Source organism: Viridibacillus sp. NPDC093762 (genome assembly GCF_050279675.1).
Taxonomy (GTDB): domain Bacteria; phylum Bacillota; class Bacilli; order Bacillales_A; family Planococcaceae; genus Viridibacillus.
The window spans coordinates 57,672-115,342 of record NZ_JBNNUK010000012.1; the positions used below are offsets into that span (position 1 = coordinate 57,672).

Here is a 57,671-nt window from a genome sequence, read left to right on the forward strand (position 1 = left end):
TACTCTGAAAATTCTTGTTTACCACCTGCAGCCAAATAATTTTTGGTATATGATTGCATCTGATTTAATGGTAAAATGCCTTCTTTAGCTTGTAATAGCACTCGTTCATTTATGTCTGTTGCATATATTTTCGCCCGATCATAAATCCCTTCCTCTTTTAACAATATCGCCATGGAAAAAACTTCTTCACCAGTTGAACAACCTGCATGCCAAATACGTATTGTAGGAATTTCTTTAAGAAGTGGCACAACTTTCAAGCGGAAAGCCTTGAAAAATTCTGGATCTCGAAACATTTCCGTAACATGTATGGAAAAGTCATCTATTAACTTTTCGACAAACCCTTTTTCATATAAAACTTTTTCTACCAACGAGCTAATTTTTTCCATTTTTTCTTGCCTCATACGATTGATAATTCTTCTTTTAATCGAAGAACGCATATACTTTTGAAAATCAAAGCCCGAAACACTATAAATAACTTGAAGTAACAATTCAATTTCAATATTTTCTTTTTCTTCATTAGTTAATAAGTCTTTCACGATAATCCCCTTCTAGCCCGCTCGATTAATTACTTAGCCAACCATACACGAAGAACTGATAATAACTGATCAATTTTTAATGGCTTACTGATGTAATCTGATGCTCCGGCTTTTAAGCATTTTTCCCTATCGCCTTTCATCGCTTTTGCAGTAAGAGCGATAATTGGAAGCTCTTGATATATTTTTTGGCTACGAATATTGCGCATAGTTTCATAACCATCCATAACTGGCATCATTATATCCATTAATACAGCATCTACAGAATTATTTTCTTTAAGAATTTCTAAACATTCGAATCCATTTTCAGCTGAAATAATCTCCATTTCTTGAGATTCTAGAGCATTTCTTAGAGCAAAAATATTTCGGTGGTCATCATCCACAATAAGTACAGTCTTATTTGATAACATATTTATATTCGCTTGTGTTAGTTGCTGTTGTTCCGGATTTATTTGTTCTTGTTCTATTTTTTCTGTAACAACATTTTCATTTGTTGCTACTGCTAACACTGAAGAATCCACCTCTTTATCATAAGGTACGTCAATACCACTAGGTAAGTTTGGTAATAATAAAGTAAAGACACTTCCTTTACCTGCTTCACTATCGACAAAAACCCATCCTCCAAGTAATTTAGCGAATTCTTGACTTATTGATAAGCCTAAGCCAGTCCCACCATATTTTCTCTCTGTTGCTCCATCACCTTGTTGAAATGCTTCAAAAATTATTTTTTGTTTTTCATTAGAAATTCCTATTCCTGTATCTTTTACACTAATATCAACCCACTCATCCGTAATCTCAGTATGTGCCAACTTATTAATATATTCTTTTTCAGCATTTTTAATATGAACTGAAATTGTACCTTCGTGTGTAAATTTAAAGGCATTAGATAATAAGTTTTTCAAAATCTGTTGGAAACGTTGTTGGTCAGTAAAGAAAATATTTGGTACATTTCTATCCTTTTCAACAGCAAAATTCAAACCCTTTTTTAGTGCTACATGATCAAAATTCTGATGTAGCAATTCCGGAACTTCACTCATATTCATTTCATCAAATTGGACTTTTAACTTTCCTACTTCAACTTTTGATAAATCCAATATATCATTGATTAATTTCAATAGGTCTTGTCCTGATGAGTGGATGATTCTAGCAAATTCTTGTTGTTCACCAGCCAATCCATTTTCATCTGGGGTTTCTAACATTTCAGATAAAATTAATATACTATTTAATGGTGTTCTTAACTCATGCGACATATTAGCCATGAATTCTGATTTGTATTTTGAACTTTTTCTTAGTTCTTCAGCATGTTCCTCGAGGTTGATTTTTGCTTCTTCAAGCTCCCGAGATTTTTCTTCAGCATCATGAGTTCTCTCAGATAACTGTTCATTAATCATTCGCAATTCTTCTGCTTGAGATTGTAATTCTTCTGATTGTGCTTGTAACTCTTCAGACTGCGACTGCAACTCTTCTGACTGAGCTTGAAGCTCTTCTGTTTGAGCTTGTGATTCTTTTAATAATCGCTCAATTTCCATTCGCCCTTGTACACTATTGATAGTTATACCAAGTGTCTCCAAAACACGCTGTAAGAAATTTTGCTGTAGGTTAGTGAATGGTTCTAGACTTGCCATTTCCAATATACCTACGACTTCATCTTCAAAAATGACTGGCGTTATCATTATACTTTTAGGATTCACATGACCTAATCCAGTTGTAATGAACTGATAATTATCCGGTATATCAGCGATAATCTGTGATTTCTTTTCTATGGCACATTGTCCAATTAAGCCTTCACCAATTTGAAACTCATTTCTACCTGCCTCAGTGCCTTCACCAGCGTACGAAGCAGTTTTAACAAAACGTGTATCTTCCCCTTGACCCCGGCGGATATAAAATACACCAAAGGATGCGCCGACCATAGGTGCTAGTCTTATAATTAGTCTTTTACCTAGCTCTTCTATGTCCACAATACGTTGATACATCGTTGCAATTTCTGCAAGACCAGTTTGCATCCAATTTTGTTCACTAATTTTTCGGGTGAAATCTTTTTCTTTCCGATTATACGCTTCTAATGATCCGGCCATTTCATTGAATGAGCTGGCAATTTCTCCGATTTCATCTTGCGTTTGAATTGAAATTCTAGGTATAGAAGATAGATTTTTAAAATCTATCTTTTTAATCACTTTTGTAATAGATTGTAGCTCCTTGGACGTGCTTCTAATCATCCAACTTAGTATGGTAGAAATAATTAATATACTAAAAAATATAGCCAATATAGTAAATTTAATCATACCATTGTACGTTTCTTGCGAACTTTTTAAAGTATCATTCATAATACCTTCTTGATATTCTTTAAATTCATCAAGTGTAGATAACACTTCTAATCTCTTAATTCTTTGTTCTTCCATCAATTCATTTAAATCTGCTTTCGAACCGTTTGTCTTAATCAACTGAATGATTTTAGACTCTGTATCGGTATATGATGTATATTGCTTATCTAATTTTTTTAATAGTTGTTGTGACTGTGTCTGATTTGCAATAGTGGACAATTTAATAATATTTTCTGAAATAGCAGTATGATTGTCATTAATCGTTTGCAAACTTGTCTTAATATCCTTATCATCTGTATCGATTGCTACATATAAAATTTCTCTATCTGACCGTGAAAATAACTGTCGGATTTCCATCACAGTTTGCACTTTATAATAGCGGTCCTCTACAATTTCAGTCATATTTGCTTTTAATTTATTTAAGGTAACTACCATTATTGATAATAAAACGATTAAAAAAAGCAAGATTAAACCAAACCCGATAATTTGCCGTTTCTTGAAACTCATACTCTCTTCCCCCTTTTTTTCAAATCAAGGAAGCTGGAAGCTGATGGAAAAATATCTGTCGAATTCTAGCATTTCCCTCAAAATATCTCTATTAATATTTTATCATTTTTTAGTGAATGAAGAGATTAAAAGTCTATTACAATCGTTTCAAAATTTCTCTTCATATATTTTCTAATGTAATTGAATGTTAATGCATATAATACAAAATATCTACTAAGTGGGTTAACTTATATCTATTCCCACAAATACTAGTTGTCAAAAAGTATATTATCCATTTATAGGATTTTCAATAAATTGTTTATGGACTTTAATTTCATCCCGAAAAGTTGTAATGTTATAAATATAAAATAATTTGATTTTTCTAATAAATAAAAGGAGTGTTATTATTATGTCAAAATATACAGAACAACTCTCATATTTACAAAATCCTGATGAAAAGGATATTCCTGTTGAATTACAAATAGAGTTTGACAAACATGTAGATTTTCAACAAGAGCATTGGGGATTTATCAATAATTTATTTAAAATACTTCCATTAAATCCACTACAATATAAAGGTTTTTTAGATTTCAAAAATACTATGTTTGATGAAAACACATGCTATTTGAATAATCTAGATAAGGAAATGATGGGGTTAGTTGTATCCTCTACTAATTGCTGCGCTTATTGTTTAACAACGCACAGTGATGCATTACGTGGTTTAACAGGAGATGCTACTTGGGTTGACCAGCTTACTTATAACTATCGATCTGCAACATTAACAAAGAAACAACGCGCACTATGCGATTATGCATATTATGTTACTACTTATCCTCAAGAGACAACGCAACAACAAGTAGAGCTGTTACGTTTAGCTGGCTTTAACGACCATGAAATTTTGGAAGCTTCATTTATTGCTGGATTCTTTAATTTTACAAATCGTTGGGTGAGTACAATCGGTGCTGTGCCAAATCCAGGGCATTTTAATCATAATAGATAATCAAAAAGCCAAAGTGCTGCTTATTATAAGCGCCCTTTGGCTTTTTTCAAGATTGAATTAATTGTTATTTAGACCATTTTACAAATTATAAATTCGAGTATACTTTTCTTTTAAATAATCAGCTAAATATTTGGCATTTAACCCTTCGCCAGTTGCTCCATTTAATAGTTCAAAAGGTTTCTTAAGTGCTCCATATTGATGTACTCTTTCTGTTAACCATTCACGAATTGGTGTGAGATTACCTTCTGCTAGAAGTTCATCAAAGTTTGGAATATCTCGATCCATCGCATGTTTAAATTGTGCTGCATACATAAAACCAAGTGCATAAGATGGGAAGTATCCGAAACTACCACCAGACCAATGCATATCCTGTAAGATTCCTTCTGCATCATTTTCTGGTGTAATACCTAAATACTCTTTGTATTTTGCATTCCATACTTTTGGTAGGTCCTCTGCTTGTAAGTTTCCATTGAATAATTCTTTTTCAATTTCATATCGAATCATAATATGAAGTGGATATGTTAATTCATCAGCTTCAATTCGAATTAAAGAAGGTTGCGCTACGTTAATTGCACGTAAAAACATTTCTAATGAGACATTTTCAAATTGTTTCGGTGAGTGTTTTTTCAACATCTCAAAATTATGAGTCCAAAATTCTTTATTGCGTCCTACAAAATTTTCGAAAAACAATGACTGAGATTCATGAATACCCATTGAAGTTCCTGTGCTTAGTGGTAAACCATCTAATTCTGGCATTATATTTTGTTCATATAAAGCGTGTCCGCATTCATGCACTGTACCAAGAAGTGCAGATCGGAAATCGTGCTCGTCATATTTTGTAGTTACACGAATATCACCTCGGTTTAAACCGATCATAAACGGATGAACTGTTTCATCTAAACGACCTGCTTCAAAGTCATAATCAAGTTGTTGTAAAATTTCTAAACAAGCTTCCTTTTGCCCTTCTTTTGGAAAGAAATCAAATATGAAGTTCGTATCTGGTTGTTTGTTTGATTCAACAATTTTTTGAACTAATGGGACGATGGTTTCCTTCAATTCCCCAAATACACGGTCCAATATATCCGTTGTCATATCAGGTTCATATTGGTCCAATAATGTGTTGTATGGATTATTGTCCTTGATACCCCAATACGTAACAAACTTTTGTTGCGCTTCAATAATGCCTTTTAAATATGGTAAGAATAGACTAAAATCTGATTTATCTTTTGCTTTTTCCCAAACAGCTTCTGCTTTTGATTGAAGTACAACATATGCTTTGTATTCGTCTGCTGGGATTTTCTTATTTAAATCAAAAGCTTTTTGAGTTTCTTCATATGAACGACGAACAATTTCTGATAGTTCTTCTTTTTTGGTTGAAAGCTCTTGAAGTATTTCAGCTAATTCATCTGATGTTTGCAAACGGAATAGTTCTGACGAAATCGTTCCTACTACTTCTGCTCGTTGCTCTAGCCCCTTTTTTGGCGCTCCAGTACGCATATCCCAATAGATTACTGAAAGAGCTTCTTCATAATTATCAATTTTTTTTATGTAATTTAGAAAGCGTTGTTCTACTGACATTTTATTACCCCCTTATATCCTTCTATTTTATCACGAATTCCGAAGTAAATCAGTTGAAAGATTTTGTTTGTGGCACTATTTGGTATGTTTGTTGCTTTAACTCGACTATTTGTTGCACTAACTGATATGTTTGTTACGTTAATTCAGCTATTTGTTGCACTATCTCAGCTGTTTGTTGCACTATCTCAGCTGATTGTTATTTAGCAGAATATTCACGTCATAATATGGTGGAAAACGCTAGTAATTCTTTTCACATTCAAAAAAGCCAGCTCATTATATTTGAGCTGGCTTCTCCTTATTAAACTTCTGTTGCTTCAACTGCGAAAATAGGTTGTATTTTCTCTTTATGTTTATATTCTTCTTCATTCAATAAAATATGAATGTCTCCGTGGTCTTTTGAAGTACGGATTAATCGACCCATACCTTGCTGTAGTCGTAACAGCATGAATGGTACGTCTACTTCTTCAAATGCATTAGTAGCAAATGAACGCTTTGCATCAAACAATGGATCATTTGGCGGGAAAGGTAAATCGAAAATTATCACACGCGTTAAAGACTCCTCTGGTAAGTCTAAGCCTTCCCATAAATGATATGAGCATAGTACTTTTACTTCGCCAGCTTGGAAATCACGAATAATAGACGATAGTTCACGATCTCCTTCAAAGGCAACATCTGCACGTAAGTCTTCCGCTAATTGCCCTTTAAATTTCTGCATCGCTTGTTTTGATTTAAATAAGATTAATGTTTTTTCGTCATCTTGTAATAACTTCTCAACAGAAGAAATTTTCTCTTCTTGAGCAACCTTGTGCAATTGGATCTTCATAACTTCTTCATATTCAAATGGAGAAGAGACAGAGAATGATTGGAATTTGTTAATCCCTAAACTGTTTGCGATATATGAGAAGTCTTTATTGATTGATAGAGTTGCTGATGAGAATACATAAGGTATTTTTTTCGAGAATAGTTTTTCCTCAAGTACTTCTGTAATAAGTCGTGGCATGATGACAAGTGTCTCTTCACCATCTGTTTCCTCTAACCAGTCTACGGCATCGCCTTGAGCGATAAATATACGCATTGCGGCTTCGTATTGCTCTAAGAACTCCTCAACCATACGTAACTCATAATCAGGAATGACATACATTTCTGATTCGAAAACAAATTCTTCAAGTAAAGATTCCACTGTATCAATTACTTTTTGACCCAGCTTTAGAAGTAATGGAGATTTATTGATACGTTTACGATCTTCATCTGATTCAATGACATCATCACGAAGTTGGTCAAAGAATAATTCATGACCATCTTGTAATTTTTCCATTGTATAAAGCGTTTTTTCTCGCAATCCATCAACCATTAACATATCTAGAAGCTTTACGATTGTATAATCTTGCACTTTGTAAGTCATCGCTTTTTGTGCTGCGTACTCAAGTAAGTGACCTTCATCAAGTACAATCATGGATACTTCAGGTAGTAGTGCTAACTGCCCTTCACGTTCACGTGATTCTTTTGTAGCAATATGCTCCATCAAGAAATCTTGTGAGCATATAATTAAATCCGTCGCTTGACGGTAATCCGCACGGTGTAGTGTCTGACCACAGCGATTGCGAAGATCACAAACCGAGCACTGTTGAATCGAGTTGTAGTTGACCTTCTGCCAATCAGCATCGCTAACATTTGGATAGTCACTACGTTGACCATATAAAGATAATGTTCCCTGGCCAAAGACGCCATCTGGTATCGTTTCTACGATATCATCTATATATTCGCCGTCATGAAACTTTTCAGCCTCTTCAAAGCGTTTTAAACATAAGTATTGATCACGTGACTTTGCTAAACGTACATCAATATTCAAGTCAAGATATTGCCGTAATTTATGAATATCGCCACCATCTTTTACGAGCTGGTCGATTAAAGTTTCGTCTGCACATGCAATCAATGCTGGACGTCCAGTATAACGCGCATAAGAAATAGCTGGTAATAAGTATGCGATGGTTTTCCCTGTACCTACACCTGCTTCAGCAAATAGCACTGATTTTTCGCGTAATACTTTTTCAATTTGATAAGCCATAAAGATTTGCTCATCACGACATTCTAGACCCTTTTCAGGTAATTCATCATAAAGCATATCGCCCATCCAATCACCCAACGAGTCGAAGAATGATTTTTCTTTTGATAGAGCAAATGGTATTGCTTGTCTCATCTTGTTCCCCCTCGTACGTCAACGAAAATAAAATTATATACAACTAAACGGTAATTGAAACCTTTGTTATTATAGCATTATTCTTAACTACCTTGTTAAATGCATGTAAATGATTTAATTTTTTTTCAGTTTATGTGGTCAATTTGTGGTCATATCACAGCTATCGTAGTGTTACCCAGAAAAAAGGAAATTAAACACCCGGAAATTGGTGCACTTTATATAATAGAAGAAACTCTGTTAAAAGTATATGAAATGAGTAAACCAAACAGCCTTTTATTTTCATAATATAAAACATGTGATGATGTTCTTTATTTTCTTAACAAAAAATTATATTGGTTATTGCTAGCAATTATTCTAAAATCTAAAATTGGAGGCTAGTGAATATATGAGGAAATAATGTAGCATTAACATTGCAAAGAAAACGTTTTACCCCCATCTCTTTCCTATGAGATTTAGCATTACCTTAAATTAGTATTATAAGCGGAAAATTAGTAGGAGGAAAAAAGTGAGCAATTCAAGCATTCGAATTTTCGGATTACGTTTTTGTAAAATCATTTAAAAAGACATAAATTCATACTATTAAAAACATCTGGTTAGAGGTGTTTAATAACTTTAGCTAATTCAATCTTAGTCTACAATTATAATAGTCTTATATTACCTCTTTTTTATTATCTACTTGCGAGGTTTTTGATTTTGCATATTGATTAAACTCTGCTAAGAATAAAGTTATTGCGAACATCAACAAAATAAATGGAAACATGAAATATTCCGATTCATAATTGGTACCTCCCAAATAAACAAATAACATAAACGATACACAAAGAGCTATAGTTCCAGATAAAAACTTCATGAATACCCCCTTTACCAAACATTTTACCCCATAATAAACCATAATTTTAAATTAGATTTTCATGGAATATCATTGATTGTTATAAACGAATTGTGTTAATTACTCACATGTACTGATACGAGTTCCAAATCAAACTTAGAATTATATGTTTTCATAAAAAAAGGAATGGGTTATCCCATTCCTTTTAATATCTAGTTTCTCGGTGTACGTTGACCCCAGAATTGATAAAAATCTGTTCTGATGAATCCGTTGAATAATTTTCGTTTTTTTGTCGCTTTTCTACCGTAAAGTGTTTCAAAGTTTTCCATTGATGATAGCATGTAGACTGACCAAGATGGATACTTCGCCATATTGTCGCCCATCTCACGAATCATTTGTTCAACCATTTCTATATCACCAATACGTTCACCATAAGGCGGGTTACCAATCATCACACCATCAGTTGATAATGTAGTAAAGTCATTTACTTGCATTTGTTTCCAAGTAATCAAGTCCGCAAAACCAGCTTCAACAGCATTATTTTTGGCGATTTGAACCATGCGATGGTCAATATCTGAGCCAATGATTTCTAAAGGCTGGTCGTAGTTCGCAATATCTTCTGCTTCCATACGAATATCATCCCAAATTTGTTGTTTCATCCAAGGCCATGCTTCTGAAATGAACTCACGGTTGTAACCAGGAGCCATATTTTGGCCAATCATTGCAGCTTCAAGTGCAATTGTACCTGAACCACAGAAAGGGTCTACGAATGGGCGATTTGGATTCCATTTAGAGATTTGGACAAGCGCTGCTGCTAGCGTTTCTTTTAAAGGTGCTTCACCTTGATCTAGTCTATACCCACGTTTGTGTAGGCCTGCTCCACTAGTATCAATCGTAAGTGTAGCTACATCTTTTAAAATTGAAATTTCAATTTTAAATTTTGGTCCTGTTTCTTCTAAGAAACCTAGACGTTTATAGTGGTATTTCATACGTTCAACGATCGCTTTCTTTGTAATTGCTTGGCAATCAGGTACACTGAATAATTTAGATTTTACGGATTTACCTGTTACAGGAAATTCTGCATCTACTGGTAAGAATTTCTCCCAATTGATCGCTTTTACTCCCTCAAACAATTCATCAAATGTGCGAGCTGGAAACTCACCTGCAATAATTTTCACTCGGTCTGCTACACGTAACCAAAGATTCGTTTTTGCGATTGCTTTCTCGTCACCTTCAAAGTAAACTTTACCGTTTTCTGTTGTTGTTTCAAATCCTAGGTCCTGAAGCTCTTGTGCGACAATTCCTTCTAACCCCATTGCTGCGGTTGCTACTAATCGAAATGTTGTCATTGTTATTTCCCTTCTAACTGTTCTAATTCCCAAAATTCTAGGAACTCGGTAAATTCATCTAAAGGTAATGGCTTTGAGTAATAGTATCCTTGGATCATATCACAGCCCATTTTACGTAACAGCTGAACCTGATCCCTTTGCTCTACTCCCTCAGCAATTACCTTCATATGTAAACGATGCGCCATTTGAATAATGGCATCTACTACTGCTTGTTTATCATCTAACGAACAAATATGTTGTATAAAACTACGATCAATTTTTAAATAATTTAATGGAAACTGCACTAAATAGCTAAGAGAAGAATAGCCTGTCCCAAAATCATCTATCGAAAGTTTAAAACCTAATTGCTTTAAGAGTACTAATTTTCGAATCGTTTCTTTTTCACTGTTCATAACCGTGCGCTCAGTTAGCTCAATTTCAAAATAATACGCCGGGCAATTATTTTTCTCTAAAATTTGCATTATGGATTCAATGAAATTACTTTGATGAAAGTGAATACTCGATATATTCAATGCTATTGGCATATTTTTTATATTTTGTGATTTTAGTTTTAAATAGTCCTGACATGCACGATTAATAATACATTCACTAATCGGAATAATTAAACCTGTTTCCTCCGCATAAGGGATGAATTCCCCTGGTGAGACGAAGCCTAATTTTTCATTTTGCCAGCGTACTAAAGCTTCTACTCCTACGATTGCACCTGTTGTAACAGAAACTTTCGGTTGATAATGTAATTCGAAGCTGTCATTTTCTATTGCTTTTCGTAACTCGTTATCTAGGAGCAACACACGTTTGCTGTCTGTTTGTAGTTCGTCAAAGTAAAAAGAAAATTGACCTCTTCCATTTTGCTTTGCAAAATACATTGCCTTATCAGCTTTGGTTAATAATACTTCCGTATCATCTCCATCATGCGGATAAATGCTAATTCCTATACTAGTGGACACATATAAATTCTGGTCTTCCACCGCAAAAGGTTGTTCTAATAATTGGATAATCATTTCGGCCAAATGTACAGCTTCTCTAGGATGATGGATATTTGTTAATGTAATAACAAATTCATCACCGCCGTATCTGGCTAAAATATCTTTATTTTTCAATAGTGATTGTATTCTTTTTACTACTTCCACTAACAAATAGTCACCAACTGCATGACCAAGCGTATCATTTATTTGCTTAAAGCGATCTAAATCTAAAAATAAAACAGCATGTTGATATGAGCGTGTAGAGGATGATTCTAGTAAAACTCTCATTCTCTCAGTATAGGCAAATCTATTTGAAACACCGGTTAATGAATCTGTCATTGCACGTTTTTCAAGCTCGTCTTCAACGTCCTTTTGTTCTGTGAGGTCGGAGAAAACACCGCAGTAGTTCGTAACTTCACCTTGCTTATTACGAACTTCCATGATTGATAGCCATTCTGGATAGACATCACCGGTTTTACGACGATTCAATATTTCACCTTGCCATTCACCTTTTGAGTACAGCTCGTTCCACATGCTTTTATAAAAATCACTGTCATGAATGCCTGATTGTAAGATAGCAGGGCTATGTCCAACAACTTCTTCTTTTTTGTAACCCGTAACAAACTCAAAAGCTGGATTCACATTGATTATTTTCTTTTTTGGATCAGTTATCATGATTCCTTCAGAAATTGTTTCAAATACTTTTTGTAGTAATTCATCAGAATAGTTAGAAATAGTGTTTTGGTTAATAATCTCTTTTGTAGATATTTTTTCCATATTCTTCACCATATTTCCAAAAGAAAGGCCCTCCAGGAACTGGAGAGCCTGACTGTTCATGTTTAACATCATTGAAAGTTCAATAAGCCATGTTTTGTGCCCGAGTACTCAAACGATTTACATCTCGTACAACCGGGTAGTAATCATCTATCTACGTGAGATGCAAGCATTCACGTCTCTCCATCCATTCATTTCCTTCAGGAGAGTGCCCCTACCATAATTTGGGTTTCTCACTCGTGGGGTTTACCTCGTTCCACCTGTTACGTTTCCGCACCAGCTTCGTCACTGTGGCACTTTCAGAGAGTTTCAACCATATCTTATAAAAGACTTAGGTTTTCCTCCCGCCGTCAGCCAAAAGACTGCCTTAGCTTATTTATTCACTAAGCACGAACACTACGGTCATCTCAGAACCGTGCGAGCATGGACTTTCCTCGACAATGTCAAGCATTGCAGCGATTACCCGAAAATTCATGATGATGTTTTTCATTATAATATAAAAACATATTTAACCCAATACGACCAAAGACCTATATTCAATCGTATAGTTTATCTCCGAAAACATGTTTTTCCAAGTTCGAGATTCTTTTCAAAATATCAAAGTTTGTATTAGCAGTATGTTGTGGTTGCTGTTGTTGAACTTGTGCCGGTGAGTGGCGCTTAGCACTTTGGGTAGCCTCAAGTTCTTGTTTCAACATGTTAATCTCTTCTTGCTTCTTAGCTAGAATTTTTTCAAAGTTCTCATAATCTTGAATTATTTCATCTAAAAATTGGTCTACATCATCTTGACTATAACCTCTTAAACCAGTTTTAAAATCTTTATCTAAAATCTTTTTTGCTGATAATTTTGTATCCATATACATCGCCCTTCCATCGCAACATAAGTGTTCTTAGTATAGCATATTTCTTAAAGACAATGCTTACTTACAGTCATTTCCTAACGTTTTTTGTCGAAAACTGCGATTGCCCAGGAAATTACCTCTTCCTTTCAAGCCGATTTTTCCGTTTTTGTATGTCCGCAAGTCTTGAAGTTTTAGATTCCTTAGTCCACAGTGAGCTTTCGGTTACAAGCTTTAATGCTTGATTTGTCATTTCTATTGCAAACTCATAGTTTTTATCACGGTGTTCAAAAATTTTCGCTAGCTCAATGAGTGCAATAATTTGCTGCCTTCCTTGTAAATACGGTAAAGCTTGCTGAAATGACTTCCGTGCTTCTATATAATTCTGTTGTTTTTTTTGCTGAAAGCCTAGATGGTAATAAGCATTGGCTGCTTCTTCACTCGTATATTGATGCGTTACTTGCTGCAAAAGTTCCTCACTACGATCTATTTCTCTTAAGTCAGCATACCATTTACCAATGTTTGTATACGTTGTAGCCGATTCTTCTGCATTATTTTCACAAAGTAAATTGGTCGCCTGCACATACAACGTTAATAATGACAATAAATCCCATTCATTATGCTGTAGTACTTTTAGTAAGGCATCAGGCTGTCCGCTTTTGACCGCGTCCAAATAAATAATCGGCGCTAAATAACCCGGCACATCGTCTTGACGAGTGAAGCCTAATTTTTCTTCTTCCACTTGAGTAAGTTTCATACGTGCTATGTCATTTTTCCAAATACGTTTTGAGCCATGTAATAAATCGAGATGATCGTGCTCTTTTAATGGTGGTAGGTCTTTTTTGTTTAATGTCCAGCGAGTTTGTAACTGTGGCCAATCGAAACTTTTACCATTATACGTAATAATGGTTTTCCTTCCTTGCCAAAATTTCGATTCAAACAAAAATGCAACCTCATTACTCGGATCAGCTAGTACATACTGCTTTAATGTAAAGCCTTCCTCAGACTCCTCAAGTAAACCATTCAAGAAAATATGAGTACCTACGCCTTTTAATCCTGTTGTTTCAGTATCGTAGAATATAAGATTATTAGCATCCGTTAAAGATATAGGATGTGAGTTTTGTGTTTGTTGCCACTTTTCAAAAGCATCATATAACTCTCCTAGATAAATGGCACCATGCTTATAATCAAGAGGATAATGCTTCTCTAATAAAAAGACTACACCAAAATCATTTTCTATCATTTTTAAACCAGCATCTTGCCATATTCCTGCATAATCAGGAACGTCTGGCTTTAGAATTGGTTCTTTTTCTATTACCTGTTGTGTACTATTTTTCTTTAATAGTTTTTTCATTTGAAGTATTTTATTTTCATACGACATATTAATCATCCAACTCTTCTAATAGAAATGATTTCAAAAAATTCAATACTTGGTTTTTACCTTTATCACTTAAATCTTGTGCACCTATACAAGAAGGGCAACCATTTTGACATGGACATGCATCAACATGTTCAAACACATGCTGAATAAGTGGCTCCCAAATATCATACACCCTTTCGCTCAACCCAATGCCACCCGGATAACGATCATAAACAAAGAATGTTGGTTTCTCTGAATGCACCGCCTTCACTTGAGGTATGACATGGACATCACTGCGATCACTTTGAATGAATAATGGAATAAAACTGTTCATCGCAAACGCCACACCTGTCATAGCGCTTGTTAAATCATCTTCTGTCCAGTTTGTAGGCTGCTCAAATGATAACCAAGTAGAACTCGTATGAAGTTCTTCAGGCGGTAGATGAATTGGGCCAGAGCCAATATTATCATGTGAGTCAAATCTAATTTTCTTAAAAATAGTTGCAGTAGCCAGAATCATAACATCACCAAATGCTGCTTCTGCTTGGCCAAGATACTTTTGCTTATCCTCACTCATAACTTTTAATTCAACAGCTAGATTAGCATCTGTAAAATAATCAACATCCACTTCACGGACATAAGCTTTCTTCTCTTCCCAATCAAGTTTTTCTACCTGAAATTGCACACCTTGATGTAAATATATAGCTTCTTCATGAAGTAGTGTAAGCGCGCTATATCGATCCATTTCTCCAATTACACGAGTATTTGCGGGAATAGATTGATCTATGATGACGACATTTTCTTGCGATGCTGAACGCAAACTAATTTCGTGTGCTGGGAAACTATCACTCATCCAATGCCACTGCTCGGACGTTTTTATAAGAACGCCTTCTTGTTGTAGATATTCCAATAACTCTTGAATCTCGAACTCTCCGTACATATCTGTCGTTTTAAAAGGCAACTCAAAAGAAGCACATTTTAAATGATCCATTAAAATGAGCATATTGTCAGGATAAATACGGGCTTCTTCCGGAGAACTTCCTAATAAATAATTAGGATGATTTATAATGTATTGATCTAATGCGGTAGATTGTGCCACATAAACAATTAGTGCTGCATCTTGCCTTCTGCCTGCACGCCCTGCTTGTTGCCATGCACTCGCAATATTTCCAGGGTATCCCGTCATAATACAAGCTTGCAATTGACCAATATCAACTCCGAGCTCTAATGCATTCGTACTCACAACTGTTTGAATGGTGCCATCACGTAAACCTTTTTCAATTAACCTTCGCTCTGAAGGTAAATATCCTCCTCGATAACCTCGAATTGATTCATCTTGGATTTTCTTTTTCGTCAATTCCTTCATATACGTAACAAGCATTTCCACTCGCACACGACTTTTAGCAAATATAATTGTTTGAATTTGTGCTTCATATAATTTTCTAGCTAAATCTCTCACTTCTAAAATAGCACTTCTTCGAACACCGAAAGTTGGGTGAATAATTGGTGGATTATAAAATAGGAATGTTTTTTTCCCGACAGGTGCCCCATTATCAGAAATTAATTGGTGTTTTGTGTTCGTTAGATTCTCTGCCAGTTCTTTCGGGTTTTTGATTGTCGCTGATGTACATATAAAGATTGGATTACTCCCATAAAAACGGCAAATACGTTGCAAACGTCGAATAACGTGAGCAACATGGCTTCCAAATACTCCTTTATATGTATGCAACTCATCCAGGACAATATACTTTAAATTTTCAAATAGCGAAACCCATTTCGTATGATGAGGTAATATCCCTGAATGTAACATATCGGGATTAGTCATAACAATATGACCAGCCTTACGAACCTTCTGACGTATGCCAGGTGAAGTATCTCCGTCATATGTGAAGCTTAAAACTTCCTCTCCACTTTGCTCTATCAACTCATTCAAATCACTTTTTTGATCTTGTGCAAGAGCTTTTGTCGGGAATAGATACAGGGCACGTGAGGCTTTATTTTCTAGAATAGCTTGTAAAACGGGTAAATGATAGCAGAGGGATTTTCCAGAGGCAGTTGGTGTGACGGCCGTAAAAGATTGCCCAGTAGTCGCATAATCGAATGCTTCTCTTTGATGCGAGTAAAGCTGATTAATACCACGCTTTTGTAAAGCTTTTACTAAAGAAGGGTGTAATTTGTCGGAAAAAGGAACGAGCTTTGCTTGCTTGGCATCAATTGTATGTCGGTGCTCAATTCTCTCCATCATTTCCGGATACTGTTGCCACTCTGCTAATAGCTCATCAATCGTTTTTTTCTGCAACATGTTGTTCACCATCCTCACGCAAATAGCGTAAAAAAGTTTCTAATGTATATTTCACCGATTGTATAGATTGATAAAATCGTTTTTTACTCGTTGTTTTATAAAAAGACTGCACCACAAATTGATCCATCGCATCTAGCGCATTATCAATTTGTGTTTTGTGCATATATTTAGGTTTATTTAATAGTATCCATTTCTCAGACTCTGACTGCCAAGTTACTAATATTGCATGCCAAGCATCAGCATGTGGTTTAACTTCAAGAAAAAAATCTGGAGATGTGTCCTCCTCTCGCATACGTAAAAATCGTTGCCAACATGCATCGCATTCTTTTAATAATTTTTCTGTGGTAGATAATAGCATTTAAACACACCTCCATTTTCATTTTAAGTATTCATATAATTTCAGTGTATCAAAATATCGGAAAAGAAACTACTTATGCACGAACAAATATTCCTTTAGATTGTTTTTCAAGATTACTTAGGCGGTGTTGAACTGTTGCAATGTCATTCATATGTTTTTGAATTCCGGTGTGACGTTCCACAGACATTTGTGCTTGTAGTAACTGATCGATTAATTCAAGTTGAGTAAGTAAATGAGATATTCTTTGCATCATAATCGCCTCCTAGCGTTATGATTTCCTTATAAATTGAAATAATCCTTTCCACAAGACAAAACAAGTGCGAGTTCGATATAAATAGAAAAAATCTCTGTCATTTCTGCTATAATTTTTGTTCATAAAAATATGTTATTATTATTGTTAACGAGGTGGTCAAATGGCAATTCGCTATCCAAACGGAAAAAAGTATACTCCACCAACTTCTGAAGTAAAAAAAAGGAGAATAAAGGATTATTCCTATAGCAATCGGGGCAAAACTTTAGAAGATGAAATTGATGAAGCAAATGATTTTTATTTACAAAGACAAATAGCAGTCATCCATAAGAAACCTGTTCCGGTACAAATCGTCAAAGTAGAGTATCCCTCAAGAAGTGCGGCTGTTATACGGGAAGCATATTTTAGAACACCTTCTACTACGGACTACAATGGTATATATGAAGGTTACCATATCGACTTTGACGCCAAGGAAACGGAAAGTAAAACATCTTTCCCTTTAAAAAACGTTCATCCGCATCAGGTTGAACATATGACAGTTGTTGCAAAGCAGCGAGGTATTTGTTTTCTATTAATACGTTTCTCTTCCATGGAACGTTATTTTGTAGTACCTTTAGAAATGCTGCAAAATGCTTGGACTAGAATGCTTACAGGTGGTCGCAAATCAATTTCTTTAGTAGAATTTGAGGAACAAGCAATTGAAGTAACACCAACTTATAGTCCACGTATCGATTATTTACAAGCAGTAAGTAAGATGCTGCCATAAATTATGAATGTTTGTTAGAAAGTGAGGAGAATTTAATGGGGCAAGAAATTAATTCTCGAGGACAAAGAAGAAAAATGCGCGATCAAGAAAAAAAGCAAAAAAAACCAATGAAAGTTTGGCTTAAACGTCTTTTAATAGCAATAGTATCCGTAGGTATTGTTCTATTTATTGCAGGCGCTACCCTATTTGCATATTATGCAGCTACCGCACCTGACTTAGATGAAGAGTTACTAAAGGATCCTGTATCATCTAAATTCTATGATTCTGACGGAAAAGTATTTTATACGATGGGCTTAGAAAAGCGAGAACATGTAGCTTATGAAGACATCCCTGAAGATATGAAAGATGCTATATTGGCGACGGAAGATGTTCGCTTCTTTAGTCACAACGGAATTGACTTTTATCGCCTTGGAGGTGCTATTCTAGCCAATTTAACACAAGGCTTTGGTGCACAAGGTGCTAGTACATTAACACAGCAAGTTATTAAAAACACATTTTTACAAAATGAAAAAACACTTAAGCGTAAAGCACAAGAAGCTTATTTAGCTATCCAATTAGAGCGTGAGTACTCTAAAGAAGAAATTTTCGAAATGTACTTTAACAAAGTATTAATGTCCGGTCGTATTTATGGATATGGTACTGCATCAAAATACTTCTATGGGAAAGAGTTAAAAGATCTAAAACTAGAAGAAATGGCTCTTCTAGCAGGTATGTCACAGCTACCTAACGCGTATAATCCGTTCAAATATCCTGAAAATGCCGAAAAACGTCGTAATACCGTTTTAGGTTTAATGTATCAACACAAAAAGATAACAAAAGAGCAAATGGAAGAAGCAAAAAGTGTCGATGTTGAAGTTGGACTATTACCTGAAAACAAACGTAAAACAGTATCAACGTCAAAATATGATGCGTATATCGATATAGTCTTAAAAGAGCTTGCTGAAAATGGGGATGGGAAGTCATTAGAAGAAGGGATTAATGTCTATACAACATTAGATTCTTCAGCTCAAAAAATTGTTGAATCTACTATGAATTCAGATATATTCCCTACAAAAGAGATTCAATCAGGGATGGCAGTAATTGATACTGAAACTGGTGCAATTGTAGCTGTCGGAGGTGGCCGTAATTATGGACCTGAACGCGGTTTAAACTATGCTGAGGCTATTAAAAACCAACCCGGTTCGACTATGAAACCACTAATGGACTACGGTCCTGCAATCGAAAATTTAAAATATTCGACAGGACAAACCATAACGGATGAAAAAATGTTCTATACTGGTACTTCTAAACAAATTAATAACTTTGATAAATTATATAAAGGGGATATGACTCTTCGCGAAGCCCTTTATACTTCTCGTAACGTACCTGCTGTAAAACTTTTCAAAGAAGTGGGACCAGATAAAGCGAAGAAATTTGTCAATAATTTAGGTATTGAAGCAGACGAAATTTATGAATCTGATGCCATCGGTGGTGGTAAAATCAGCTTATCTCCAATAGAAATGGCAGGAGCATATGCTGCATTCGGGAATAACGGTATTTACACTTCACCACATTCAATTAAGAAAATTGTCTATCGAGATGGGAAAACAGCAAAATCATATACTCCAGATCCTACACCTGCTATGAATGATTACACTGCATATATGGTTACTGATATGCTACGTGATGTAGTTGGTCCAAAATACGGTGCATCTGGAACTACAGCAGCTATTCCAGGCTTAGATATTGCCGGTAAAACAGGTACAACAAACTATGGTGCAGATGAGTTCCAAAAATATAATCTACCTGAATCGGCTGTTCCAGATTCTTGGTTCGCAGGATATTCAAGTAAGTATTCTATTTCTGTATGGAGTGGCTATAAAAACCGTAAAGATCCAATTACTACAACTGATGAACGATTATTGTCACAAAGATTATTTAAAACAGTAATGAGCCAAATTTCAGCGAATACAACAACACCAAACTTTAAAAAACCAAATTCAGTTGTAGAAGCTAAAATTGTGAAAGGTTCAAATCCGTTACAATTAGCAAGTTCAAGTACACCAGCAGATAGAACGTCCACCGAATTATTCGTTAAAGGAACAGTTCCTACAAATACTGCTCCTGTAGAAGAAGTTGAGAAGTTAGAAGCACCTACTAACTTAAAAGCAACATTCGACGAAGAAGCCAATGCAATTAACTTAACTTGGGCACATAAAGAACCTAAAGATAAGAGTGTTACCTTCGAAGTTTCAGTGTCGGTAGATGGTGGTGGTGAACAAAAACTAACTCAAACGAGTGATAAGGCGTACACATATAGCACGCCTCAAGATGGTAAAACATATGTCTTCTCAGTAATAGCAATTGCAGATAATGAGAAGAGTGAGGCTGTTTCGACATCGATTCAAATTCAGGCGGCACCTCCTGAAGAGGAAGTAACACCTCCTGAAGAAAATGAACAACCAGAAGTGCCTGAAGTACCTGTTGTACCAGAGGAACCTAATGAAGGTGATAATGGTACTAACAATCCTGATAACGGTACACCACCTGTAGATAATACTGAAGGAATAAAACCTGATGAAGATGAAGAAGAAGTCGATACCAGTGGCACAAATGATGACCCTAGTAATGATAATAAACAAGCTACAAACAGTAACGATCAATATCAATAATATGAAAAGAGCAGCAATCTCCATTGGAGATTGCTGCTCTTTCTTTTATATAAATTTAACTGTCAATCCTTTTTAAGACGTAGACGAGCCATTCTCTTTTTCGTTTCAATAAACAATTCATCTAGTTGACGATAACATGCATACTGACCTGGTCTTCGTTTAATGAATTGCAAACGTTCAGCACCATTTATCGGCAAAGCTTCATATTCATCGGATAGTTGAATACTCTCTAATGTAACATTAGAGGCTTTTATGATAAACGTTTCATACAAACCGATTCCTTTTTGCATTATATCTTTTGCTTTGCCATCACGGGCAGCATGTGAACTATGGATTTCCTCTCGTAATATCTCCCAGTTAGCTAGCCATTGGTCAACTTGTTCTTTAGAAATAGCCTCTTTTCGGCATACTATCATCGCTTAACAAGACCTTTCTTATCGCGTTTTTGCCCTTCTCTACAGACGTCAAAAAGTGGGCATACCTGGCATTGAGGATTCTGTGATTTACAGTGATAACGTCCAAAGAAAATTAACTGATGATGTGTTTTCGACCATTTTTCAATTGGGGTTTTTTTCATCACGGTTTCTTCAACTTGCAATACCGAATCTTTCCAACGACATAAACCTAATCGTTTTGCAACTCTTTCGACATGGGTATCTACCGCAAGTGCCGGGACGTCAAATGCGACAGACAAAACAACGTTCGCTGTTTTTCGCCCTACGCCCGGTAATGTAACAAGCATTTCCCTATTGGCAGGGATTTCACCATTAAATTCTGTTAATAGAATATGGCACATCATTTGAATATTTTTAGCCTTACTACGAAATAATCCAATAGAACGAATATCTTGCTCTAACTCTTCTAAAGGTACCGCTAAATAATCTTCTGGCGTTTTGTATTTTTGAAACAACTTTGCTGTAACTTTATTAACTAACACATCTGTGCATTGCGCAGATAGTAATGTGGCTATCGTTAATTCGAAAGGATTATCATGTACTAGCTCACAATGAGCATCCGGAAACATCTTTTCCATTTCCTCTAAGCAATAATCCCATTGTTTCTTCGTTAGCATGTGTACCCCCTATTCGCGTTCTTCTAACCAATTGTAGAATGGCACTTTTTTTGTTTGTTGTGGTTCAACCTGGGGTGGTTGTGGTCGTGTTGGTAAAGTATTTTGCCGGAAATTTTGCGCTAGTTTTTCGGCATCTTGAGGTGTTTTGACATTTTTCTTTTTCCATTCGAATAAAATCCGGTCAACATAACGTAAGCTTAGTTTTTGTGACAAAACAGCTTCAATTAATGCTTTGCGAATCACTTCTGGAGAATGACCATCTTGATCTAGCCACATTGAGATTGTTTCAGATTCCATTGGTGATAGAAATCGTCCAAACTCTTGCTCAAATAAGTTGAACAGCTCGCCTTCTTTTAACTTCGAGCTCACCTCTACCTTTTTAACTGTTTTTTCCGTTATACAGTCGACTAGACGCACCCATAATGGCTGTAAATTAAAGGTTTCAAATAATACTCCAAGCTCGTCCACTTTTTGTAAAATTTCTATAAAACCTTTTTGCATTAGTCTTTGTAAACTCGAGGCTATTTCATCCTCAGTTAAATGCATTCTATTCGCTATATCTGTTGGTGTAGGAAATTTATTCCCGTCTTCATGAAATGCAGTCAAATGCATAATAAGCATGGCATCTAAATCTTGGATGCCTAACTCCTTATAAAACTTAAAAAAAAGCTGAGAAATAGTAACATTTCCCTGCTCTATCCAAATTCGGAGTCGATCAGCTTCGTTCGTCATTATCGAACTCCCCTTTTTTGTCTGAAAATTAACAAGAAGAATCGCAATAAATTGCGGTTCTTCTTGTTAGGTGTTATTAATTGTTTTCATTGCTTGTCCAGGTAAAACTAACCACCTGGGCATACAAGAACATGGTTCAAACAACCATTGAGACCGGATGCCCGGTACTTAGGTTGCCTACCTTTTTACTATAATCACATATCCAACTTCAGTGGCCTGCCCTTCGAGGTCACTTCAGCCTCTCAGTCAAAGGCAAAGAACGTCTTTGATTCGAGCCTTCCAGTGCTTATTAGGGCTAAACGGGCCACATCAGCATTTAATCAAGGATATAGTCTATTTAGTAAACGTGGGAATGGGATTGATTCACGTACGTGTTCTGCCCCAGTGATCCACGCTACTGTTCTTTCTAAGCCAAGACCGAAACCTGAATGTGGTACTGATCCTTGTTCACGAAGGTCTAAGTACCAAGCATATGCACTTTCATCTAAGTCATGTTCTTTTAAACGCTGTTTCATTAACTCAAAGTCATGGACACGTTCAGAGCCACCGATGATTTCACCGTAGCCTTCTGGTGCGATTAAATCCGCACATAATACGACGTCATCACGGTCTGGATGTGGTTGCATATAGAACGGTTTAATCCCTACTGGGTAGCATGTGATAAAGACTGGTTTATCATAATGCTCAGCAATTGCTGTTTCGTGAGGGGCACCAAAATCTTCTCCCCACTCGATATCATCGAATCCTTTTTCATGTAAAAGCTTGATGGCATCATCATAAGAAATTCGTGGGAATGGTGCTTGAATATGTTCTAATTTAGATGTATCGCGACCTAAACGTTCTAGTTCGATTTTACAGTTTTTAAGAACTGATTGTACGATGTAAGAAACATATTGTTCTTGTACTTCTAAGCTTTCGTCATGTTCAACAAAAGCCATTTCCGGCTCAATCATCCAGAACTCGATTAAGTGACGACGAGTTTTTGATTTCTCTGCACGGAATGTTGGACCAAATGAGAATACTTTTCCTAATGCCATTGCAGCTGCTTCCATATACAATTGGCCGGATTGAGAAAGGTACGCATCTTGATCGAAATATTTTGTATGGAACAATTCTGATGTTCCTTCAGGAGCTGAGCCCGTTAAAATCGGTGGGTCTACTTTTGTAAAGCCATTATCGTTGAAGAATTCGTATGTTGCACGGATGATTTCATTACGAACTTTCATAATCGCGTGTTGTTTACGAGAACGTAACCATAAGTGACGGTTGTCCATTAGGAACTCAATACCGTGTTCTTTAGGTGTGATTGGGTAATTATTTGCTTCAGAAATCACCTGGATTTCTTTTACTTGTAGCTCATATCCAAACGCCGAGCGTTCGTCTTTTGTTACTTCACCAACTACATAAAGAGATGATTCTTGATGTAAGCCTTTAGCAGTTACAAATACTTCTTCAGGTACTTCAGCTTTTACTACTACGCCTTGGACAAATCCTGAACCATCACGTAATTGTAAAAATGCAATCTTACCGCTTGAACGTTTATTTGCAAGCCAAACACCTAATTTAACTGTTTCGCCAACGTAATTTGACATGTCTTGAATTCGAATTTTCTTCATATAGACCTCCTGCAATTTAAACAAGTTGGCAGACTACCTATACATAGACAGTCTGCTTAATTGTTAGAGTATTAATCTTGCCATTTAGATTTCACAAATTTCTCCATGCGCGAAACAGCTTCTTCTAATGCTTCTAAAGAAGTTGCATACGAAAGACGAACTGTTTTTTCAGCGCCAAAGCCAGAACCAGGAATTACAGCAACATTTGCTTCTTCTAATAAAGCTTTAGCAAATGCATCAACAGATTCATAACCTGTTTTAGCTGCCGCTTCTGATACATCTGGTAGTAAGTAGAATGCGCCTTCTGGTTTCAACACGTGGAAGCCAGGGATTGCATTTATTTTTGGATAAATTTCTGTTAAACGTGATTCAAATGCTTGACGCATTTCTTCTACTGCATCTTGTGGACCATTGTAAGCTTCAATAGTTGCATATTGTGCTGTAGTTGTTGCATTAGAAGTTGAATGACTAGCTAAGTCAGTCATTGCTTTAATGATTTCAGCATTACCTGCTGCATATCCAATACGCCATCCTGTCATAGAGTGAGATTTCGCTACACCGTTAATAACCATTGTACGTGATTTCACACTATCTGAAAGTTGTGCGATTGAGAAATGTTTAACTCCATTATATACAAGTTTTTCATAAATTTCGTCTGACACGATTAAAATGTCTGCTTCTTCACAAACTGCAGCAATTTCTGCTAATTCTTCTTTTGTATAAACCATACCAGTAGGGTTACTTGGTGAGTTTAAAATAAGTGCACGTGTTTTATCAGTAATAGCACCGCGAAGTTGTTCAGCTGTTACTTTGTATTGTTGTTCTGATGTAGCTTCTAAATGTACTGGTACACCGCCAGCTAACTTCACTTGTTCTGGATAACTTACCCAATATGGAATTGGGATAATTACTTCATCTCCAGGGTTTAATAACACTTGGAACAATGTATAAAGGACATGTTTCGCACCTACACCAACCATAACTTCGTTTGGTGCATACGTAAGATTATTGTCTCTTTCTAACTTAGCAATAATAGCTTGTTTTAATGCTGGTAGACCGCCAGCAGGTGTATATTTCGTGAAGCCTTTCATCATTGAGTCTGCAGCTGCATCTAAGATGTTTTTTGGCGTGTTAAAATCAGGCTCACCCGCGCCTAATCCAATAACATCAATTCCTTGATCCTTCAATTCTTTTGCTTTAGCTGTAATTGCTAGAGTTGTTGAAGGTGTTAAAGTTTTTACACGGTCTGCTAAATGCTGTTTCAAGTTAATCTTCCCCTTTTTTTACAAGTTCAAAATACGCTTCCACCACTGTCCGTTCTCGAACAGAATGTAAACATAATTTAGTTTATCCTCTTGATTAAGATACGTAATCTCCCAAACAACGCCGGGCTCTTCTATACCTAATTTGGTATGAAGGATTTCTTTCACGTTATCTTTTTTCGACACTACAGAAAGTGCTTCTTTTTCAGAAGTGCCATCCTCCATTAAAACTTCTTCTAGCTTTGCCTTACTATCATCTTTTGGAACAAACACAGCTTTTTTCTTTCCTGCCTTATCTGTTCCTATTACCGTAACATACGGTTTCTTACCGTTATATACATATGTATCGGTGACAGTCACTAGCTTATCTGCATCAAGCACAACTTGCTTAGCGTCTTTCTCCGAAATGTAAAACGGTGAATAAGATTTCCAAGCAACAATAACGACAATTGATAACGACAGGATTAACAAAAATATCGTAAAGAACTTGATCCAATTTTTCATTATATCACCTTACGTTTCATTTATCGTGAAGATAGGCTTCATATTGCTTTCAATTAAATGCGCTAGCTCTGACATCGAAATAATTTTACTAAACGCATTTTCATGTTGATTGAAGCTCAGCTGAAAACATATCTTACTAGCTGATTGTACTTCAAATAGTCTTTCCATATGATCGACCTGCTTTCTATCCTCATACTTTTTTATTATACCAATGTTCTAATTCTAAGACCATATGTTGTAGGGATACTTTTTTCACCGGAATTGCTGGAAGAGCACGTATAAATTCCTTCCCATACGATTTCGTCTCAATTCTTCGATCTAAAACGATAAAAACACCCTTATCTTGAGACGAGCGGATTAGACGACCGAAACCTTGCTTGAAGCGTAAAATGGCCTCAGGTAGTGCTAACTTATAAAATGAATTCAACCCTTGCTCATTTAATGCTTCCGCCCTGGCTCTGAAAATCGGTTCTTCTGGAGCTGAAAATGGTAAACGCACTACAATGACTGCTGACAATGCATCACCTGGCACATCCACACCTTCCCAAAAGCTATTCGTACCAAATAATACGGAATGATTAAACTTCTGGAATAGCTTCAGTAATCGCATTCGACTACCTGAAGACATACCTTGAGCAAAGAGCATATATTCACTTAATGCTTCCGTTTCTTGAATTAACTCAACCGTTTTTCTGAGCATATCTTGAGACGTAAATAGTACGAAACAACGCCCTTCAGTAACCAGTACAGTTTGAACAATCGCATCTGCTACAGCTTCCACATATTCCGTTTGTGAAACTTGTTGAATTTCAGGCATATCATCAACAATGTAAAGGCTCGCACCATCGTAGTATGATGAGGGTGCCTGGAATTGAAATAGTGGCACCGTACTTTGAAGGCCTAATTGATCCGCGATAAAACGGCGATTGTTCGGTACAGTTAATGTACCAGATGCCCAAATTATCCCTGCTCGCGTACGGAAACTGTCTAAAACAGCCGTGACAGATTGTGCGACGTGTATAGGGCGTTTATATACATGTAGACTCCCAGGGATACTACGTTGGTCTAACTCAATCCAAGCTGAACAATCTACTTCATCGGATAAAAAGATGGCATCCCATTCAGCCACTTTTATCGTTAATTCACGTAACCAGTAATACCAGTCTGATAGTATCGTTTGCTGAGTAGGTGATAAATCATCAGGATTTTGCTGAAATATATCACTTAGTTCCTGAGCAAGCTGTACCCATTCCTGTATACTATGACTCACTTTTTCAAATAAAGGTTGCTTAATCATGAGCGAATTTAAAGGATAAGTACGCTTATTATGACGTGAACCTGACTTTTGAACGTTTAATTGATTAATCAGCTGATAAATTGCTTTATCAAAAATTTGTACCATCTCACAGTATTTTATTTCTAATTTTGATAATTGCCTAATCGGGATTTTCCCACTATCAGCCATCAATTTAAAGTAATTATGAATTAACTGATGATCATCGACAGATCCAAGTTGACCAAAAATGTACTTCCATTGTGTATACGAAAGTGCTTTTTCATCTCTTAGTGTAGCTGCCTGAATAAATTGATGCGCTTCATCTAATATCCAGCCATTAACTGATGCTAGAACTGGCTCAACTCGCGTCAAGTCAGATAGCAACATAGCATGATTTGTAATAATGAGATCTGCCGTTTTGCTTTTTTTAATCGCATTTTCATAAAAGTCAAAGTAACCTTTACCACGAGAAATAGTCGCAGCCGATGAACGTCGTACTTTATCTAATAGTAATTGTCCACCACCGGACAATGTAATTTCATTTAAATCTCCTGTCGTTGTATTCGCAAGCCAAACGAGTAGTTGCATCATTGTAAACGATTCATCATAGGAAGCATCTTCAGCAACAAAAAGATCAGCAAAACGATCCACATCGATATAGTGCTCCATTCCTTTTAATAAGGTTACATTAATAGATGTTTGTAAAATCGCTTCTGCTTTTGGTAATTCTTCTGCTAATAGTTGGTCAAGAAGATGCGAAGTGTATGAGCTAATACCTACTTTACCATTTGTTTGTTTGGCATAAATAATTGCAGGAATTAAGTACGCTATTGTTTTACCAATTCCCGTCGACGCTTCAGTCAATACTTCCTGTTTTATTTTCAAGGCATGCCAGACTTGGTCCATCATTTTAAATTGATCAGGACGCACTTCAAAATCTTTGAAAGCTCTAGTAAATAATGCCTCTTTTTCAGCAATAGATTGTGGATATGTTAACTTAATTTCTGACTTACCCTCAATAACTGCTCCCCTTAAAGCTATATTTTTATAATAGAAGTGAAGCTCTGATTGTTTAGCTACAGCTCTTTTAATCTGAATCGCATCAAAGAATAATTGCGATAAATCTGATTTTAACCTGAAAGAACGCTGATGCAATTGTTCAATTGTAGAAAGCGGGAGAGTTAAGAGCTCTTCCCAACCACGTTTTAATAATAATGCTGTTGCATAGGCATCATCATCTGCACGATGTGCTTGTTTCAATGAAATATTCAATTCCATAGCTATATCTTGTAGCTTATAGCTAAAGGCTGTTGGGAATAATATTTTCGATAATTCAACTGTATCCATTTGTTTTCCAAACCATTTTGGTAAACCAGCTCTTTTAAATTCAGCTTGTAAAAAAGGCAAATCAAAATCAGTGTTGTGCGCTACAAAAATACAATCTTGTAAAATGTTATAAATTTTTTCAGCATACGCTTCAAATGGTTGCGCATCTTTGACATCATTGTCCGTTATATTCGTCAAGTCTTGAATAAAACGAGGAATTTTCTTCCCTGGGTGAATGAAAGTGGTGAAAGTTGACTGCACTTCCCAATCTTTCATTAAAACAATCGCTATTTGAATGATGCGGTCCCCATTTTGAGATGAGTGACCTGTCGTTTCTAAATCTACGATTGCATATGTTTGACTGTCCATCATTTACTTCACAACTTTCCGATCAGTTTATATTCAAAATTCTATCACATTTTGAGCAGAATAGCTGAAGTCGATGTGCAGAAACATGGATTTTACAGATTGTTGTGCTAAGTAGCGTGATTGTTGTGTCATTTCTATTGTTTGTTGTGCTAATTTAGCTGTTTGTTGCGCTAACTCATTCATTTGTTGCATTAACTAGCCCCTTTGTTATTTTGCTGAGTATTCACGTCTCAAGACACTAAAAAAGCACCCAAAAATGGATGCCTCTAACCTTACATAACTGTCGCTTCTGGTTCATATTGAATGAGTTCTTTAATCATATTCCCCTGCTGCATAATTGCTACAGTTGGTTTGTGTTTTTTTGCTTCTTCGTCATTAACATAGGCATAAGACATAATAATGACGACATCACCTTTTTGCACTAAACGAGCTGCAGCACCATTTACACAAATAACACCACTACCGCGCTCTCCTGCTATAATATATGTTTCAAAACGAGCACCGTTATTATTATCAACAACATGTACTTTTTCATTTGGTAGCATACCAACAGCATCGAGTAAATCCTCATCAATGGTAATACTACCTACATAATTTAAGTCCGCTTGTGTTACAACTGCACGGTGGATTTTTGCATTCATCATCATTCTAAACATCATTTATTCCCCTTTTCTTTGAAAAATAATATTGTCGATTAGGCGTGTGTTACCAAAGTAAACGGCTGTAGCAAGCAAGACTTTTTTAGAATGCTCTGTCACTTCAGTAAGATCTGGATAACTTAGCATTTGCAAATAATCCAATTGACCATTTGAATTAGCTTCAATGTGCTCTTTTGCAAGATTTGTAGCCTCAATATTATTATCAAATTCGAAATAATGGTTTTTAGCAAGACTCAACGCTTGATGAATTACTACCGCTTCTTTACGTTGTTGTTCCGTTAAAAATACATTTCGGGAGCTTTTCGCTAGACCGTCTTCTTCTCGAACAATTGGCACACTTCTAATTTCTAAAGGAAAATTAAAATCACGCACCAAAGTTTCGATAAGCGCTAGCTGTTGTGCATCTTTTTGTCCAAAATAAGCCTTTGTTGGCTGAATGATGTGGAAAAGCTTTGTCACAATTTTTAATACCCCATCGAAATGTCCAGGTCTTGTTGCACCACAAAGAATGTTAGATTGTGGACCAGCCAATATTTGAATACCTCCATTAGTCGGGTACATTTCACTGGCAGAAGGAGCGAATAAAAAGTCAACGCCTACTTTTTCTGCAATCTTCGAATCACGATCTAAATCTCTTGGATAACTTTCATAATCTTCGTTGGGCCCAAATTGCGCAGGATTGACGAAAAGGCTCATGACAACCATGTCATTTTCTTGTCGTGCAGCTGTTGCTAGTGCCATATGACCTTCATGTAAATAGCCCATTGTCGGAATGAGACCGATTGTTTTATCAGCTTTTTTTGCTGCAGTAATGTGTGCCGTTAATTCTTTGATAGTTGAAACGATTTTCATTTTCTTATGCCTCCGTATAGCTGTTCAAGTTGATGATCTGTCATCGTGAAGCGATGCTCTACTTTTGGAAAAGAACCTTGCTTAACTGCTTTTGTATAGCTTTCGATACCTTTTAACATCAATTCTCCTGCAGGTGCAAACTTTTCAACAAATTTCGGTACATGGTGAGTTCCATATGCAAGAGCATCATGGTAAACGAGTACTTGTCCATCAACATCTGCTCCCGCACCTATTCCTATTACTGGGATTTTAAGTGCTTTTGTAATTTCTGCTGCTAGCTGATATGGTATACATTCAAGAACAAGCGCACATGCTCCCGCCTCTTCGACTTTTTTTGCATCTTGTAATAATTTTTCTGCAGCAACAGCTGTTTTTCCCTGCACTTTATACCCCCCAAGAACTGCCGCAGATTGTGGTAGTAAACCTAAATGTGCTACTACTGGAATCCCTGTATTTACTAAAGAGGATATGACATTGACAACAGCCTCTGCCCCTTCAACTTTTAAGGCACTAGCACCTGTCTGTTGAAACATATGAATCGCAGTTTGCAGTGTTTGGTCAATATTTCCATGATATGAACCAAACGGCATATCAACTACGATAAAAGTATCCTTTGCTCCTCTTTTTACAGCTTTTGCATGATGGACCATATCTGTGACTGTCACTGGAACAGTTGAATCATAGCCAAGCACGACCATACCAAGGGAATCACCTACTAAAATCATATCTACTTCAGCTTCTTCAGCTAGTTTTGCAGATGGGTAATCATATGCAGTAAGCATAACAATTTTGTCGCTTTGCTCTTTCATTTTCAAAAAATGAGTCGTTGTTTTCAAAACGCTTCCTCCTCTATTCAGGAAGAAAACAAAAAACCCCTCTGTCTAAAAATGGACAGAAGGGTTGCGTATTCAATGAATTGCATCGTTTTCTTCCGTCCCTGTCTATTACTAGATCAAGGCGAATCTCTTTAGTTATAGTTTTTATAGCGAGGTACAGTTCAATCAAATTGATACTGTCCTATATTTCAACTATAACAAGTTTGTCGATACATGCCAATCTTTATTTTTCGAGTGTAATATCAGCCGAATAGATACCTTTTATTGTGCCATCATCTAATTGCAATTGTAAAACACCATCATTTGTTATTCCGATTGCTTTACCAATGAATACTTCTTGCAATGTTGATGCTCGAATACGATTTCCAATAGTACAAGAATAACTTTCCCATTGAGACTTAATCGGTTCAAAACCTTCTTTTACATATTGTGAACTGTAAATTTCTAAGTAATAAAGTATTTTAGCAACTAAAGTTGCACGATCTATATGTTTGCCATTAGCTATTTTAAGGGATGTTGCGATGTCTTTTATTTCTTCATCGAAATCATTTGGCTGATGATTTACGTTTATACCGATCCCCATAATAATTGCATTTACGCGGTCAGGATCTGCTTGTAATTCTGTTAAAATCCCAGTACATTTCTTACCATTTATCAATAAATCATTTGGCCATTTAATTTCTGGTTGTACACCTGTTATGTCAGCTATAGCTTTAGTCAATGCCACTGCAGCTACTAAAGTAAATTGAGGCGCTTCATAAGGAGCTATCTCTGGTCGAAGGATGACACTCATCCAAATCCCTTTACCTTTCGTCGACTTCCATTCACGCATCATACGGCCACGGCCCGCTGTCTGCTCCTCGCAAATGATAACAGTACCTTCTGGCGCTCCCTCTTGTGCTTTATTATGTGCAATTGCTTGAGTAGAGGTCATTGACTGTTCATATATAATACGGTTGCCGAAATTTTCCGTTTCAAGAGCCATTGAAATATTTGCATCGTCGACTGTATCAGGCGTTGCGGTTAAAACATAGCCTCTTTTTTTTACTGTTTCAAAGGCATAACCCTTTTCTTGAAGTTGCTTCATATGCTTCCAAATTGCCGTTCTAGAGATGCCAAATTCATCTGCTAGCTGTTGTCCGGAGATTGGTTCTCCATTAGCCTCAACTAATCGCTTAATAATTTCATTTTTCAATGTTGCTTTCATGAGTGAACCAATCCTTTATCTTTTGTCGATCATTGACAAGTTTATTTAATAGTATTTCATCGACTATTTTATCGATTACCCTTTTTAACCACGGTCCACTTTTTTTACCGCTCCACTCAATCAAGTCTCGGCCATTGACGACAATTTCAGAACGTGATTGAATGGCTAGTGTATTCTTTTTCTGTACAATTTCGGATCGTTTTAAATCGTCATTCGAATGCAAAAATTTCACAGCAAAATCATTTGCAATTTCTAATATTGGTAAGTCAAACTCAAAATAGTCTCTCGCAGTCCATCCAGAAGTAGTCCTAATTTCATAAGCTTGTAATACTTGTTTCACATAATTTTTTTCTTTGTTTGAACAATTAAACGTATTTAAAAGTTGAACAGCATTTTCATCCTGTTGTAATAAAATGAAAAACGCCCAGCCGTTAACTGGATTTCCAAAGCTCTCGAAAGTACGCCAATACTCTACATGTTTCGAAAAATCTCCCGGTAAATGGTCGACAAGCCGCGTATCGTTTACGTAACGAATCGCTTTTTGCACATTTGAACTTGTCCATACTTTGTCAAATTCTACTTTTATCCGTTCTTTCGCAATAAAGCCTATATCTTCTGCTTGATTACGGATTGCTTTGAAGGTTTCTTCTTCAATAGCAAAACCGAGCTGTGCACTGAATCTGATTGCGCGAAGCATTCGCAGTGCATCCTCACTAAAACGACTACTAGCATTCCCCACAGCCCGTATTATTTGAGATGATAAATCACTTTGTCCACCAAATAGATCTACTATTTCTTTTGACCCACGCATAGCCATTGCATTAATCGTGAAATCACGGCGTTTTAAATCTTCTTCTAAGGAACGTACAAATTGCACATCATTCGGCCGACGATGATCTGCATACTCTCCTTCTGTTCGATATGTTGTGACTTCTACGGGACTAAGAGAATGAATCACTAATACTGTTCCATGAGCGATACCGACATCTGCAGTACGTGAAAAAACAGTTTTCACTTCTTCAGGTAAAGCACTCGTTGCAACATCGACGTCATTGGCTAACTGGCCTCGTAAATAATCTCTTACTGCACCTCCAACAATAACCGCTTCATAACCAAACTTCTCTAAAGATTGTATGATATCAAAAGCGGCTTGCCAATTCTCATCTAACTTCATTTTTCCGTGCCACCTTCTCATAAAGAGCCTCGTATTGCTCCACTATTTTCGAGGAATGGAAGCAATGATTTGCTCTATAAATTGCCGCTTCACGGAAAGATTGTAATTTGTATTCGTCTTGTAGTAAATCGATAGCATATTTAGCTGCTTGATTTGTATCACCTAACTCTACTATATAACCATTCTGACCATGTTCAATCACTTCTGGTATACCGCCAACATTCGTACCAATTCCAGGTACACCACAAGCCATTGCCTCTAATAAAACAAGGCCAAACGATTCTTTTTCAGACATGAGTAATTTCAAATCACTCATCGCATAAAGTTCAGATAAATTATCTTGTTTCCCTAAAAACAAAATATCATTCACAAATGGACATTTCTTTATTTCTTCCATAATTCGATGCTTTTCAGGTCCATCTCCAACAAGTAGTAATTTTGCAGGCATTTGCGCTCTCACTTGAATAAACGTTTTGATAATGTCTGGAATATGTTTTACTTTCCGGAAATTTGATACATGAATTAGTACCCGTTCATTATCCAATATGCCAAAATCTCGCTTTAATTGTGTGCCATCTTTTGGTGTATATTCCCGTTCATCAACAAAATTATAAATTGTTTCGATTGGTTTATTTGTTTCGATTAGTTCATAAGTTTGGCGCTTCAAGGAATTCGAAACAGCAGTTACAATATCAGATTTTTCAATACCATAACGGATTGCGCCAGTAAGTGATGAATCATAGCCTAATACCGTAATATCAGTACCGTGGAGCGTTGTAACTATACCGACATCTTCACCTGCCATATCTCGTCCCAACACCGCACATACAGCGTGTGGAATAGCATAATGCACATGCAACACATCTAGTTTCTCACTTTTAATAACATCTGCCATTTTACTTGCTAGCGCAATATCATATGGAGAATGTTGAAATACGGAATAACTATTTACTTCAACTTCATGATAAAAAATAGTTGGATAAATTTTATTTAAGCGAAAAGGCATACTAGAAGTGATGAAATGAATTTCATGACCTTTCTCAGCCAACATCTTACCAAGCTCAGTAGCAATAACACCTGAGCCTCCAACAGTCGGATAACAAGTTATACCAATTTTCATTTTACGCACCCGACCACTTCCTTTCTTTCTTACTTACATCTATTTTTGTAGAATATTTATCTAAATACTCTCGGGAATTAATTCATTTTAACAGTTAGTCGTTGGTGAAAGGCATTAATTTCTTCGTTCTTCTATTAATCGCCAGTCAATAAAACCCTCTTGTAGTCCTTTAAGTAGTACCTCAGCAGTTCCCATATTTGTCGCTAAAGGAATTTGGTAGACATCACATAGGCGGATTAATGCAGAAACATCTGGCTCATGTGGTTGTGCTGTTAATGGGTCTCGGAAGAAAATAATCATATCCATGTCATTGTCAGCAATCATTCCACCAATTTGTTGATCTCCTCCAAGAGGTCCTGAACGGAATCTTGTAACTGGTAAACCCGTTTCATCGATAACACGTTGCCCTGTCGTTCCTGTCGCATATAAGCTATGTTCGGCTAAAATATCACGATATGCTGTTACGAATTGGATTAGACTATCCTTTTTATTATCATGCGCGATTAAACTAATTTTCACAGAGCTCATTCCATTCTTATAAAATATTTTCTAAGCCGTATACTAATTCATCTAGCTCCATTACTTTTTCAATTGAAAACTTTACACCTGACATAAATGACGTACGGTTAAATGAATCGTGGCGTAGAGTGAGTAATTGTCCTTCTCCACCAAATAGTACTTGCTGATGAGCTACAAGTCCAGGAAGACGTACGCTATGAATACGTAAACCTTCAAAATCAGCACCTCTAGCACCTGGAAGTGTTTCTACTTCATCTGGATGTCCTTGTTTGTGACTTCTTCTATTTTCTTGTATTAATTGGGCTGTTTTAATCGCCGTGCCTGAAGGAGCATCTAATTTTCTATCATGATGCATTTCAATAATTTCAACTTCTGGTAAATAGGCTGCTGCCATTTGTGAAAATTTCATCATTAAAACTGCACCTATTGCAAAATTTGGTGCAATGATGGCACCAAGTTGTAAATTGGCGGATAGTTCCGTTAATTCTTCTAATTGCTCATCTGTAAAACCAGTCGTACCAATAACTGGACGCACACCATTTTGAAGTGCTTCTTTCGTATGCTTATACACAGCTTCAGGTGTGGTTAAATCCACAAAAACATCTGGTTTTGACGTTTTAAACAAATCTTCTAAATTTCTAAAAACAGGTACATGATAAGTATTAGGGAATTCTGTATAATTCTCCAGTGAATTTGCGATTTCTCTATGGTCAAGTACTGCTACTAATTCCATTTGATCGCTCTTCATTACTGTATGTACAGCTTCGGATCCCATTTTACCTCTTGGCCCAGCTATTGCAACACGAATTGTCATTAATTTTCTTCCTTTCTAGTCCAGCGATCTTTGTCGCGTGTTTCAAATTTATGTAAAACTCTTTGTAAAGCTTCTGCCATATCAATATTTTCTGCATTTGCAAAACAGATGAGGACAAATAAAAAGTCTCCAAATTCCTCTTCTAATGATTTGACTGCTTCTGTAGGCTTTTTCTTTTTCATGCCATAGACATTTTGCACTTCTCTTGATAATTCGCCAAGTTCTTCTGTCAATCGTGCTAATAATTCAAATGGCGGAAAGTAACCTTCCTTAAACTGTCCTATGTATTCATCTACTTGTTTTTGCATTTGTTGCATTGTTACATCCTTGCTCATATATACAACTCTCCTCTATTCATCGTAATCAATAATACTTGTAGTTGTCAAAATGTCGAAAATACAAGATAATATATTTCTATAAAAGAAAATATGTAAACTCTTCCATATGGTTTATCAAGAGTGATTGCCATTGACCTCTCTCTATTGTAAATCAAATAGGTAATGGATAAACTACTTATTCAGTTTTTCTTACAGCCATTTCTATTATACAGTCTACTAACCAAAAATGAGGTGAAAATCAATGCCAAATATTAAATTAAAAAATGTACTGTTTATTATTCTCGGTGCAGCTATCTTCAGTTTTGGATTTATTCATTTTAACGTTCAAAATGAACTAGGAGAAGGCGGCTTTACAGGAATCACTTTAATTTTGTATTTCGTTTTCAAATGGGATCCAGCATTGATGAACTTAGTACTAAATGTACCGATGTTTATACTCGGTTGGAAATTACTTGGACGTAAAATGTTTGTTTATACATTGATTGGAACAGTTTCTGTCTCTGTTTTCATGAAAATCTTCCAAATTTATCAGATTGATATTGGTTTGAAGGACGATATGTTCTTAGTTGCATTATTCGCAGGTGTTTTCCTAGGTGCTGGACTCGGTATTATTTTCCGATATGGCGGTACTACTGGAGGCGTTGATATTATTGCACGTCTAGTTAATAAATATATCGGATGGCCGATGGGAAAAACAATGTTCATGTTTGACGCTATCGTAATTGTACTGTCGTGGACAACTTTTCTTAATTCACGTTCAATGATGTATACACTTGTCGCTGTCTTCGTCAGTGCTCGAGTAATTGACTTCGTACAAGATGGTGCGTATGCTGCAAGAGGAGCAATTATTATTTCCGGTAAACAAGATGAAATTGCCGACCGTATAACTAAACAAATGGACAGAGGCGTCACAATTTTAAATGGACATGGTCATTACACTAAAGAAGACCGTGAAGTTATCTATTGTGTAGTGGCAAAAAACGAATTATTTAAACTAAAAAGTATTATACAATCCGTTGACCCTCATGCATTTGTTTCTGTCTCAGAAGTTCATGATGTAATTGGAGAGGGTTTTACATTGGACGATAAGAAACAACCAATCGAATGATTATTTTTTCCAAAGCAGATAGAACAACACTATCTGCTTTTTTTGTTGCTAAAAGAATTTTTTATTTTGGATTTCAACGTCTGTAAAATTTAATTGAAGTTATGCATATCTCATATTCGCAATTTAAAATCATAGAAACGTAATAGTTTTATAAGATAGCGCTCTGTTTGACTTAATTGTTGATCTTTTTCAAATTCTTATGTGTTTTTGAGATAAAACAAGGTGCTTGTAAAAAAAGTACAATTACTATGCAAATATATAATTCACAATAAATGTTACTCTATTATTAAAAGTGGTGATACTTTGTCAGACTTCTTTAGCAAATATGCAAAATATGTAGTGCTACATATTTTAACATTTGAATTAATTTATTTCGGTATTCCAGATTATATAAAACGTGTGTTTGTTTATGAGTATCTTATATTTTTCGGATTTTGTTACTTACTTAGTATTCTTCATGATTTTTTTAATCCAAGTAAAAAACAGATACATTACTACGTGTAATCATCATTAGTTCTCTCGTCTTATTGATTACATCAATCTTCTATAAAGCCACGCTTTCGGTTATTTTTTTGTGTTAATGTTCGTAGCGGCTAGTTTCTCAATTCATTTGGAAATCAAGCCAAATAAGAAAAACAATTAATAGGATTAATATCTATTTAATTATTTTCATTTTTAATAGCAATACTTATTAGTAGTACATCCGGACTATTACATAGGCTTGGGTTTAAGTAGGTTGGAGATGTTAAAATTAGTCGAATATCAATATTATAATTAAACAGATTATAAGATAAAAAAAGCCCGCAACACTGGAATTTCTCCACTGTTGCGGGCTTTAACTTTATTTTAACGGAAAGTACCATAACTCATGATACGTGGACCCCAGTAACTACCTTTTGCGATACTTTGATATTGAACTTTGTTACCTGCAGCATGTAAAACTTGACCATTACCCGCATATAATCCTACGTGTGTAATATAATCTCCACCAGGATTTTCAGAGAAGAAGATTAAATCTCCAACTTGTGGGTTACTTGTATAGGCTGCTGCTGCACGTTGCGCACGACTGTTACGAGGTATTGTACCTTGTCCAGCTTGTTTGTACACATATTGTGTGAAACCACTGCAATCGAATCCAGAAGGTGAAGTACCTCCCCAAACATAAGGTACGCCTAAGTATTTTCTACCAGCATTAATAATATCTGATCCAGTTTCACTATTTGAAACTTTGCTTACTTTTTTATATTTTGTTAAATATGCTGAAGACATCCAACCTGTTTTACCGTTATAAGAAACTTTATACCAAGTTGTACCTTTGACTTTTTTCTTATAAGTTGCTTTAACTACAGCACCTTTTTTAGCAGTTAATAATACTTTTGAAGTTGTATTAGCACTAGTACGCATATTTAAAGCTGCTGTTGTTTTATATTTGCCGCTAATTTTAGTAGCTTTTGAACTAGCAACCATTGTGATCGCATTTGATTTATGTACATCATTATTCGAAGTTGTTAGTGATTCTGCAGAAGCTGTATTTTGTTGACCATTTGTTAATCCCGTAAATGAAATCGTTAAAGCTAATGTACCTGCTGTAATTGCTGTAAATAGATTTTTCTTTTTCATTGATTTAAACTCTCCAATATTTATTCAAACTATTATAAGTTGATTTATTTTTTTAATTTAGTAATTGTTTTTTCTACAAGACTAACTTTACAGAAATTAATTGTAATAAACAATGCTATTTCAATTACAGATATATTACAGTTTGACTACAAAGTAACCGAGTTTTCTAACATTATTTTGATTTTATCTGTTTTTCACCACATAATTTCCCATTTTTATACCAAAAAAGACCTTTGACTGATTTCTCAGTTCAAAGGTCTTCCATTTTGTAGTAGTACAGTTAATTTTTAGTCTTCGTTATTCATACCCGTGTAAATTAACACTAAACGAAGCAATTCCATAACAGCAGTCGCAGCCGCTGCAACATAAGTTAATGCTGCTGCACTTAAAACTTTTCTTGCATATGGCTCTTCTTCGTTACGGATAATACCATGTTCAACAATCTGATTCATTGCACGTTTTGAAGCATCGAATTCAACTGGTAATGTAACTAATTGGAATACAACTCCTGCCGCAAGCAATACGATTCCCACTAGTAACAAAGGTTGCATAGTTGCAATTAAACCAATCATAATGAAAATCCATGATGCATTTGAAGAAATATTTGCTACAGGAACTAATCGAGATCGTAATGTTAAAAAAGAATATGCTTCTTTATGTTGTATTGCGTGTCCGCATTCATGGGCTGCTACAGCAGTTCCTGCTACAGAAGCTTCATGATAGTTGTGAGTAGATAGAGCAACCGTTTTTGTTTCTGGATTATAGTGGTCAGATAAAAAACCTTGTTGTTCTACTACGCGGACATTACTTAACCCATTCTGATCTAAGATTAATCTTGCAACTTCAGCACCAGTCATACCAGAAGTTGAACGAACTTGTGAGTACCGTTTATACGTTTTTTTTACTTTCATTTGAGCGTAAATCGGTAACAGTAATAATACGATAAAATATACGATGTACATCGCAGTTGACAAACTAACCATCCTCCTAACACTAGCTTACTATTATTTTAAGGTGTCGATGACCTTTGAGCAAATGAAAAGCTTTTTTTAGCTGTCCAAAATGCAATTGATATACAACAAATAGACAACCAAAAAGTGAAGTAACCAATAGTTTGCACATAATCTGACAACATATGATAAATTGGCATTTGACCAAAAACATAATCAATGACATCATTATGCAATGTCCAGATCGCTGCAATCCATACATGGATAAATGAGAAACGGTAAGCTGGTAAATACAAAATCCCTTGAACAGCCATCATAAAATGCGAAAAGATTAACATCCATCCCATCCATCCAATTGAACCGTCTTCAATTAGTGCCCAAATGTTCATCACAACAGCCCACAGACCATACTTAACAAGCGTTATTAAAGCGAGTGCCTCTATTAATTTCCAATGTCGTCCAAGCAACCAGCCGACAATTGCTATACTAAAAAAGAGGCTTGCAGTAGGGCTATCTGGCACAAAAATAAGAAATATTGGTTTAGTCATTTCTAATTGCCAGCCATACCAATCATAGCCCCAAATTGTACCGACCACATTGATAATTAATAAAAGCCATAAAAACGAACGATGTGTTAGGATGACCCAACATTTCGAAACAATAGAAGGCATATTATTACTCCCTTTTCAATATGAAATATGTATTATTTAGTATTTACAAGTGAATTTGAATCATTCACTTGTATATAAATAGTATAAGTGATATTTGCAGTTATGCATATGGGTATCATTTAAATATACTTTATGACAATACAACAAAAACTAAAAAAAGAGCCAGTTACCTGACTCTTTCAATTGATAAAGTATTATTCAGCTTTTAAGCTTTCAATAAACTCAGCAAGCTTTTTAAGATCTTCATCAGAACCCTTATATTGATCTGGAGGCATGCCACCGATACCCTCATGAGCAATCTTAGCTACTTCATCAGCAGTTAATCCAGTGTTCATTAATGATGGACCTGCACCACCCTCAAGGTTTTCACCATGACAGTTAATACAAGATTGTCCAGCATAAACTTTATAGCCATCTGACTCTTTATCGAATTCGACTGTTTCAACAATCGCACCTTGTTTTGCAGCTGCTTTCCAGTCATGGTTAACTACAGATTCCCAAGTTAAGAAAACCATAGAAGCAATTGCTAATAACATGAACGCTACTGGAAGTGGGCGTTTCATTGGGCGACGTTCTGGTCCTCTATCCAAGAATGGTGCTAATAACAGGGCTCCGAAAGCGATACCTGGTATTACCATAGCTCCGATAATGTTATATGGACCTGAAGCGTATTCATATTTAAGTAATTGGTATAAGAATAAGAAATACCAGTCCGGTAAAGGTATATAACCTGTGTTTGTTGGATCAGCCTGTGCCTCAAGTGGAGACGGGTGAGCAACAGTTAAGATTAAATAACCAATTAGGAATACAGCACCAACCATCCATTCTTTTAGTAAAAAGTCTGGCCAGAATGGTTCTGTTTTTCCCGGATATTCGGAATAGTCTGGTGGAGTGTTAGTTCTGTTTGCCTTATATGGCACACGAGAATCCCCTACGAATTTCATTCCTTTTCCGCGATGCATTGTGTCCCCTCCTTTAGTAATTCTTCAAGTTCATTTAAATACTATAATGGACCTGAAATACCTTGTCTGCGAATCATTACAAAGTGTGCTGCAAGCAACCCAAGCAAAGCAGCTGGTAAGAAGAATACATGAATCGCAAAGAATCTTGTTAATGTTTGTGCTCCGAGGATAGTTGCATCTCCGGCAAGTAAAACTTTGATTGCTTCACCAATAAATGGTACAGATGCAGCAATTTCAATTCCTACTTTAGTCGCAAATAACGCTTTCATATCCCAAGGAAGTAAGTAACCTGTAAAGCCAAGACCTAACATTACTGCGAAAATTAGAACCCCAACAATCCAGTTAAGTTCACGAGGTTTTTTGTAAGAACCTGTGAAGAATACACGTAATGTATGTAAGAACATCATGACAATTACGAGTGAAGCTCCCCAGTGATGCATCCCACGCACAATCTCACCGAATGCTACTTCATTTTGAAGGTAGTAAACAGATTTCCATGCATTTTCAATATCCGGAACATAGTACATTGTTAAAAACATACCTGAAAGGATTTGAATAACTGTAACGAAGAACGTTAAGCCCCCAAAACAATATACGAATGCAGAAAAATGATGTGCAGGGTTAACGTGTTCTGGCACTTCGTGGTCAGCTATATCGCGCCAAATTGGTGTGATATCTAAGCGTTCATCGACCCAATCATAGATTTTATTTAGCACTGATGTCGTACCCCCTTACATTTAAACTAAAGTATTTGGTCTTGTTTTCCCGATCATTAATAGACCGTCTTTTTCTTTTACTTCGAACTCATCTAACGGCCCAAGTGGTGGAGTACCTTTGATGTTCTCACCATTTTTCTCGTATCGGCCACCGTGACATGGACAGAAGAATTGGTTTTTGTGTGCTGGGTCACCTTCCCAGTTTACAGTACATCCTAAATGCTTACATACAGGTGAAAGAGCGATAACTTTGTCGCCTTCTTTGTAAACCCACGCTGTACTTGTAACATCAGATTTGTACCAAGCGTCAACTTGTTCAAAAGTAAAGTCAACTTTAACAGGAGCTTTTGTTAATTCAGAGACTTTTTGCTTAGTTAATACGAAATCTCCGCCTTCTTTTTTCTGCAATACCGGATCAACCGCAAAGCGAACCATTGGCATTAACATACCAGCAGCCATGAAACCACCAACACCTGTTAGTGTGTAGTTTAGAAATTGACGTCTTGTTACACGATTGTTACTCATACTTTTCCCCCCTCTAACTTTAAAGGTAAGTCCAACGGACAAACTTATACAAAATAGTAATACTAGGACATATCTATGATATATCAATCAAAATGGAAGGTCAATAACGCATTCGACACTTTTGTCATGATTTGTGAACATTTCATGAAAGAAACTTACAACTCTGACCATTTAGATGATAGCATTGGTACTACTTGTCGAATTTGATCACTTAATACTGACTGTTTTACTGATTGATCCATATCACCAAGTGGTATAGATGGTAGCCATAAAACAGATAGCTCAGGCGCAGCGCTTGTCCAACTATGATCTGATGTCATATAAAAGACATATTTAAATCCAGCCAACTTTAATTCTTGGTCTATTGCCTGAATATAGTCCTTTTTCATCATACCATTTGTATAACTGAATGGTGGCATTATCATAATTCGTCCTTTAAACTGCTGTTCAACAAAAGCGGTTAACGACATTAAAAATTCTGCTGATGATGCACTCTGTTTCATTCCAATCGGAGACCCATCAATAACTGTTAATGGCACGATTGCTGTGTCTATAAATTCCTTTTGTGCTGAGAATACTTCTACATCTTTGCCAATCCAAAACATTTTTATTTCCTCCTGAGAAAAAACTTCATCTAAAGGATGAAGTTTTTTCTATTCATTCACATTTTTTAAGACATTAAGTAATGCCGATAATTCATAAAACTTCTCTTTATCATTATTATCTAAGGCTTCATCGATTTGCTTTAAAATCGTTTCTTCTCTAAAAGACTTCATACTATTGTTCAATATTTCCTCTGCTAACATGCGGTCCTTTTCACTAATATGCAAATACTTTGGCATATGAGGGTTCTCTTCAAGAACCGCTAAGTATTCGCTACTTGGTGGTAGTTTTGGGAAATTAAGTTGAATATACATTTCTTCTTCTGGGTGCATCCTCAAATCGTGGAATGATTTCTCAGCGTCTGCTGTCATTATATTACCTTTATAAAATCGAAATGGAATACCCGATGATTCAGTCGTTGACATGACCATTGCTCGTGGACAATAATGTGCTTCCTCAACAAAATGTACATGCTCTAGTAATTCATCGTGTCCAAGTAAATAATTTAAAATCCAGACACATTCACGTCGCTTTAACTGATAACGCTTTAGAAACCAATGAACGAAAACCTTTTTATCCATCACAGAAACGGAAGCGGTCATACCGATTCCCCCTCTCACTCGAAAGTTTGTAAGAGATCCAACCAAGTCGGCTCATCAGGCTGTAGTGCTACTAATCGTTTTACGACTTCGTGAGCTTCCCCACGTTTGCCATCTTCGATTAAAAAATACGCGTACTTTTCTAAAAATGCTGGATCTTCCTTATAATCATTATATGCCAAAGTATAAAATTCGTATGCACGATTATAATCTTCTAGGCGGTCATACGATTGTGCCGCAAAAGCAGATAATGTAGACCAATCAAAATCATCATTACGTAAAGTTTCGATTAATTCAACAACCTCTTCATCACGTTCATCTTGCGCTAACAGTGAAACGAGCGTTAAAATAGCCTCCATATATTCTCCATCAAGTGCAACCGCTTCGCGTAAATATTGTTCAGCTTCTTTTGGTAGACTATTTTTCAAAGCCATCTTTCCTGCAAATAAATATAATTCTTTGTCATATTCATCACGTTTAATGCCTTCTTGAATTATTTCCAATGCTTTTTTATTTTCTTCTTGCATCGCGTAACTTTCTGCTAATAATAAATACGCTGCAAAATAATCCTGATCTACTTCTTTTAACTCTTCTAAATGTTTGATTGAAGTTTCATACATTTGTGTTTGGAATGCCGAATATGCTGCTCCAAATAAAAGATCAGGTGCAACATGATAATCAAGAGCTTTCAAATAATATGTTAAGGCTTCTTCAAACGCCGCACCCGTGCGATGTACTTCTGCAAGACGTTCGACTAATCGAATACCCGCAATCTCTTCATGTTCCTCGTAAAGCTCACCATAAAGACGTGCTGCTTCCGCTAAACGACCTAGCTCTAAAAGGAGCTCTGCCTTCGCAAAACGCAATAAAGGTTCAGTAGGCAATAATTCTAATGCCTCGTTAATACGTTGCTCAGCGACCTCATATAGTCCTTGCATTTGATAATAATCCGCCAATGCTAATAAAACTTGAGGATATTCTGGTTCGTCAGGACGCACAGACATGAACATTTCTAATGCCTCGTCCTCTTTTCCAATGTCCATTAGCAACACTGCTCGGTCAATTTTTAATTGTGTTTCTTCCGGAAACAAAAATTGTAAATGTTCAAATAATTGATCTGCTTCCGTTATAAAACCATAATTCACTAACAGTTCTGCAATTTCATACTGTACATTTGGGTCAGCCTGTATTTTAAGCTCTTCCATTAAATCTTGTATACCTTCTAAATTCCCTTGCTCAATTACTTCTATCATTTTGTTTTGAATATCCAAATGCTTCACCTATTCTCATTATTTTCAATCATTATGCTACATCACAAATTCTTTATGTACAAGGAAAAACCCTCCTATTTTGCGGAGAGTTTTCGCTTTTAATCTATTCAATTACTTACAGCTTGTACATCTTCAAAGAATGTTGGGTAAGAGACTGCAATACAGTCAGCATCATCTAATTCGACTGCACCTTCAGTAATTAGTGCGGCAATTGCTGCCATCATGCCAATACGGTGATCTCCATACGTTCGAATAGTACTACCAGTTAATGGTGTGGGTCCATTAATAATCATGCCATCATCTGTCGCTACTATATCTGCGCCAAGCTTTTTCAATTCATCCACAACCGCTGTAATACGGTCTGTTTCTTTTACCTTCAGCTCTTCCGCATCTTTAATAACGGTTTGTCCATTTGCCTGTGTTGCTAATAATGCAAGAATTGGGATTTCGTCGATGAGTCGAGGAATAACGTCACCACCAATTGTCGTCCCTTGTAATTCCGATGTCGAAACAGTGATAGTTCCAGTTGGTTCAGCAGCTGACTTATCATTAATTTCAATTGACATTTTAGCATTCATTTCTTGCAACACATCAATAATACCTGTTCGTGTAGGATTTAAACCAACGTTATCTAACGTTATTTCACTATTTTCAGCAACCGCTCCCGCAACAAGGAAAAACGCTGCAGAAGAAATGTCTCCAGGTACAGCAACATGAGTAGCAGTCAATTGTTGACCACCTTTTAGTGACACAATGCCGTCTTCAGTAGTAATTTCCGCACCAAATTGGCGAAGCATACGCTCTGTATGATCACGTGAAACTTCCTTCTCCCGAATAATTGTCGTTCCTTCTACATTAATGCCAGCTAATAGAATTGCAGACTTCACTTGCGCACTTGCCACTGGCATTGTATAGTCAATTGCCTGTAGCTTCGTGCCTTGAATGGCAAGAGGCGTAAATTGGCCATCCATTCGCCCTGTTATTTTAGCACCCATTTCTCTTAATGGATTTATGACGCGTTTCATAGGACGCTTAGCAATGGACTCGTCTCCATTTAAAACTGTATGGATTTTAGAGCCCGCCAGCAAACCAAGCATTAAGCGTGTTGTTGTACCAGAATTCCCGGTATATAAAACATCAGTTGGTTCCTGCCAAGTAGCCATGCCATTACTCTCGATAACGACATTTGTACCTTTCAGTTCAATCTGTACACCTAGTTTGCGGAAACAAGCAATTGTATTTAAACAATCATCACCAAGTAAAAAACCACTTACCGTCGTGCGTCCTTTCGCAATTCCTCCGAACATAATAGAACGATGAGATACTGACTTATCACCTGGAACCGTTATTTTCCCACGTAATGTTGGCTTATTGTAATCTAAAGATTTACTCTTCACCATTCTATTCACCTTCCCTTTATGAAATATAAATTTCGTATGGGCTGCGCTTTTGTATACAAGCAGCAGCACGTTCACGATCTTCTGTATTTTGGAAACTAACAACTAAAATACCGAAGACATCTTCTCGTGTTTCCACGATACGAATATTCGTAATACTTATTTGTTCTTCAGCTAGATAAGCTGTAATTTCAGCAATACTACCAGGATAATCAGGTACATCTACATATAAATCATAGGTCATGTACATTGCACCTTGAGAACTAATCGGTAACTCATCACGCACCGATTTAGCTTTTGCAAAATAATCCTCAATCTGAGTTGCCTCTCCTGTAATCAGAAGGTCCTCTACACGCTTCATTTCAGCTTGCCACTCAGCCAATTGCCCTGCAATTTGTTGGCGATTTTGCATCGTTATATCGCGCCATAGAATAGGATTAGAAGACGCAATCCGTGTTAAATCTCGAAAGCCCCCTGCTGCTAACATTTTTGTTATAGGGTTATCAGCTCCCTCAGCATGTAATTGATGTACTAAAGAGGCTGCCACGATGTGCGGAAAATGACTTACTACGGATGTCATATGATCATGTTCAGAAGCTGAAACACGCATTAATTTAGCACTAGTATACATTAGTAAATTCTGCAGTATATCAATCTTTTCTTCGTCCTCATCTTCTAAAGGTGTGAGCATATAATACGCATTTTCAAAAAGATAAGGCTTAGCCGCTAATACACCACTTTTATGGGAACCTGCCATAGGATGGCCACCTATAAAGGTAACACCATTTTCGCGAAGCTCATATGCTTTTTCCATAATCAAAGACTTTGTACTGCCTGTATCTGTCACAATTGTAGCAGTTGGAAGTCCCCAAGATTTAAGAGACTCCATCCATTCTAGCGTTGCATTTACAGGTGTTGCAAAAATAATAACATCTACTTTTTTTGCTGTTTCCTCTGGATTTTTCGTTACATCTTGGACGACGCCCAGTACTTTTGCACTTTGTAAAGTGTCTGAATTGGCATCAAAGCCAAGCACTCTAACATTCGGTGATTTTTGTAGAGCTAATGCAATCGATCCACCTATTAGGCCAAGCCCTACAACAAGAACAGTTTGTTTCATGAAAAAACTCCTTGCTCCTGTAATACTTCCTCTAATTGTATTAAGAAAGCCTCATTTTGAGCTTGAGTACCAATTGTCACACGAATATAGCCTGGTGTACCTAATGCATTACCACTACGGATAATAAAACCACGTTTCATTAATTCTTGGAAAACAACATCGCTATCAACTTTCACTTCTATTAGGATGAAATTTGTATTAGTTTTAAAGTAGTGTAGATTATTTTTTTCACAAAATTCTTCGATTTGTTTTTTACCTTTATTATTTTCCTCGCGACATTTTTGGATAAAAACATCATCTTCTAATGCAACTTGTGCGATTGCTTGGCTTAAAACTGTATTATTAAAAGGTCCACGCACTGGATCCAATTTTGCAATTAACTCTTTATTGGCAATACCATATCCTACACGAAAAGCTGCAAGACCATATGCTTTAGAGAACGTTCTTAAAATGATGATATTTGGATAGTCTTGAATATACGGGATTGTATCTTTATGTCTAGCGTTTGTAACATACTCAAAATACGCTTCATCTAACACAACCAATACATCAGACGGAACTTTCTTCAGGAATGCTTGTAATGGCGCATCTTCTATCACTACACCTGTTGGATTATTCGGGCTACAAACCCACACAACAGCTGTATTTCCATCAATTGCTGCAAGCATCGCATCTAAATCATGATTACCTTCTACTAAAGGTACTTCACGAATTTCAGCACCTTCGATTTTTGCATTAAGGCCGTATTGTGAAAATGTCGGTTTTGCCATGACAGTATTAACACCTGGATACAATAATGCACGTGTAATAATACTGATTAATTCGTCAGAACCGTTACCAAAAATTAATTCATTTTCTTCTACGCCTAGTTTATTAGCCACTGCTGCACGTAAGTTCGTTGCGTAACCATCAGGATACAACGCAAAGTTAAATGATTCATTTGCTAAAAATTCACGTACTTTTGGTGAGCTACCAAATGGATTTTCATTAGATGCTAATTTAACAATTTCATCTAAGCCAAAATCTTTTTTCACTGCATCAATTGATTTTCCAGGTTGATATGCTTTCATACCTGTGATTTGTTCTTTCCATTTCATCGAACGTTCGCCTCTTTCTCAGTAGTTGATTACTTTGCTAAATCTGGTCTTAATTTAACCGCGTCATTTAAATAAATATGACGAATCGCTTGTTGACTAATTTCCGTATTCACATGCATGAGGACTCGAATACATAATGGCAAGGCATTAGGAACATTCATCTCGTGCATACACATAACCGGTACATAACTCCAACCTTCCATAGTACGTACTGCTTTTGCTGGGAATGCCGAAACAATATCAGGTGTCGTAGAAATGACAACCGATGCAACATCTTCTGCAACAATATTATTAGCTTTCACGATTTCAACTATTAGTTTCTCAGTCTCTGCTAAAACGATTGCCGCCTGATCAGACTGCACCGTTATGGCTCCACGTACTCCACGAATCACGCGAGCACCTCCTTAATTAACACACGAAGAAGACCGTCAATTTCTTGACATTCTTCTATTGATATTTGTTGAACAAACGGCTCACCAATTTTCTTTAATAAAACAAATTGTAATATGCCGTATTCTGCTTTTTTATCTTTCATTAAATAGTCTTGTAGTTGTTCAAATGTAAACTGATTAACTGCATCAAAAGAGTAGCCATTACGTACTGCAAATTCGATGAAGGAGCGTGTAACCGTTGCAGATATTGTTCCGTATCGCTCACTTAAAAGAAGTGCATAGACCATCCCAATCATAACTGCTTCACCATGTGCTAATTTACCAAAACCCGAGGCAGCCTCAATAGCATGACCATATGTATGTCCAAAGTTTAAAAACTTTCGAACAGAATGCTCTTCCTCATCTTCTGCAACAATCCCCGCCTTCACGCGAATACCTTGCTCAAGGTGCTTAGCTAGCTCAGCTTGACTGAAATCCAAAATTGAGTTTGTAGCCATTAATTCCGCTAACCACTTTTCATTTGAAATAAGTGCATGCTTAATCACTTCCGCCATACCAGAACGTACTTCTTTTTCTGGTAAGGTTGTTAAATATGAAATATCATATAACACTCCTTGTGGCTGATAAAATGCCCCAATCATATTCTTCCCTAGCGGATGGTTAATGGCAGTTTTACCACCAACTGCACTATCATGTGCTAATATCGTCGTAGGAATTTGAATAAATGGAATACCACGCATAAATGTGGATGCAACAAACCCCGTTAAATCACCAACTGCTCCCCCACCAAATGCGAAAATAAATGTTTTTCGGGTGCATTTATGTTCCAATAAAAATGATTGCGCTGCAAAAAAGCTTTCAAATGTTTTACAATCTTCTCCCGCTGCTAATACATTCACTTTAAATGGGTATGGAAATTCCGCTGTAAAGCGTTCACTATGTAATTTCCATACATTTCCATCTGTAAAGACGATAATATTATCCGCCTTTGAGAGTTGTTGATCGAATGATTTAACTGCTTCAGTTAAACTATTTGCACTTATTTGTACTTCATACGCATGGGATTTTGCTTTAACTGGAATGTTCATTGTTAAAACTCCTTCGTATATTGTTTATGCGCTGCAAGCTGTTCCTTTAGCTGTGGTAATTGATCACTATGGAAATGCTCCATTACTGCATTTGCTATTTCCCAGGCAATAACATGCTCTGCTACAACAGAAGCCGCAGGGACTGCACAACTATCAGAGCGCTCAACACTTGCTTTAAATGGTTCTTTCGTTTCAATATCAACACTTTGTAACGGTTTATATAAAGTAGGGATTGGCTTCATTACTCCACGGACAACAATTGGCATACCTGTTGTCATACCACCCTCTAAACCACCTAGGCGATTAGAACTTCTAGTATAACCATCTTCCTCAGACCAAATAATTTCATCATGCACTTCGCTACCTTTGCGATGAGCCATTTCAAAGCCTAGACCGAACTCTACCCCTTTAAATGCATTGATACTTAACATAGCAGCTGCTAATTTTGCATCTAACTTACGATCATAATGTACGTATGATCCTATACCAGCTGGCAGACCTTCTACGATTACTTCTACAACTCCACCAATTGAATCACCCGCTTTTTTAGCCTCATCAATTGCTTCAACCATTTTTAGAGATGCTTCTGCATCTGCACAATAGCATGCGTCTTCTTCGATTATTGCGCGGATTTCAGTGACTGATTTGCCGGCAGTAGATTCAGGATTTGCAATAATTCCACCAATTTCAGTAACATGAGAAACAATTGAAATTCCTAACTCTGCTAAAAAGGCTTTTGCTACAGCACCAACCGCTACTCGAACAGTTGTTTCACGAGCAGAAGAACGTTCTAATACATTTCGTAAATCACGATGGCCATATTTCATACCACCCACTAAATCAGCATGTCCAGGGCGAGGACGGGAAATTTGACGTTTAATTTCCTCTGGATTAACATCCTCTGCTAATGGCTCTGCCCCCATGATTTTCGTCCAGTGCTTCCAATCATCATTTGTAACAACCAATGCTACTGGAGAGCCTAAAGTACTGCCATGACGAACGCCTGATAAGATTTCAACTGTATCTGTTTCAATCTGCATACGACGACCTCGCCCATGTCCTCCTTGACGTCTTTTTAATTCTTTATTTATTAACTCTGCCGTAATTGGCAATTGAGATGGTAACCCTTCAATGATTGTTGTTAATTGCGGTCCATGTGACTCTCCTGCAGTTAAGTATCGCATAACACTTTCTCCCTTCAACTCGCTAAAGTATATGTTTTTCACTATAACATATTTCAATCAAAAAAACAGTGAATAAACAGAACTTATGCAAACTCCTATAGATTTAGATTATCTATTTATTTTAGAAAAAATCGCCTTTCGCGTTAATTGCGAAAAGCGTCCTCTCGTTAACCTATACATATTACAATTACAGCTTTCTATAAAAGAACGTATCCTCAATATCTAATTGATATCTAGAAGGATTAAAAATTTGTTCCGTTGAACCCACAAATAATACGCCACCTGAACGGAGTGACTTACTAAAGTTATCGTAAATTTGATCCTTTGCTTCTTCAGTGAAATATATCATCACATTACGGCAAACGATTAAGTCATAGTTTTGTTCATATGTATCTTTTAATAGGTTATGTTTTTTAAATGTGACTGTTTTTTTTATTTCGTTTTTCACCTTATAAAAAGAGCCTTCATTTTCAAAATATCGCTCTTTTATATCACTTGGCACTTCTGCTAAAGAGCGTTCAGGATAAACGCCCGCTTTTGCTTTTGCAATGGCATTTTCATCTAAATCTGTTGCTATAATAGAGATTTGGGATAATGGCACATGATTTGATAATGTCATCGCTAAAGAATACGGTTCTTCACCTGTAGAACAAGCGGCACTCCAAATTTTCAATTTCTTCTTTTGCTGTAATAGACGAGGGAATATTTTGTTTTGAAGAACTTCCCATCTTTTGCCGTTACGATAAAATTCGGAAACATTAATAGTCATTCGATCCAAAAATTCATCTAGTAGTGCACGATCTTTGTCTAATGCATTAAAAAAATCGATGAAGCTTTTAAAGCCCTTTTTTTCATACAAAGATGTTAAACGTCTTTTCATTTGAGCCTCTTTATATAAAGCTAGGTCAATACTTGTCTTTCTCTTGATTTTTTCTACAAATTGTTCGTAATCCGTCATAAGCGTATCTTCCCTCTCCTTCAACCTAGTTCTATTATATCGGATATAGGTAATTTCTTAAACAGTAGTTATGCAGACTTGTTTGACAATTTAAACAAATCTATATAACTATTTATTTCAATGAAATTAAAAAAGCCGTCCGCAAAATTGCGAACAGCTTTGAAAATATGAATTATACTAATTCGTTTTCGTTGAAGAATAAACCGATTTCACGTTCAGCAGCAGCTAAAGAATCTGAACCGTGAATAACGTTGTGAGAAACAGTTGTAGAGTAATCTCCACGAATTGTTCCTGGTGCTGATTCAGCAGGGTTTGTAGCGCCCATCATTAAACGTGCAACAGAGATTACATTTTCGCCTTCCCATACCATTGCAAATACAGGGCCAGAAGTGATGAATTCTACTAATTCACCGAAGAATGGACGTTCAGCATGTTCTGCATAGTGTTTTTTTGCAAGCTCTTCAGTAATTTGCATTAATTTAGCGCCTTTAAGTTCGAAACCTTTACGTTCGAAACGATCTACGATTTCACCTACTAATTGACGTTTAACGCCATCAGGTTTAACCATTAAAAAAGTTTTTTGAATAGCCATTGTTAAAATACAACTCCTTAAGAAATGTTTACAGGTTTTATACCCACCGTAAAATATTATCATTGTACGACAGATAGTTCAACATATAGTATTAAAATTTGCGCTTACCCATATATAATGCGATATCACGCAAAGACTTATTGATCGAATTTTGTGGAAGAGCTTCAACTTCACGTAATGCTTTATGCAAATATATGTCGCTTATCTTCTTCGCCTTCTTAATTGCTTCTGATGCACGAATCTTCCCGAGAAACTCTTGTCTTTCATTTTCGGTCATTGTCCCAGCCAACGCCTTTTCAATGAGAGGACGTATTGCAGGATCATCTTTCACTAACAAAACGGGCAAAGTAATATTCCCTTGTAGTAAATCACTTCCTGCTGGCTTACCAAGTTGTTTGTCTGTTGATGTCAAATCAAGAATATCGTCGATAATCTGGAAAGACATCCCGACAAAATAACCGAATCTCTTTAATTGGGTTGCAACGCGTTCGTCTGCGCCCGCAACAACAGCACCTAGATGGCAACTAGATGCTATAAGTAATGCGGTTTTGCGTTTAATCCTTCTAAAATAGTCTCGCATATTTTGATCGAGTTGCATTTTATCCTCGATTTGGATAACCTCTCCAATACAAATCTCTACCATTGTTTCTGATAAAATTTGATGCGCTTTCGGATTATCGATATCAGTAATATATTGCAATGCTCGTGCAAAAATAAAGTCGCCAGTGTACATTGCCACTCTGTTATTCCATTGAGATTTAACTGTAGGTCTTCCTCTTCTCATTTCCGAATCATCAATAACATCATCATGAACGAGCGAAGCCATATGAATCAATTCCAATGATACTGCTACTTTTTTTATCAGTTCAATATCATACTGACCAAATTTAGCCGCAAGTAAAACGAAAACGGGGCGAATTCTTTTCCCTCCAGCTTTTAGCAAGTGAAGAGAAGCATCATTCAAGAAGTGAGAAGACGAATTCAACGCTGTTTCTAATTCTTTTTCGATGATTTCTATATCTGATTTCAAATCAGAATAGAGTAGTTTTAACTTCATCTTTTCCACGTGAATAAACCTTCTCCCACCTAGTTTTCTTTTTTAAAGCCCATATGCATAGCAGCAGCTCCACCACTATATGCTTTATATTTCACATTTTCGAAGCCTACTTGCTCGAACATCTTCTTCAATTGCTTCATACCCGGGAATTCATCTGCAGATTCTTGTAACCATGAATACTCTTTATAACTTTTAGCAAATAGCTTACCAAAAATCGGCATAATATATTTGAAATATAATCTAAATAATTGACGATACCCAGGAATCTCTGATTGTGATGTTTCTAAACAAACTGCCATGCCACCTGGCTTCAACACACGGTTTATCTCACTCAACACTTGCATATAATCTGGTACATTTCGAAGCCCAAAACCAATTGTTACATATTCAAATGAATTATCTGAGAAAGGCAATTCCATGGCATTCCCTTGTATAAGATTTATTTGAGGATAAGCTTTTGTTTTCTCGATGCCTACATTTAACATGTTTTGACTAAAATCAAGACCAGTTACTTGTCCAGTTTCACCAACAGCTTCTGCCATAGTAATCGTCCAGTCTGCCGTACCACAGCAAACGTCTAAAGCTTTAGAGCCTGGCTTAACTTGCATACGATTCATCGTATCTTTGCGCCATTTTTTGTGTAATTGAAAGCTAATGACAGAGTTCATTTTGTCGTAGCTATCAGAGATATTCTCAAACACTTCATGTACGCGTTCTTCTTTAGATTGCGACACTGTTTTCAACCTTCTCTCGTCGTTTGATGTTCACATGCAATTCGTGGCATGCGATTTACAATGAGCGTTTTCACTTCATCTTGAAGAAATGGAGAAGTTGAAATACTTCGAGTAAATGTAGATGAAAGCTCTGATACTAATTCTTCTAAAATTCTCTCTACTGATCTCTTCGTAGAAGTAAATTGCTCACTTTTCTCAATAGCTGCCACTATGCGAGTCTTCATATGTGTTTCTTGTAAGCTTCGCAATTCATAAGCTAGTCTATTTAATAATAAGCCTTGCTGCACCAGTGGAATATATTGGTCTAAATGATAATGTTTCATAAATTGTTCAATAGACTTCGATTCGATGACAGTTAATGCATCCAACCATTCTGCTATAGGTCGAATAGTTGGTTCATAGATAGCCGTCTTTTTTTCACTAATATCAACGATACCATTCGATAATGAGCGAATCAGAGGGATATTAGGTATCTTAGACAATAGTTGATAATATATGCCACTATAAAAGTCTCCTGCTAAAACAGTTAATTGTTGGTCCTTCGATGTAGCGTCCACTTCATCTATTTGGTCATGCGCATGAAGTGCAGTGTAAATAATACCAATTGTTGTAGATACTTCATCTTGCTCATTTGTCCATATTTCACCATTCAGGAATGGCAACAATAGATAAAACAATGTCTCATTTTCAACGATGGGCTGACCTGTATATTTGAGGAGCGTTCTATGATGCAATTGCATTAAAATATCGGCTTGTAATTCTTGTATTTTGTTATCAATGATAGTTGCATTCATAAACTTTTCTCCATTTCAGTTCATTTCCTGTTGTCATATACTTTACGGAACATTTATATAATTTTCGTGCCATACTAGTTTTTTAAAAATTTAAGTTTATGATTATTTTTTTGCTTCACTATTTACGACGCCATAAGCTGTATGAATTTCTGCTTTACCACGAATTTTCATAGCTGATGTATGCTCTGTAAATTGTGCAATCATAATTTCTCCGCTATCTAATTTTTCGGAGTGATGAAACTTTGTATCTGTACCGCGAGTTAAACCGATCACATGAACGCCATCTTCTTCTGCACGGATTACTATATAGTCATTCTGAGACATATCAACATTCTCCTTGCTCCATTATTTCCTTTGTTCATCATATCACAAATAATGGGCTATTTTAAGACATTTGAATGAATGATAGTATTTCTGATCGTTTTACGTCGTCTTCTTCAAAGATTCCTTTTGCTACAGATGTGATAGTTTTTGCTCCAGGCTTTTTAATTCCTCGCATTGTCATGCACATATGCTCTGCTTCAACAACCACATAAACACCTTGTGGATTCAGCATTTCCATCAACGTATCAGCAATTGTTGCAGTAATTCGTTCTTGCAATTGCGGACGATGCGATACTGTTTCGACAGTTCTTGCTAATTTACTTAAACCTGCTACAACGCCATCTTTTGGTATGTATGCAATATGCGCTTTACCATAAAACGGTACTAAATGATGTTCACACATTGAGAAGAATGGGATATCCTTCACAAGGACAACCTCATCATGACCTTCATGGAAAACTGTTTCAAAATATTTTTTTGGATCTTCATGCAATCCTGAGAACATTTCTTGATACATTTTTGCAACACGCTTTGGTGTATCTAAAAGCCCTTCACGATTCGGATCTTCTCCAACTGCTTCGAGAATCATTTTAATCGCTTGTTCTATTTTATTTAAATCCGTAGTAGTCAACATTAATCCCCCATTATATATGCATTACTAGTTACCTTGTGATGTTAGCACAATCAAAGCAAAATGCAAAATGCATTGCCTAATATTAGAGCGGGTATTTTTGGTGATTTATCCATTGCTTTTTTATCAAAACTCTATTGGTTTTATATTTTTTGATTTACTCAACTAAATAGGTCAATATTCGCTTTTCGTTACAAACCCTACTCTATCAATTCTAGCTGGAAGTTTTGTAGAGAATATCTCTGTCCTCTTAAGTACCCTCTAAATTCAAGAACTCATTTATTCACCATTTTACATTTAAAAGCTATCTAACTATATAACATACGAAACTAAAAAAGTGAATAATTCTAAAACAAAAAGTATCTTTAACGCTAAATACCAGCAGGAGTTATTACAATTCCCTGCTCCTCATACCAGAAATGAACAAGAATTACATATTTCTTGTTCATTTCTAGTGTGCTATTTTATCAAAAAAATAGACTAGATAAGAGCAAACAAAAAGAACAGCCTTCCGGAGAAAGCTGTTCTATGTACCCTAGATACTATTATTTGACAGCATCTTTAAGCGCTTTACCTGGTTTGAAAGCAGGCACTTTGCTAGCAGCGATTTCGATTTCTTCACCTGATTGTGGGTTACGACCTTTACGAGCCGCACGTTCACGTACTTCAAAGTTACCAAAACCGATTAATTGTACTTTATCACCCGTTGTAAGAGCTTCTTGAATTGTATCAAATACTGCTTCAACTGCTTTAGAAGCGTCTTTTTTAGAAAGACCTGCAGCTTCAGCAACAGAGTTAACTAATTCTGTTTTATTCACACCATTCACCTCCTCTCAAGGGGCATTGACTCAATCATGTAAAAAGATTATCACAACCGAAAACCCTATGCAACAATATTTATACTCCTTTTACCTAGTTTAAGCAAATATAATCCCTATAAAACGCAAAAAAACCTTTTTGCACGGTCACAAAAAGGAATTTTTTGCTTTATTTATAAGTAAACTGGTAATTACAAAATGAAAGTTACCATGCCACGGTCAC

The 57,671-nt window shown here is 36.3% G+C and carries 59 protein-coding genes and 1 other RNA gene (2 of these 60 cut by a window edge); 5 read left to right on the forward strand and 55 right to left on the reverse strand.

All coding sequences use genetic code 11. The annotated features are described in order from the left end of the window. On the reverse strand, nt 1-542 hold the 5' portion of the coding sequence (locus ACQKM9_RS14880; RefSeq protein ID WP_427735199.1) for a CheR family methyltransferase. The gene continues 298 nt to the left of window position 1, outside the view; the window shows 542 of its 840 coding nt (coding positions 1-542); it begins with the start codon at nt 540-542; the stop codon falls past the left edge of the window. A gap of 23 nt (nt 543-565) precedes the next feature. Further along, nucleotides 566-3,364, reverse strand: a complete 2,799-nt coding sequence (locus ACQKM9_RS14885) for a response regulator (protein ID WP_427735126.1) — start codon at nt 3,362-3,364, stop codon at nt 566-568. Nucleotides 3,365-3,752: 388 nt separating this feature from the next. Between ACQKM9_RS14885 and ACQKM9_RS14890 the strand changes: the two genes are divergently transcribed. After that, nucleotides 3,753-4,343: a peroxidase-related enzyme gene (locus tag ACQKM9_RS14890; RefSeq protein WP_427735127.1), complete on the forward strand. Its 591-nt coding sequence runs from the start codon at nt 3,753-3,755 to the stop codon at nt 4,341-4,343. A gap of 78 nt (nt 4,344-4,421) precedes the next feature. On the opposite strand, the gene ACQKM9_RS14895 is transcribed toward ACQKM9_RS14890, so the two are convergent. Further along, nucleotides 4,422-5,921, reverse strand: a complete 1,500-nt coding sequence (locus ACQKM9_RS14895) for a carboxypeptidase M32 (protein ID WP_427735128.1) — start codon at nt 5,919-5,921, stop codon at nt 4,422-4,424. Between the two features lie 69 nt (nt 5,922-5,990). Between ACQKM9_RS14895 and ACQKM9_RS14900 the strand changes: the two genes are divergently transcribed. Then, nucleotides 5,991-6,125: a hypothetical protein gene (locus ACQKM9_RS14900; RefSeq protein ID WP_427735129.1), complete on the forward strand. Its 135-nt coding sequence runs from the start codon at nt 5,991-5,993 to the stop codon at nt 6,123-6,125. A 94-nt stretch (nt 6,126-6,219) separates the two neighbouring features. Here the strand turns inward: ACQKM9_RS14900 and ACQKM9_RS14905 are convergent, their stop codons facing one another. From ACQKM9_RS14905 to ACQKM9_RS14950, 10 genes are all read right to left on the reverse strand, one after another. After that, nucleotides 6,220-8,118: an ATP-dependent DNA helicase gene (locus ACQKM9_RS14905; RefSeq protein ID WP_427735130.1), complete on the reverse strand. Its 1,899-nt coding sequence runs from the start codon at nt 8,116-8,118 to the stop codon at nt 6,220-6,222. A 649-nt stretch (nt 8,119-8,767) separates the two neighbouring features. Beyond that, a complete protein-coding gene (locus tag ACQKM9_RS14910) occupies nt 8,768-8,968 on the reverse strand; it encodes a hypothetical protein (RefSeq protein ID WP_427735131.1) in 201 nt (66 codons plus the stop codon). Nucleotides 8,969-9,159: 191 nt separating this feature from the next. Next, on the reverse strand, nt 9,160-10,296 hold the full coding sequence (locus tag ACQKM9_RS14915; protein ID WP_427735132.1) for a THUMP domain-containing class I SAM-dependent RNA methyltransferase: 1,137 nt from the start codon (nt 10,294-10,296) through the stop codon (nt 9,160-9,162). Nucleotides 10,297-10,298: 2 nt separating this feature from the next. Then, nucleotides 10,299-12,038: an EAL domain-containing protein gene (locus tag ACQKM9_RS14920; RefSeq protein ID WP_427735133.1), complete on the reverse strand. Its 1,740-nt coding sequence runs from the start codon at nt 12,036-12,038 to the stop codon at nt 10,299-10,301. A 78-nt stretch (nt 12,039-12,116) separates the two neighbouring features. After that, an RNA gene (rnpB, locus tag ACQKM9_RS14925) (RNase P RNA component class B) lies at nt 12,117-12,506 on the reverse strand. Between the two features lie 65 nt (nt 12,507-12,571). Beyond that, the gene (gpsB, locus tag ACQKM9_RS14930) at nt 12,572-12,898 is read right to left on the reverse strand and encodes a cell division regulator GpsB (protein WP_427735134.1); all 327 of its coding nucleotides are present in this window, start codon (nt 12,896-12,898) and stop codon (nt 12,572-12,574) included. Nucleotides 12,899-13,010: 112 nt separating this feature from the next. Next, nucleotides 13,011-14,228 (reverse strand): ribonuclease H-like domain-containing protein, encoded by a 1,218-nt coding sequence (locus ACQKM9_RS14935; protein WP_427735135.1) that lies wholly within the window; start codon nt 14,226-14,228, stop codon nt 13,011-13,013. A 28-nt stretch (nt 14,229-14,256) separates the two neighbouring features. Further along, entirely contained in the window at nt 14,257-16,536 is a 2,280-nt protein-coding gene (locus ACQKM9_RS14940; RefSeq protein ID WP_427735136.1) for a DEAD/DEAH box helicase, read from the reverse strand. Next, entirely contained in the window at nt 16,514-16,894 is a 381-nt protein-coding gene (locus ACQKM9_RS14945) for a YppE family protein (RefSeq protein WP_427735137.1), read from the reverse strand. The genes ACQKM9_RS14940 and ACQKM9_RS14945 overlap by 23 nt, the downstream gene beginning before the upstream one ends. A 73-nt stretch (nt 16,895-16,967) precedes the next feature. Further along, nucleotides 16,968-17,144, reverse strand: coding sequence for a hypothetical protein (locus ACQKM9_RS14950; RefSeq protein WP_427735138.1), 177 nt, complete (start codon nt 17,142-17,144; stop codon nt 16,968-16,970). A gap of 163 nt (nt 17,145-17,307) precedes the next feature. On the opposite strand from ACQKM9_RS14950, the gene recU reads away from it, so the two are divergent. Together recU and ACQKM9_RS14960 are read left to right on the forward strand one after the other, a co-directional pair. Continuing rightward, nucleotides 17,308-17,910 carry a Holliday junction resolvase RecU gene (gene recU / locus ACQKM9_RS14955; RefSeq protein WP_427735139.1) on the forward strand — a complete coding sequence of 201 codons (603 nt, stop codon included), beginning with the start codon at nt 17,308-17,310 and terminating at the stop codon, nt 17,908-17,910. Between the two features lie 35 nt (nt 17,911-17,945). Further along, a complete protein-coding gene (locus ACQKM9_RS14960; protein ID WP_427735140.1) occupies nt 17,946-20,561 on the forward strand; it encodes a PBP1A family penicillin-binding protein in 2,616 nt (871 codons plus the stop codon). Nucleotides 20,562-20,623: 62 nt separating this feature from the next. On the opposite strand, the gene ACQKM9_RS14965 is transcribed toward ACQKM9_RS14960, so the two are convergent. From ACQKM9_RS14965 to ACQKM9_RS15050, 18 genes are all read right to left on the reverse strand, one after another. After that, on the reverse strand, nt 20,624-20,977 hold the full coding sequence (locus ACQKM9_RS14965) for a YpoC family protein (protein ID WP_427735141.1): 354 nt from the start codon (nt 20,975-20,977) through the stop codon (nt 20,624-20,626). Continuing rightward, a complete protein-coding gene (gene nth / locus ACQKM9_RS14970) occupies nt 20,974-21,633 on the reverse strand; it encodes an endonuclease III (protein WP_427735142.1) in 660 nt (219 codons plus the stop codon). The genes ACQKM9_RS14965 and nth overlap by 4 nt, the downstream gene beginning before the upstream one ends. A gap of 9 nt (nt 21,634-21,642) precedes the next feature. Beyond that, on the reverse strand, nt 21,643-22,365 hold the full coding sequence (locus tag ACQKM9_RS14975) for a DnaD domain protein (RefSeq protein ID WP_427735143.1): 723 nt from the start codon (nt 22,363-22,365) through the stop codon (nt 21,643-21,645). 320 nt (nt 22,366-22,685) lie between these two features. Further along, nucleotides 22,686-23,981 (reverse strand): asparagine--tRNA ligase, encoded by a 1,296-nt coding sequence (gene asnS / locus ACQKM9_RS14980; RefSeq protein WP_427735144.1) that lies wholly within the window; start codon nt 23,979-23,981, stop codon nt 22,686-22,688. Nucleotides 23,982-24,052: 71 nt separating this feature from the next. Further along, nucleotides 24,053-25,246, reverse strand: a complete 1,194-nt coding sequence (locus tag ACQKM9_RS14985; protein ID WP_427735145.1) for a pyridoxal phosphate-dependent aminotransferase — start codon at nt 25,244-25,246, stop codon at nt 24,053-24,055. An 18-nt stretch (nt 25,247-25,264) separates the two neighbouring features. After that, the gene (locus ACQKM9_RS14990) at nt 25,265-25,747 is read right to left on the reverse strand and encodes a DUF5590 domain-containing protein (protein ID WP_427735146.1); all 483 of its coding nucleotides are present in this window, start codon (nt 25,745-25,747) and stop codon (nt 25,265-25,267) included. Nucleotides 25,748-25,756: 9 nt separating this feature from the next. After that, complete coding sequence (locus ACQKM9_RS14995) at nt 25,757-25,915, reverse strand: hypothetical protein (protein ID WP_427735147.1); 159 nt, start codon at nt 25,913-25,915, stop codon at nt 25,757-25,759. Nucleotides 25,916-25,937: 22 nt separating this feature from the next. Continuing rightward, nucleotides 25,938-28,721 carry an ATP-dependent DNA helicase DinG gene (gene dinG / locus ACQKM9_RS15000; protein ID WP_427735148.1) on the reverse strand — a complete coding sequence of 928 codons (2,784 nt, stop codon included), beginning with the start codon at nt 28,719-28,721 and terminating at the stop codon, nt 25,938-25,940. A 30-nt stretch (nt 28,722-28,751) separates the two neighbouring features. Next, on the reverse strand, nt 28,752-28,910 hold the full coding sequence (locus ACQKM9_RS15005; protein ID WP_427735149.1) for a hypothetical protein: 159 nt from the start codon (nt 28,908-28,910) through the stop codon (nt 28,752-28,754). A gap of 80 nt (nt 28,911-28,990) precedes the next feature. Further along, nucleotides 28,991-29,374 (reverse strand): aspartate 1-decarboxylase, encoded by a 384-nt coding sequence (panD, locus tag ACQKM9_RS15010; protein WP_193738939.1) that lies wholly within the window; start codon nt 29,372-29,374, stop codon nt 28,991-28,993. Nucleotides 29,375-29,377: 3 nt separating this feature from the next. Then, entirely contained in the window at nt 29,378-30,229 is an 852-nt protein-coding gene (panC, locus tag ACQKM9_RS15015; protein ID WP_427735150.1) for a pantoate--beta-alanine ligase, read from the reverse strand. Further along, nucleotides 30,226-31,065 carry a 3-methyl-2-oxobutanoate hydroxymethyltransferase gene (gene panB, locus ACQKM9_RS15020; protein WP_427735151.1) on the reverse strand — a complete coding sequence of 280 codons (840 nt, stop codon included), beginning with the start codon at nt 31,063-31,065 and terminating at the stop codon, nt 30,226-30,228. The genes panC and panB overlap by 4 nt, the downstream gene beginning before the upstream one ends. A gap of 223 nt (nt 31,066-31,288) precedes the next feature. After that, on the reverse strand, nt 31,289-32,272 hold the full coding sequence (locus ACQKM9_RS15025) for a biotin--[acetyl-CoA-carboxylase] ligase (RefSeq protein WP_427735152.1): 984 nt from the start codon (nt 32,270-32,272) through the stop codon (nt 31,289-31,291). Continuing rightward, on the reverse strand, nt 32,250-33,446 hold the full coding sequence (locus ACQKM9_RS15030; RefSeq protein ID WP_427735153.1) for a CCA tRNA nucleotidyltransferase: 1,197 nt from the start codon (nt 33,444-33,446) through the stop codon (nt 32,250-32,252). The genes ACQKM9_RS15025 and ACQKM9_RS15030 overlap by 23 nt, the downstream gene beginning before the upstream one ends. Then, nucleotides 33,433-34,575, reverse strand: a complete 1,143-nt coding sequence (gene bshA, locus ACQKM9_RS15035; RefSeq protein WP_427735154.1) for an N-acetyl-alpha-D-glucosaminyl L-malate synthase BshA — start codon at nt 34,573-34,575, stop codon at nt 33,433-33,435. Before bshA ends, ACQKM9_RS15030 begins: the two co-directional genes overlap by 14 nt. A 105-nt stretch (nt 34,576-34,680) precedes the next feature. Beyond that, complete coding sequence (gene mgsA / locus ACQKM9_RS15040; protein WP_427735155.1) at nt 34,681-35,085, reverse strand: methylglyoxal synthase; 405 nt, start codon at nt 35,083-35,085, stop codon at nt 34,681-34,683. A 16-nt stretch (nt 35,086-35,101) separates the two neighbouring features. Then, a complete protein-coding gene (gene dapB / locus ACQKM9_RS15045; RefSeq protein ID WP_427735156.1) occupies nt 35,102-35,899 on the reverse strand; it encodes a 4-hydroxy-tetrahydrodipicolinate reductase in 798 nt (265 codons plus the stop codon). Continuing rightward, nucleotides 35,899-36,234 carry a nucleotide pyrophosphohydrolase gene (locus tag ACQKM9_RS15050; RefSeq protein WP_427735157.1) on the reverse strand — a complete coding sequence of 112 codons (336 nt, stop codon included), beginning with the start codon at nt 36,232-36,234 and terminating at the stop codon, nt 35,899-35,901. The genes dapB and ACQKM9_RS15050 overlap by 1 nt, the downstream gene beginning before the upstream one ends. 244 nt (nt 36,235-36,478) lie before the next feature. Here ACQKM9_RS15050 and ACQKM9_RS15055 point away from each other — a divergent pair, with 244 nt between their 5' ends. Beyond that, on the forward strand, nt 36,479-37,345 hold the full coding sequence (locus ACQKM9_RS15055; protein ID WP_427735159.1) for a YitT family protein: 867 nt from the start codon (nt 36,479-36,481) through the stop codon (nt 37,343-37,345). 846 nt (nt 37,346-38,191) lie between these two features. Here the strand turns inward: ACQKM9_RS15055 and ACQKM9_RS15060 are convergent. The 24 genes from ACQKM9_RS15060 to spoIVA form a co-directional block, all read right to left on the reverse strand. Continuing rightward, entirely contained in the window at nt 38,192-38,965 is a 774-nt protein-coding gene (locus ACQKM9_RS15060; RefSeq protein WP_427735160.1) for a C40 family peptidase, read from the reverse strand. Between the two features lie 287 nt (nt 38,966-39,252). Then, entirely contained in the window at nt 39,253-39,927 is a 675-nt protein-coding gene (locus tag ACQKM9_RS15065) for a zinc metallopeptidase (RefSeq protein ID WP_427735200.1), read from the reverse strand. Nucleotides 39,928-39,974: 47 nt separating this feature from the next. Then, nucleotides 39,975-40,586 (reverse strand): DUF1405 domain-containing protein, encoded by a 612-nt coding sequence (locus ACQKM9_RS15070; protein WP_427735161.1) that lies wholly within the window; start codon nt 40,584-40,586, stop codon nt 39,975-39,977. 194 nt (nt 40,587-40,780) lie between these two features. Continuing rightward, on the reverse strand, nt 40,781-41,548 hold the full coding sequence (locus ACQKM9_RS15075; RefSeq protein ID WP_427735162.1) for a c-type cytochrome: 768 nt from the start codon (nt 41,546-41,548) through the stop codon (nt 40,781-40,783). Nucleotides 41,549-41,589: 41 nt separating this feature from the next. Next, nucleotides 41,590-42,264 (reverse strand): menaquinol-cytochrome c reductase cytochrome b subunit, encoded by a 675-nt coding sequence (qcrB, locus tag ACQKM9_RS15080; protein WP_053417239.1) that lies wholly within the window; start codon nt 42,262-42,264, stop codon nt 41,590-41,592. A gap of 21 nt (nt 42,265-42,285) precedes the next feature. After that, nucleotides 42,286-42,789, reverse strand: a complete 504-nt coding sequence (locus tag ACQKM9_RS15085; RefSeq protein ID WP_390393397.1) for a ubiquinol-cytochrome c reductase iron-sulfur subunit — start codon at nt 42,787-42,789, stop codon at nt 42,286-42,288. A gap of 155 nt (nt 42,790-42,944) precedes the next feature. Next, a complete protein-coding gene (locus ACQKM9_RS15090) occupies nt 42,945-43,394 on the reverse strand; it encodes a DUF2487 family protein (RefSeq protein WP_427735163.1) in 450 nt (149 codons plus the stop codon). A gap of 48 nt (nt 43,395-43,442) precedes the next feature. After that, nucleotides 43,443-43,994 (reverse strand): ReoY family proteolytic degradation factor, encoded by a 552-nt coding sequence (locus tag ACQKM9_RS15095; protein WP_427735164.1) that lies wholly within the window; start codon nt 43,992-43,994, stop codon nt 43,443-43,445. Between the two features lie 14 nt (nt 43,995-44,008). Then, nucleotides 44,009-45,244 carry a tetratricopeptide repeat protein gene (locus tag ACQKM9_RS15100; protein WP_427735165.1) on the reverse strand — a complete coding sequence of 412 codons (1,236 nt, stop codon included), beginning with the start codon at nt 45,242-45,244 and terminating at the stop codon, nt 44,009-44,011. A gap of 125 nt (nt 45,245-45,369) precedes the next feature. Beyond that, entirely contained in the window at nt 45,370-46,662 is a 1,293-nt protein-coding gene (gene aroA, locus ACQKM9_RS15105; protein ID WP_427735166.1) for a 3-phosphoshikimate 1-carboxyvinyltransferase, read from the reverse strand. Between the two features lie 16 nt (nt 46,663-46,678). After that, on the reverse strand, nt 46,679-47,779 hold the full coding sequence (locus ACQKM9_RS15110; protein ID WP_427735167.1) for a prephenate dehydrogenase: 1,101 nt from the start codon (nt 47,777-47,779) through the stop codon (nt 46,679-46,681). Beyond that, nucleotides 47,776-48,876: a histidinol-phosphate transaminase gene (gene hisC / locus ACQKM9_RS15115; RefSeq protein WP_427735168.1), complete on the reverse strand. Its 1,101-nt coding sequence runs from the start codon at nt 48,874-48,876 to the stop codon at nt 47,776-47,778. Before hisC ends, ACQKM9_RS15110 begins: the two co-directional genes overlap by 4 nt. Before the next feature lie 29 nt (nt 48,877-48,905). Then, on the reverse strand, nt 48,906-49,268 hold the full coding sequence (gene aroH / locus ACQKM9_RS15120; RefSeq protein WP_427735169.1) for a chorismate mutase: 363 nt from the start codon (nt 49,266-49,268) through the stop codon (nt 48,906-48,908). After that, nucleotides 49,265-50,356 (reverse strand): 3-dehydroquinate synthase, encoded by a 1,092-nt coding sequence (aroB, locus tag ACQKM9_RS15125; protein WP_427735170.1) that lies wholly within the window; start codon nt 50,354-50,356, stop codon nt 49,265-49,267. Before aroB ends, aroH begins: the two co-directional genes overlap by 4 nt. 2 nt (nt 50,357-50,358) lie before the next feature. Further along, nucleotides 50,359-51,540: a chorismate synthase gene (aroC, locus tag ACQKM9_RS15130; protein ID WP_427735171.1), complete on the reverse strand. Its 1,182-nt coding sequence runs from the start codon at nt 51,538-51,540 to the stop codon at nt 50,359-50,361. A gap of 187 nt (nt 51,541-51,727) precedes the next feature. Next, complete coding sequence (locus ACQKM9_RS15135; protein ID WP_427735172.1) at nt 51,728-52,498, reverse strand: CheR family methyltransferase; 771 nt, start codon at nt 52,496-52,498, stop codon at nt 51,728-51,730. A 172-nt stretch (nt 52,499-52,670) separates the two neighbouring features. Beyond that, a complete protein-coding gene (ndk, locus tag ACQKM9_RS15140; protein WP_038190677.1) occupies nt 52,671-53,090 on the reverse strand; it encodes a nucleoside-diphosphate kinase in 420 nt (139 codons plus the stop codon). 91 nt (nt 53,091-53,181) lie between these two features. Beyond that, complete coding sequence (gene hepT, locus ACQKM9_RS15145) at nt 53,182-54,156, reverse strand: heptaprenyl diphosphate synthase component II (protein WP_427735173.1); 975 nt, start codon at nt 54,154-54,156, stop codon at nt 53,182-53,184. A 20-nt stretch (nt 54,157-54,176) separates the two neighbouring features. After that, nucleotides 54,177-54,881 (reverse strand): demethylmenaquinone methyltransferase, encoded by a 705-nt coding sequence (locus ACQKM9_RS15150; RefSeq protein ID WP_427735174.1) that lies wholly within the window; start codon nt 54,879-54,881, stop codon nt 54,177-54,179. 5 nt (nt 54,882-54,886) lie between these two features. After that, nucleotides 54,887-55,675 carry a heptaprenyl diphosphate synthase component 1 gene (locus ACQKM9_RS15155; RefSeq protein WP_427735175.1) on the reverse strand — a complete coding sequence of 263 codons (789 nt, stop codon included), beginning with the start codon at nt 55,673-55,675 and terminating at the stop codon, nt 54,887-54,889. Nucleotides 55,676-55,777: 102 nt separating this feature from the next. Continuing rightward, nucleotides 55,778-55,999, reverse strand: coding sequence for a trp RNA-binding attenuation protein MtrB (gene mtrB, locus ACQKM9_RS15160; protein ID WP_038190686.1), 222 nt, complete (start codon nt 55,997-55,999; stop codon nt 55,778-55,780). A 61-nt stretch (nt 56,000-56,060) separates the two neighbouring features. Continuing rightward, nucleotides 56,061-56,630: a GTP cyclohydrolase I FolE gene (gene folE / locus ACQKM9_RS15165; RefSeq protein WP_083446215.1), complete on the reverse strand. Its 570-nt coding sequence runs from the start codon at nt 56,628-56,630 to the stop codon at nt 56,061-56,063. A 545-nt stretch (nt 56,631-57,175) separates the two neighbouring features. Then, nucleotides 57,176-57,448, reverse strand: a complete 273-nt coding sequence (locus tag ACQKM9_RS15170; protein ID WP_038190738.1) for an HU family DNA-binding protein — start codon at nt 57,446-57,448, stop codon at nt 57,176-57,178. 191 nt (nt 57,449-57,639) lie between these two features. Beyond that, a protein-coding gene (gene spoIVA / locus ACQKM9_RS15175) for a stage IV sporulation protein A (protein ID WP_427735176.1) crosses the window boundary here: on the reverse strand, nt 57,640-57,671 show its end. 1,471 nt of this gene lie beyond the right edge of the window; only the last 32 of its 1,503 coding nucleotides appear in the window; its start codon lies off the right edge, out of view; its stop codon occupies nt 57,640-57,642.

Coding starts and splice junctions, on each gene's coding strand:
- ACQKM9_RS14885 (WP_427735126.1), bottom strand. CDS start 3,364: ATGAGTTTCAAGAAACGGCAAATTATCGGGTTTGGTTTAATCTTGCTT.
- ACQKM9_RS14890 (WP_427735127.1), top strand. CDS start 3,753: ATGTCAAAATATACAGAACAACTCTCATATTTACAAAATCCTGATGAA.
- ACQKM9_RS14895 (WP_427735128.1), bottom strand. CDS start 5,921: ATGTCAGTAGAACAACGCTTTCTAAATTACATAAAAAAAATTGATAAT.
- ACQKM9_RS14905 (WP_427735130.1), bottom strand. CDS start 8,118: ATGAGACAAGCAATACCATTTGCTCTATCAAAAGAAAAATCATTCTTC.
- ACQKM9_RS14910 (WP_427735131.1), bottom strand. CDS start 8,968: ATGAAGTTTTTATCTGGAACTATAGCTCTTTGTGTATCGTTTATGTTA.
- ACQKM9_RS14915 (WP_427735132.1), bottom strand. CDS start 10,296: ATGACAACATTTCGATTAGTAGCAACCGCAGCAATGGGGTTAGAAGGA.
- ACQKM9_RS14920 (WP_427735133.1), bottom strand. CDS start 12,038: ATGGAAAAAATATCTACAAAAGAGATTATTAACCAAAACACTATTTCT.
- gpsB (WP_427735134.1), bottom strand. CDS start 12,898: ATGTATATGGATACAAAATTATCAGCAAAAAAGATTTTAGATAAAGAT.
- ACQKM9_RS14935 (WP_427735135.1), bottom strand. CDS start 14,228: ATGAAAAAACTATTAAAGAAAAATAGTACACAACAGGTAATAGAAAAA.
- ACQKM9_RS14940 (WP_427735136.1), bottom strand. CDS start 16,536: ATGTTGCAGAAAAAAACGATTGATGAGCTATTAGCAGAGTGGCAACAG.
- ACQKM9_RS14945 (WP_427735137.1), bottom strand. CDS start 16,894: ATGCTATTATCTACCACAGAAAAATTATTAAAAGAATGCGATGCATGT.
- ACQKM9_RS14950 (WP_427735138.1), bottom strand. CDS start 17,144: ATGCAAAGAATATCTCATTTACTTACTCAACTTGAATTAATCGATCAG.
- recU (WP_427735139.1), top strand. CDS start 17,308: ATGGCAATTCGCTATCCAAACGGAAAAAAGTATACTCCACCAACTTCT.
- ACQKM9_RS14960 (WP_427735140.1), top strand. CDS start 17,946: ATGGGGCAAGAAATTAATTCTCGAGGACAAAGAAGAAAAATGCGCGAT.
- ACQKM9_RS14965 (WP_427735141.1), bottom strand. CDS start 20,977: ATGATAGTATGCCGAAAAGAGGCTATTTCTAAAGAACAAGTTGACCAA.
- nth (WP_427735142.1), bottom strand. CDS start 21,633: ATGCTAACGAAGAAACAATGGGATTATTGCTTAGAGGAAATGGAAAAG.
- ACQKM9_RS14975 (WP_427735143.1), bottom strand. CDS start 22,365: ATGACGAACGAAGCTGATCGACTCCGAATTTGGATAGAGCAGGGAAAT.
- asnS (WP_427735144.1), bottom strand. CDS start 23,981: ATGAAGAAAATTCGAATTCAAGACATGTCAAATTACGTTGGCGAAACA.
- ACQKM9_RS14990 (WP_427735146.1), bottom strand. CDS start 25,747: ATGAAAAATTGGATCAAGTTCTTTACGATATTTTTGTTAATCCTGTCG.
- ACQKM9_RS14995 (WP_427735147.1), bottom strand. CDS start 25,915: ATGGAAAGACTATTTGAAGTACAATCAGCTAGTAAGATATGTTTTCAG.
- dinG (WP_427735148.1), bottom strand. CDS start 28,721: ATGATGGACAGTCAAACATATGCAATCGTAGATTTAGAAACGACAGGT.
- ACQKM9_RS15005 (WP_427735149.1), bottom strand. CDS start 28,910: ATGCAACAAATGAATGAGTTAGCGCAACAAACAGCTAAATTAGCACAA.
- panD (WP_193738939.1), bottom strand. CDS start 29,374: ATGTTTAGAATGATGATGAATGCAAAAATCCACCGTGCAGTTGTAACA.
- panC (WP_427735150.1), bottom strand. CDS start 30,229: ATGAAAATCGTTTCAACTATCAAAGAATTAACGGCACACATTACTGCA.
- ACQKM9_RS15025 (WP_427735152.1), bottom strand. CDS start 32,272: ATGAAAGCAACATTGAAAAATGAAATTATTAAGCGATTAGTTGAGGCT.
- ACQKM9_RS15030 (WP_427735153.1), bottom strand. CDS start 33,446: ATGAAGTTAGATGAGAATTGGCAAGCCGCTTTTGATATCATACAATCT.
- dapB (WP_427735156.1), bottom strand. CDS start 35,899: ATGACAATTCGTGTTGCAATAGCTGGGCCAAGAGGTAAAATGGGATCC.
- ACQKM9_RS15050 (WP_427735157.1), bottom strand. CDS start 36,234: ATGAGCAAGGATGTAACAATGCAACAAATGCAAAAACAAGTAGATGAA.
- ACQKM9_RS15055 (WP_427735159.1), top strand. CDS start 36,479: ATGCCAAATATTAAATTAAAAAATGTACTGTTTATTATTCTCGGTGCA.
- ACQKM9_RS15060 (WP_427735160.1), bottom strand. CDS start 38,965: ATGAAAAAGAAAAATCTATTTACAGCAATTACAGCAGGTACATTAGCT.
- ACQKM9_RS15065 (WP_427735200.1), bottom strand. CDS start 39,927: ATGTACATCGTATATTTTATCGTATTATTACTGTTACCGATTTACGCT.
- ACQKM9_RS15070 (WP_427735161.1), bottom strand. CDS start 40,586: ATGCCTTCTATTGTTTCGAAATGTTGGGTCATCCTAACACATCGTTCG.
- ACQKM9_RS15075 (WP_427735162.1), bottom strand. CDS start 41,548: ATGCATCGCGGAAAAGGAATGAAATTCGTAGGGGATTCTCGTGTGCCA.
- ACQKM9_RS15085 (WP_390393397.1), bottom strand. CDS start 42,789: ATGAGTAACAATCGTGTAACAAGACGTCAATTTCTAAACTACACACTA.
- ACQKM9_RS15090 (WP_427735163.1), bottom strand. CDS start 43,394: ATGTTTTGGATTGGCAAAGATGTAGAAGTATTCTCAGCACAAAAGGAA.
- ACQKM9_RS15095 (WP_427735164.1), bottom strand. CDS start 43,994: ATGACCGCTTCCGTTTCTGTGATGGATAAAAAGGTTTTCGTTCATTGG.
- ACQKM9_RS15100 (WP_427735165.1), bottom strand. CDS start 45,244: ATGATAGAAGTAATTGAGCAAGGGAATTTAGAAGGTATACAAGATTTA.
- aroA (WP_427735166.1), bottom strand. CDS start 46,662: ATGGTGAAGAGTAAATCTTTAGATTACAATAAGCCAACATTACGTGGG.
- ACQKM9_RS15110 (WP_427735167.1), bottom strand. CDS start 47,779: ATGAAACAAACTGTTCTTGTTGTAGGGCTTGGCCTAATAGGTGGATCG.
- hisC (WP_427735168.1), bottom strand. CDS start 48,876: ATGAAATGGAAAGAACAAATCACAGGTATGAAAGCATATCAACCTGGA.
- aroB (WP_427735170.1), bottom strand. CDS start 50,356: ATGAACATTCCAGTTAAAGCAAAATCCCATGCGTATGAAGTACAAATA.
- aroC (WP_427735171.1), bottom strand. CDS start 51,540: ATGCGATACTTAACTGCAGGAGAGTCACATGGACCGCAATTAACAACA.
- ACQKM9_RS15135 (WP_427735172.1), bottom strand. CDS start 52,498: ATGACGGATTACGAACAATTTGTAGAAAAAATCAAGAGAAAGACAAGT.
- ndk (WP_038190677.1), bottom strand. CDS start 53,090: ATGGCTATTCAAAAAACTTTTTTAATGGTTAAACCTGATGGCGTTAAA.
- ACQKM9_RS15155 (WP_427735175.1), bottom strand. CDS start 55,675: ATGAATGCAACTATCATTGATAACAAAATACAAGAATTACAAGCCGAT.
- mtrB (WP_038190686.1), bottom strand. CDS start 55,999: ATGTCTCAGAATGACTATATAGTAATCCGTGCAGAAGAAGATGGCGTT.